This window comes from Mesorhizobium sp., assembly GCF_017306585.1.
Classification (GTDB): Bacteria; Pseudomonadota; Alphaproteobacteria; order Rhizobiales; family Rhizobiaceae; genus Mesorhizobium.
The window spans coordinates 1-56476 of sequence record NZ_JAFKIC010000108.1; the positions used below are offsets into that span (position 1 = coordinate 1).

Sequence of the window (56476 nt, forward strand, 5' to 3'; positions counted from 1 at the left end):
CTTCGCCATGGGCGATCTCGTAGAGGGCACGATTGTCGTCTCCAACCGCCTGCCGAAGCCGGGCAGCAAATATGATGAACTCGCAACCCGACTTGGCGCGGATCATCCGGACGAGGTCGGCAATTCCGGCTGGATTGTCGGCTACGACGCCGCCGTGGTCCTGATCGAGGCAGTCAAGAACGCCGGCGCCACGGACTCCAAGTCGATCCGTTCCGCGCTGGACAAGATCAAGGATTTCGAAGCTCCGAACGGCAAGATCACTTACGCCGGCTTCAACCGGCGTCCGCTCGTGCCGATTTCGTTTCTCGAACTCAAGGGCGGCAAGGGTGTCTACCTGAAGCCAGCTACGATCGATCCGGCTGACATTCCGGCTCCGCTCTGAGGACATGGTCATGCTAAGCGTCGAGAATCTCGTTGTCCGCTACGGACCGATCGAGGCTGTAAAGGGCATCAGTTTCGAGGTGCGGGAAGGCGAGATCGTCTCGCTGCTCGGACCAAATGGTGCGGGAAAAACCTCGACGCTCGCTGCGCTCATGGGCCTGACCACTCCACAATCGGGAGAGGTCAGGCTGAGCGGTGAGACAATCTACGGCCAAGGGACCGCGCGGATTGTTCAGCGTGGCATGACACTCTCCCCGGAAGGGAGACGGGTTTTTCCGCGGCTCAGCGTCGAGAAGAACCTTCTCTTGGGCGGGATGATCCGGAAGGATTGGCGCAACCCCGCTGTGCTGGAGCGCATGTACAAGCGCTTTCCGATACTCGCGGAGAGGCGCAACCAGCTGGCGGGGACATTGTCGGGTGGCGAGCAGCAGATGCTCGCCATCGCCCGTGCACTCATGGCTTCGCCCAAAATGCTGTTGCTTGACGAGCCGTCGCTGGGAATCGCCCCGAAGATCGTTGCTGAGAATTTCGAACTTATCGAGCAGTTGAGGGATGAAGGAATGACGATCTTGCTCGTGGAGCAGAACGTGTTCCAATCGCTCTCGATATCCGATCGCGCTTACGTGCTCGAAAATGGACGTATCGCGGCCAGCGGCAATTCGATGGACATGTTGAACAGTGAACTGGTCCGGCACTCCTATCTCGGAGTCTCCGATCCGATGGAAGCCGCCTAGGAGGCAGGGTAAACATGGAACTCACGATCCAGTACATCGTCAATGCCTTGAGCCTGGGGGGCGTCTACGCCCTGGTCGCACTGGGGTTGGCTATTGTCTTTAGCATCTTCGGGTTCATCAATTTTGCTCACGGCGAGCTTCTAACGCTGTTTGGCTACGTGCTGTTCTATGCACTTTCGGCAGGCCTTCCATTCGGCTTTGCGGTTATCCTGGGTCTGGCGTGTGCAATGGCCTGCGCGGTGCTGATGGAGCGCGTGGCCTTTCGTCCCCTTCGTGGCGCCAATCCGGTGACGCTCCTGGTCACCAGTCTGGCGATCTCGGGCGCGTTGCAGGTCATGTTTCAGATCGGTTTCGGCACGCGACCTAAACCCCTGGTAATGCCCGGCTTCCTGTCAGGCGCTTTCAACGTTGGCTCGATCTATATCGGTTCGGCGCAGGCTATCTCCATCATTGTCGTTGCCTTGCTGGCAATTGGTCTGAACATGTTTCTCAATCGCACTCGGTTCGGCCTCGCTCTCTTGGCGTCGGCTCAGGACTTTGATGTTGCCAAACTCATGGGGATTCGCGTCAACGCCATCTATGCGACTGCCTTTGCAATCTCGGGTCTGCTGGCCGGCGTCGCGGCTCTGCTGTGGATCTCCATGCGCGGCTCGGTCGAGCCTACCATGGGGTTCAACCCATTGGTCAAAGCCTTCGTGGCCACGATCGTTGGCGGAATGGGAAGCCTGACCGGCGCCGTGGTTGGTGGCTTCTTCCTTGGCGCCTTCGAAGTGGTGCTGCAGATATTGCTGCCTCCCGACTATCAGATATTCCGCGACGCAATCGTCCTTGCCACGCTGATTGCGTTCCTGCTGTTTCGCCCACGAGGCCTCATTCCGGCCGCGGCGATGCCGACGAAGTGACGAGCCGCTCTCCCTCCATTGCGATCCGTCACGGTGATGATGGGCATGCCTGCGCGCAAGCAACGGCGAGGATAGCGCATCCGTAAGCCGGCTGACGGGAGCAACGCGCTGGCAAAAGGCGGGTGCATTCCAGAACGTCCGGTTGCAGCCACGAACCGCTCCACAATTTGAGACCCAGGTGAAAACGAGGGAACGCCATGATCGAGAACGACTTCTATTCGCAGGCAAATCACGGTCCGTATGAACTGCACGATATCGGCGACCTTGCCTTGGAAGAGGGCGGTACCATCAGGGGCTGCAAACTCGCCGTGGCCACGCACGGAAGACTGAACGAGGCCGGGGATAACGCGATCCTCGTGCCGACCTGGTTTTCCGGCACCAACAAGATCATGGAGCAGGTCTATGTAGGTCCCGGCCGGGCACTGGATCCGCAAAAGCACTTCATCGTCATCGTCAACCAGATCGGCGGCGGCCTTTCGACTTCACCGCACAACGTACCCCAACCTTCCAACATGGCGAGGTTTCCCCTTGTCCGCATCGGCGACGATGTACGCGCGCAGCACAAACTTCTGACCGAGGTGTACGGGGTCGAGAGCCTGGCGCTGGTGTTCGGCGCCTCAATGGGTGCGCAGCAGGCGTATGAATGGGCAGTTCGTTACCCGGATATGGTCAAGCGAGCAGCTCCGGTCGCGGGAACCGCCAGAAACACGGACCATGATTTCATCTTCACGCAGACGCTCATCGACGCGATCACGTCGGATCCAGGCTGGAACGGTGGCTGGTACAGGAACGGCGGCGATGTTCATGCCGGCCTGCGCCGCCATGCCGCCCTGTGGGCAGTCATGGGCTGGAGCACAGAGTTCTACAAGCGGGAAATCTGGCGCGGTATTGGCTTCTCATCGCGCGAGGATTTTGTTGTCAACTTCATGGAAGGATACTTTCTGCCGATGGACCCCAATGCACTGCTTTCCATGGCGTGGAAGTGGCAGCGCGGCGACGTCGGTCGAGTGGCCGGCGGCGACTTGGCAGTCGCGCTGGGACGCATCAAGGCCAAGACCTACGTAATGCCGATCTCCACCGACATGTTCTTTCCGCCAAGCGATTGCCACGCGGAACAGAAACTCATCCCGGGGAGTGAGTTTCGCCCGATCGAGTCGCAGTGCGGGCACTTCGGCCTGATAGGGGTAGAGCAGTCTTTCACGGAGCAGATCGACCGCAATCTCAGGGAACTGCTGGCTTCCGAGGTCTAATCTAGCGATTGGCAGATTGTCTGATCTGGTTTTCCTGGCGTCAACAGCCTCGGAGCGATCGGCCGCGGCCGGCGCCTGAATCTCCCGGGGCTAGACGGGCGCGCGATCATGCCGGGTGATCAGGCCAAGGTCCTCTACGGGCTCCGAAGGAACAGCGTTTTCACCAAGAACTGAACGGCCAATGCAGCCGGCCTCGGCCGTCATTGCTGCTGGTGGGAAGGGCGGCGTGATCGCCATTGACCCCGTCTGTAATGTATACTACAGAAATTATGATTGTCAGTTAATCTGACCATCAGACGGAATCGCCCTACACGGAAAGAGCGCCGTCCCTTGGGAGTGAGGAGTCCCTTGCGCATCGCGCTTTGGACAAAAAAGGGGAGAAACGTGAATGAAACGCCTGCTTGTTGGTGCAATTCTCAGCCTTGGCGCGATTGCAATACTGACCGCCGCCGAGGCCTCGGCCGGCACACTCGACAACGTCAAGAAAAAGGGATTCGTGCAATGCGGCGTTAGCCAGGGCACAACCGGATTCTCGTTGCCGGACGCCCAGAACAACTGGACCGGTCTCGATGTTGATTTCTGTCGCGCGGTTGCCTCGGCGATTTTTGGAGATCCAACCAAGGTAAAGTTCTCGCCCCTCTCAGCCCAGGACCGCTTCACGGCCTTGCAGTCGGGCGAGATCGACATTCTTTCCCGCACCACGACGTGGACCATGAGCCGCGATACCTCCATGGGCTTTCTCTTCGCCGGCACCACGTTCTACGACGGTCAGGGCTTCATGGTGCGCAAGGCGCTCGGAGTGGATTCGGCGCTGAAACTGGATGGCGCGGCGATCTGCGTAGCGCCCGGCACAACTACAGAACTCAATCTGAACGACTATTTCAAAGCGCACGGCATGACCTTCAAGGGCGTGGTCATCGAGGATCAAAGCCAGCTGCGGCAGGCCTATGACGAGGGCCGCTGCGATGTGCTGACCACGGATAGCTCGATCCTGTATTCCGAACGTAGCGCCTTGAAAGCGCCCGGCGATCATATCGTACTGCCGGAGGTGATCTCGAAAGAGCCGCTGGGACCCTTGGTCAGGCAAGGTGACGACGCCTGGTTCAATGTCGTCAAATGGACCTACTTCGCGCTTCTCGACGCCGAGGAACTCGGCATCAAGCAGTCGAATGTCGAAGACATGAAGAAATCGGATAACCCCGAAATCCGTCGTGTCCTTGGCGTTGCCGATGCGGGCGGTGCGGCGCCGGGCTTCGGTCCAGGCATCGGGCTTGAGGAAGACTGGGTTGCCAAGATCGTAAAAGGCGTTGGCAACTACGGAGAGATATTCGCCCGCAATGTTGGGTCCGGCACACCGCTCAACATCGCGCGAGGAGTGAATGCGTTGTGGAAGGATGGCGGACTGCAGTACGCGCCACCTATCCGTTAGGCATCGGCAAAACTCCGCGGGACCAGGTCCTCTCGGCCTGGTCCCCGCCAACCGCGCTCTCAAAGGCGATTTGAGGCCACGCAAGCACCGGGGGAGAGGGGCCGATCATGACAAAGGATGTCACGGCCATCCAAGGCGACAAAGTGCCGATGTGGAACGATCCCAAGGCGAGGGCCCTGGCCATCCAGGTGGCGGTCGTTGCCATCCTGGCCGTGGCCGGATTGGTGATCCTGCGCAACACGATATCCAATCTGTCGCGCATGGGGCAGAATTTCGGTTTTGCATTCCTGACGAAGACATCCGGCTTCGACATCTTCCAGGCGCTGGTGCCTTACTCGAGCGAGTCGACCTATGCCCGGGCACTTGCGGTCGGACTGCTGAATACGGCCTTGATCTCATCGCTCTGTGTCGTCGCCTCAACCATGCTGGGCTTCGTCGTCGGCGTCATGCGGTTGTCGAAGAATCGGTTGGCGGCGCGGATCGGGGGGATATATGTCGAATTTTTTCGCAACGTCCCGCTGCTGTTGCAGATCTTCGTCTGGTATTCGCTGATCGTCCTGCAAACCCTGCCGCCCCCGCGCGACGCCTATGACTTCCTCGGCCTTTCCTATCTGTCCAATCGCGGCTTCATGGTCCCTCGACCGCTTTTCGGTGCTGGATCGTCTTCAGGCTTGATCGGGCTCCTCGTAGCGCTTGCCGCCGCCGTCATGCTGCGGCGTTGGGCAAGACGGAGACTGGAAGAGACAGGACGTTCGTTTCCGACCGTCGCTGTGTCGCTCGCATTGCTCGCATTGTTGCCGATGGTGGGTCTGCTGCTCGCGGGTTTGCCAGTAAGGCTCGACTTTCCCGTCAAGACGACGTTCAATTTTTCTGGCGGCCTGGTCATCGCCCCCGAATTCATTGCCCTTTTCCTGGCGCTCTCGATCTACCACGCGACCTATATAGCCGAGGCCGTCAGAGCAGGCGTTTCGGCGGTCAGCCGCGGGCAGACGGAGGCCGCGCAGGCGCTTGGCCTCTCTCCCGCCCAGGCGCTGTCGAACGTGGTGGTTCCACAAGCCTTGCGCGTGATCATTCCGCCGCTGGCCACGATCTACATGGGCGTGATCAAGAATTCGTCGCTTGCGGTCGCGATCGGTTATCCGGACCTGGTCGCGGTCGGTGGCACCGTCATGAACCAGACTGGCAGGGCCATCGAGATCGTGCTGATCTGGATGCTAGTCTACCTCTCGCTGAGCCTGACTACATCCGTCTTCATGAACTGGTTCAACGCCCGCATGAAACTCGTGGAGCGATGATGTGACGGACATGTCTTTCCAGGTGCCCTATGTCCGCGATCAGGAGGCCCCCCGCCTGCCGCCGCCCGAAGGCATGGTGGGTATCGCGCACTGGCTCAGGGAAGGTTACTTCCGTTCCGTGGGCAGCGGGTTGGTCACGTTGGTGCTTGGCGCGCTCGCGGTTTGGATCGCGTGGCGCGTCATCGATTTTGCAGTACTGCGCGCCGTCTGGACGGGCGGCAGCCGCGACGCCTGCTTGCCTGCGGCGGGCACAGCGGCCGGCGCATGCTGGCCTTTTGTCGCCGACAGGTTTGGCCAGTGGCTGTATGGTTTCTACCCGATCGGCGAGCGGTGGCGCGTCAATCTGTGTTTCCTTGCCGGCCTGATGCTGATCGTGCCGATGCTGACGCCGTCTTTCCCGTGGAAGATGCAGAACGCGCTGCTGCTGTTGGTTGTCTTTCCGCTGTTCACACTGGTCATGCTGACAGGTGGCAACTTCCACCTTTCGATTGCGGATTACGCAACCACCATCGGTTTCCTGCTGTTCCTCACATGCCTTGTTCCGGTCTGGCTGCTCGGTCTGGCGCAAGGTCTCTTGAGGAATAAGATTGGCGCATGGCTCGCCGGAGTGGCGTTTGTTCTATGGCTTGCATGGATTTTCGCGGGGCCAGAGCCTGTCGCGATCGGCGGTATGGCGGTGCCGTTGCTGCCTGTCTCCATCCTGGCGCTCCTGGCGGTCTCGGCATTCCTGGCTGTACGACTCGCGATAAAGGGCGCGGGGCGCCCGGGCATCGTCGTAGCGGCGAATTGGGGCGCTGTCTGCCTGGCGGCACTGGCTATCCTTGTATTTCTGGATGCGGATTTCGGCCTGGTCACCGTCGAGACGGCCCAGTGGGGCGGCTTGACTTTGACGCTGGTCGTTTCCGTGACCGGCATCATCGCATCACTGCCCCTTGGCATTCTGTTGGCGCTGGGTCGCAGATCCACCATGCCGGTTATCCGGATTGTCTCGATCTGCTTCATCGAAGTCGTCCGCGGCCTGCCTTTGATCTCGGTTCTGTTCATGGCCAGCGTCATGCTTCCGCTGTTCCTGCCGCCAGGCGTGAATTTTGACAAGCTGCTCAGGGCGCTGATCGGTGTCGCGTTGTTCTCGTCGGCCTATATGGCCGAAGTGGTCCGTGGCGGTTTGCAGGCGATCCCCAAGGGCCAATATGAAGGCGCCATGTCGCTCGGCCTGTCGCACTGGCAGACGATGATCAAGATCATTTTGCCGCAGGCGTTGAAGATAGCCATTCCAAACATCGTCGGCAATTTCATTTCTCTGTTCAAGGATACGACTCTGGTTCTTGTCGTGGGGCTGTTCGACCTGCTCGGCATGGCTCAAACCGGCCTTCGCGACGCCTCGTGGGCAACACCGACGACGGCGCCTACCGGCTATCTCGTTCTAGCGCTGATCTACTGGGCTTTCTGTTTCAGCATGTCTCGCTATGCGACGTTCACCGAGCGAAGGCTCAATAGTGCGCGTGCGAGATGATCGCCCCATGCCAATGGATCAAAAATCATGAAAATCGGCATTCTGCAATGCGATCACGTTCCCGCCGGGCTGGTCGGCAGGCACGGGGACTACGACCAGTTTTTCATGGGGCTACTCGCGGACGAACGATTCGAATTCTCGACTTTTCCGGTGGTCGACGGGGTCTTTCCGTCAAGCATCGATGAGGCGGATGGCTGGGTGATCACCGGGGGAGCCAGTTCGGTATCGGACCCCGACGAGTGGATCGGGCGCCTCAAGGAATTTGTTCGCGACGCTTATTTTCAGCGCATCCCGATGCTCGGCGTCTGTTTTGGACATCAACTCATCGCAAGCGCCCTGGGCGGCGACGTCGGCAAGTCGAAATCGGGGTGGACGGCCGGTCCGGTCGAATACTGTCGGACTGACTTGAATACGCGCCAGATCGCTCTCACCTGGCATCAGGAGGAAGTCACGTTGCTTCCGGATTCCGCCAGGGTCGTTGGCGCCTCCGAGTGCTGCCGCAACGCCATTCTGCGTTATGGCGACACCGTTCTCACCTATCAAGGCCACCCGGAAATCAAACCCGGGTTCCTGATTGATCTGTTGGCCACCCATGGCGCCATGCTTCCCGCAACCGTCCGCGAGAACGTACTGCGCTCGAAACTGCGTCCATCGAGCACCCGCGACTTCGTTGACGAAATCAAGAAGCTCTTTCTCGAACGTCAAAACCGTCAAAAGGCTGGCGCCCCGCAGAATGCGAAAGGACCGGCAACGGCTGGAGAGGAATCCGAATGCGGCGGCCTTTGATCAAGCGCGCTGTACCTGGAAAGGCATCGCATCGTTTCCAGGAAATAGGGAGTTTTGGTAAGATTGTCTGATAGATCGCCAGAAAGACCTTGACGCCTTTCACGGCAGCTTGCAAATTGCAGTTATGTAGCGATTGCTACAGACTCCTGCGCGGATCGCAAGGCTGTAATCCGCGTGTTCAATCGAAGATCCAAGACTGGATGGAGAGATGTGATGACGAAGAATATCAAGACAGTGCCGACAAGCGATTACGACGAGGTCGTTTCTCGGGTCATGAAATATGTCGACGGCCTGGAAGTCGGCAGCTCGAATGATGTCGCCAAAGGCTTCCACAAGGATGCGGTCATGTACGGCTTCACCAATGGTGAACTGCTCGGCGGGCCGATCAAGAACCTCTATGATTTTGTCGACAAGAACGGCAAGGCGCCGGATATCAAGGTTCGCCTGGATATTCTGTCGATTACGCCCTCAACCGCGGTTGTGCGCGTGGACATGGAGAAGGATGCCATAGGGGCCGACTACACGGACTTTCACACTCTCCTCAAGGAGAACGGTGAATGGAAGATCATCGCCAAGGTCTTCCATATGTACGAAGGCTGATCCCCGCCGAGTGTTTCAGAGATTGGAATGGCCGGGGCGCTATGTTCTGGTTGGCGGTGTCGGTTGCCAGGGTGAATCACGGTGCCCAATGGGCGAAAGACTAGAAAACGGGCAAGACCGGGCGGTGATCTGACCGGTCTGGTCATGCCGCTTCGGCAGTTTCAACATTGCGGCTGTGGAACGCTTCCACTACATCGGAGATTTGGCGGAAACGAAAACGTGTAATTGCATGGCAACCATTGTTCCCCACCGCAGCAAGGGACGGCCGCGTACCTTTGACAGGGACGCCGCTCTCAACCGAGCCTTGAACGTGTTCTGGCAGCGGGGTTATGAGCCGGCGACAATAGCTGATCTCTGCGCGGCCATGGAAATCAATCCTCCCAGCCTCTACGCGGCCTTCGGCAACAAGGCGCAGTTGTTCATGGAGGCCGTTCACCACTATGAGCGCGTTTACTGGGACGCAATCTGGGACCGGATGGAGCAGGGGTCCGACGTCAAGCTGGCGTTAAGTGGCTTTTTTCATGAGGCGGCGGGCATTCTGACCTCTCAGGACGTACCGTGTGGTTGTCTTGTCATTCTTGCCGCCACAAATGTGTCGGCCGAGGGCAGGGAGGTAAACGAGGCCTTGCGCGCGATGCGTCAGGAAGGTCGAAACTGCTTCCTGACCCGGCTGCAACGCGCCGTCTCTGACGGACAGTTCTCAACCGCGACGGATGTCGACTCACTGGCCTCCACCCTCAATGCGATGCTGGAGGGCATGTCATTGCTGGCGCGCGATGGAGGCTCGCGAGAAGAGCTGGATCGTATCGCGACCACTGCAATGATGATGCTGCCCGCTTCAGCTGGCCATTAGCCCGCTTCGGCGACGAGAACCCGGATTGGCGTCATCGACGGTGCGGCAGGTACCAACTTGTTACCTTAGCCCACGTTGCCCGTTTCATCTTCCGATCGACTGATGATTCCTCCCCCACGAGCGCGACCCGGCTGCGATGCTTCGCGCGAGCTCTCATACAATCTGTCATTTTAGGCTTGACTGTCAGTATCGTTCGCTACACAAATGAAATGTAGCGGTCGCTATGAATTTTGGAGGGTTCGTGCAGCCCGGCTGAAATCCGAACCGGAAATTGGCTCTCAATGCCGTTTCGCGGACGCGGACGGCTTTGCTCGCGAAAAGCCAGGCGTTGGCAGGAGATATGGATGGGCTTGGAAGGCAAGGTAGCGGTGGTCACAGGCGCGGCCAGCGGTTTTGGCGAGGCAATCGCCCGCAGGTTCGCGACTCTGGGAGCCAAGGTCGTCGTCGCCGATATCAACGGCGACAAGGCCCGCGCAGTTGCCGGCTCCATCGGCGAGGCCGCGATCGGGGTGAAGGTCGATGTTACCTCCAGCGCCGAGATCGAGACGCTGATCGGCCGGGCTATCGCGCATTTCGGCGTTCCCGACATCGTCGTCAACAATGCGGGATATACCCATCGCACCTGTTCGGTACTCGATGTCGACGAAGCCAGCTTCGACCGGGTGTTCGACGTCAATGTGAAGTCGATCTTTCATATGGTTCGCGCGGTCGTGCCCTTGATGCGTGACAATGGCGGCGGTGTGATGCTCAATGTCGGATCGACCGCGGGCATCCGTCCGCGACCGGGGACCACCTGGTACAATGCCTCGAAGGGAGCGACCAACCTTGCCTCCAAGGCGCTCGCGGTTGAATTGGCGCCTTGGAAAATTCGGGTGAATGCCATCTGCCCGGTGATTGGTGCCACCGCGATGCTCGAGCAGTTTCTGGGCGCGCCGGATACGCCCGAAAATCGAAAGAAATTTATCGACACCATCCCTCTGGGACGCCTCAGCGAGCCGAGCGATGTCGCCGAAGCTGCCGTCTATCTCGCGACGGCAAGCTTCATCACGGGCGTGCTTCTGCCAGTAGACGGCGGCCGCACGATCTGATGCCGCCACCCCTTTCCGGGGCGAATTCGCTCCAGCACCGCCACATTGAAGAGTAACGAGGAGAATCACTATGGACACATTGCGGACTTCGGCGGCAGCCGATTTCGATGCTCCTTATGGCTTGCTGATCGACGGCAAGATCATTGAATCGAACAGCACATTCGATGTCTTCAATCCGGCCAGCAACGAGGTTCTGGCCCAGGCTCCCGACGCCAGTCCCGAGCAACTGAATGACGCCGTCGCCGCCGCCAAACGCGCTTTCCCGGCTTGGGCCGCGCTCAGCTGGGAAGAGCGTGAAGCCTTCATCGTCAAACTCTACGAGGCGCTGGAAGCACAGAAGGAAGAGTTCATCACGCTGCTGTCGCTGGAACAGGGCAAGCCGCGTCACTCCCAGGCGGATTTCGAGGTCAATCTCGCCAATCCGTGGATCCCCAAAACAGCGAAATCCAGGCTTGGCGTGGAGGTCATCGAAGATACCGATGTGCACCGTGTCGAGGTTCGTCGTGCGCCGCTCGGCGTCGTCGGTGCCATCATTCCCTGGAACTATCCCTACCTTCACGTGCTTTGGAAGTCGGTTCCGGCCTTGATCACCGGAAACACGGTGGTGTTGAAGCCTTCGCCCTACACTCCTTTGTGCGCGCTCAAGATCGGAGAGATCGTCGCCAAGGTTCTCCCGGCCGGCGTCTTCAACATCGTCACCGGCGGCAACGACCTTGGCCGCCTGCTCACCGAGCATCCCGATGTCGGGATGATTACCTTCACCGGATCGACCGCGACCGGCAAGCGCATCATGGCTTCGGGTGCGGGCACCGTGAAGCGCATCACGCTGGAGCTTGGCGGCAACGATCCGGCCATTCTTCTGCCCGACGCCGATTGGAAATCGGTCGTGCCCAGCGTGTTCTGGTCGGCCTTCGGCAATTCGGGCCAGTGGTGCATCGCCGCCAAGCGCATCTATACGCACAAGTCCTTCCATGACGATTTCGTCAAGGCGTTCGCCGACTATGCAAGCCAGCAGAAGGTCGGCGACGGCATGGATCCGACCAGCGTGCTCGGCCCGGTGAACAACCGCATGCAGTTCAACAAGCTGGTCGAGATGTTCGAGGATGTGAAGGCCAACGGTTACAAGATCGCGCTGGGCGGTGACATCGATCCCAATTCCAAGGGCAATTTTGTTCCCGTCACCGTGGTGGACAATCCCCCCGAGGACAGCCGCATCGTCACCGAAGAGCCCTTCGGCCCTATCGTGCCGATCATCGCCTATGACAACGTCGAAGAGGTCATAGCCAAGGCCAACGGAACGCCTTTCGGCCTTGGCGCGACAATCTGGGGGCGGGATCGCGCGCAGGCGGAGGCTGTCGCCGACCGGATCGACGCCGGCAACGTCTGGGTCAATGAGGGGCAAAATCACCCGATCAACGCACCATTCGGCGGCCACAAGCAATCGGGTCTCAGTGTCGAGCATGGCGGCGAGGGCCTCGCTTCCCATACCAACAGCAAGACCGTGATGATCCACAAATAGGCCCGCGGCCGCCGGCTGCGTCTGTCAGCGACTTCGCAACCGGGCTGAATTCATACAAGGGAGAGAGATATGCACCTGGAAGGGCAATGCAACTGCGAAGGCGTTCATTACCAATATGACGGAGAGCCTGATGTCGTCGGCTTTTGCCATTGCAAGGCCTGCCAACGTCAGGCGGGCGGTAGCGGCTCGATTTTCATCTGCGTCGATGACGGCGACCTGAAGATCACCGGCGACACCATCAAGAAGTACATCACGCGCGCCGACAGCGGCCTGGACGTCAATCGCTTCTTCTGTGGGACGTGCGGCTCGCCGATCGTCAGCCGCTGCGTCGGGTTTCCGGGTAAGGCCTTTATCAAGGCAGGCACGCTGAACGACACCAGCATGCTCAATCCCACAGTCGAGGTGTGGTGCGAGGAAGCACAGCCGTGGATGCCGCAAATTCCGGGCGTCGACCGGTTCGAACGCGGCCCTGCCTGAGCCGACCTTTCGTGGGGCGGTGTTCAATCCGACGACACCGCTCTCTATCACAGCGGAAATCCTCGGGGAAGAACACAATGAGCCAGATCCAGACGCGTCAGGTCGGGAAGACTGGCGTCAATGTCACTTCCCTTGGCCTCGGCACCGTGCCGTTGGCCGGCTTCAAGGCCAAGGTGGATTATGACGAGTTCGAAGCCGTCATCGCGGCGGCATTCGAGGGCGGCGTCAGCTATTTCGACTGCGCGCCGATGTATGGTTTCGGCAAGGCCGAATACTATCTCGGCCATGCCTTGAGGGAGCTTGGCGTCAGGAAAGATGTCATCGTCAGCACCAAGGTCGGCCGCATCTTGAAGCCGGTCAGCCGGGTCAGGAAGCTAGACACTGTCTACGGCATCGAATGGATCGATCCGCTGCCGTTTCTCGACACCTATGATTACACCTATGATGGCTTTATGCGTTCGTTCGAGGACAGCCAGCAGCGCCTGGGGCTCGACCATATCGATATCCTGCTGGTGCACGACCTCGGCCGAGCCTGGCATGGAGACAACGCGGACATCTATTGGAGGCAGATCCGCGATAGCGGCTACAAGGCGCTGGAGGAATTGCGCCGCACCGGGGCCGTTTCAGCCGTGGGCCTGGGAGTGAATGAGACCGAGTCGGTTGTGTCGGTCGCCCGCGAATTCGATATCGACTGTGCACTCATTGCCGGCCGTTACACGCTCCTCAACCAGGCTCCATTGCTTGCCGATTTTGCCGAGCTGAGGGAGCGGCACGTCTCCGTCCTTGCCGCCGGCGTCTTCAATTCAGGAATCCTTGCCGCCGGGACCAAGGGCAAGGGCAACACCTACGACTATCAGCAGGCGCCCATCGAGGTGCTGGACAAGGTCAGGATGATCGAGGTGATCTGCGACAGGCATGGCGTCGATCTAGCTTCCGCCGCGATCGATTTCGTCAACATGCATCCAGCGATAACGACGGTTGTGCTTGGCGCGCAAGGCGTGGCTGAGATGCAGCAGAATTTGGTCGCGGCATCCCGGAAGCCCCCAAAGGCGTTCTGGGACGATCTCAAGGCCACGGGGATCCTTCCGCACAACGCCCCGGTCGAACCGGGCTGAGAGTGTCGGAAACCAGCGAAACCAGAGTCGCGAACGACCGCTCCCATGAGCCGGCACTAGCAATCACCGTTCGCCAATTTAAGATTGACAGATTGTCTGATAGGTGATGTGTCTATCCCATCGATTTTGAAGGCGGCGCACCGCGCCGGGACAGCAGCATGGATGAAGGACCGATGGATTTGCGAGGCAAGGTTTGCATTGTGACCGGCGGCGCGAGCGGTATCGGTCTTGCCACTTCGGCGCTGTTTGCCAGCCACGGCGCCAAAGTCGCGATTGCCGACGTCAACCTCGAAACCGCCGACAAGGCCGCGCGACAGATCGGTGGCGACGCATCCGCTTTCGCGTGCGACGTATCGCAGTCGAAGCAGGTGTCGGCGATGGTCGATGCCGTGCTCGGCAGGTGGGGCCGCATCGACGTCCTGATCAACAACGCCGGCTTCGGCTTTACCGGCACCGTGGTGTCGATCGCCGAGGAAGACTGGGACCGCCTGATGTCGGTCAATCTCAAGGGCATGTTCCTGTGCAGCAAATTCGTCGTGCCGGTCATGCAGCGGCAAGGTGGTGGCGCCATCGTCAACACGACCTCCTATACCGCGGTGTCCGCCATCGCCAATCGCGCTGCCTACGTTGCGTCAAAAGGGGGTGTCTCCGCCTTGACGCGGGCGATGGCACTCGACCACGCCAGGGACAACATCCGTGTCAACGCGGTAGCCCCCGGGACGATCGACTCGCCTTACTTCACCAGGATCTTCGAGCAAGCCGCCGATCCGGAAGGTTTGAGGAAACAATATGACGCGCGCGCCGCCATGCAGCGGATGGGACAGGCCGAGGAAGTCGCCGAGGCCATTCTGTTCCTCGCCAGCGATCGTTCGCGTTTCGCCACCGGAAGCATTTTGACCGTGGATGGCGGCTCGTCGATCGGCAATCATCTGGTCGCGTAACCGGCTGGAAGCGGCCTTGCAAAAGCATCTCCTCCCCAACTCAGGCGCAGGCCCCGGCCTGCGCTTTTTCTTGACCCGCACAGGCGGGCGATTTCCTACCCGCCGCGATCGTTGTCCGGCTGTTTGAGGGACGTGACATGACACCGTATTGGCGTGTTCTCGCGATCCGCTACGCTACCGCCCAGTTGCCGGCGGCGCATCTCGATCTCGATGCGGATGTCCACGATGCCATAGGCACGCTCGACTATTTCATCTGGGTCGTCAGCAATGGCGACAGGCACATTGTCGTGGATACCGGCTTTGAACCGGAAGAGGGGGCCAGGCGTGGCCGCCAACTGATCCGACATCCGGTGGAATCCCTGAGACTCCTAGGCATCGATCCCGACGCGGTGTCCGACGTCATCCTCACGCATCTGCATTATGATCACGCAGGCAATCTTGGCACCTTCACCAATGCCCGCTTCCATCTGCAGGATGCGGAGATGGAATACGCCACCGGGCGCTGCATGTGCCATCCACGGATGCGCCGGCCCTTCTGCGCCGACGATGTCACGCGGGCCGTGCGTCTGGTCTATGAAGGCCGGCTGGTGTTCCATGACGGCGACTTCGCGTTCGCGCCAGGCCTTGGCGTGCACAGGGTCGGCGGCCACTCACGCGGGCTGCAGGTCGTGCGCGCCGAAGCCAGGGGCCGCCCGGTGGTGATTGCTTCGGACGCGCTGCACCTCGGGCACTATCTGGCCGACGGTGGCGTTTTCCCGATGTTCGCTGACTACGGAAACGTTCTCGAAGGCTATCAAAGGCTGCGTCAACTCGCCGGCGATAGCGGCCTCATCTTGCCAGGCCACGATCCAGGCGTGCTGACGCGTTTTGCTCCGGTCAGGCCGGAATGGCCTGATGTGGTCGAAGTCATCTGAGCCTTTACCGCAGCCGTCGCTGCAGATGCTAGCCGCCACCGATCGTCAGGCCGTGCCATGCGGAAGCAGGATCTGCCGGATGACTTCGGCACGGTCGAGCCGGTCGAAGGCGAGGTTGATGTCGTCTAGCGGGCTGGTGCCGGACAGGAGTTTTTGAACAGGCAGCTTTCCGGCCTTGAACATGCCGATGTAGCGGGGAATATCGCGCGAAGGCACGCACGAGCCCATATAGCTCCCCTTGATCGTGCGTTCCTCTCCGACCAATGGCAGGGGCGATATTTCGAAGCGCGAATTGACGTTGGCAAGGCCGGCCGTCACCGTCGTGCCACCGCGCCCGGTCAGCCGATAGGCGAGGTCGAAGGCGCGGGCGGAGCCTGCCATTTCCACCGCATAGCGCGCGCCGCCCCGGGTGATGGCCTTGACCTTGTCGACGATGTCGGGATCGCTTGCGAGAAATGCATGAGTGGCACCAAGTTCGCGTGCCAGGTCGAGCTTCGCCGGGATCATGTCGACGGCGATGATCGGGTCCGCGCCGATCGCAACGGCACCCAGTATCGAGGCCAGCCCGACGCCGCCGAGACCGACCACGACAGTGCTGTCGCCCGGCCGGATCCGGCAGGTGTTCATCACCGCGCCGACGCCGGTCATGACCGCGCAGCCGAACAGGGCGGCGTGGACAAGGTCCAGATCCGCATCGATCCTCACAACGGATCTTCGCGAGACGACGGCATATTCGGCAAAAGCGGACACGCCGGAATGATGGTTGACCTCGACCCCCTCGCAGACAATATGCCGCCGTCCCGACAGCAGGGTGCCGGCGGCATTTGCCGCGTAACCGGGGCCGCACAGGCTCGCTCGGCCTTCGGCGCAGGCTGGGCATTCGCCACAGATCGGCAGGAAGGACATCACGACATGGTCGCCCGGCGCGACCGAGGTCACACCGGGGCCGACTTCCTCGACAATGCCAGATGCTTCATGGCCAAGGGCAACGGGCAGTGGGCGCGGCCGGTCCCCGTTGATGGCAGAAAGATCCGAGTGGCAGACACCGGCGGCCATGATTTTCACCAGCACCTCGTCAGGCCCAGGGGCGGTCAGTTCGACTTCCGCGAGCTCGATCGGGCGAGACTCGGTGTAAGGTTTCGGGAGGCCGGATTGGCGAAGGATCGCGGAACGGATTTTCAACGGAAATCACCTTTGTCAGGCCGCCCTCAGGCGGCAATCAGCTGCATCGAGGAGGGGAAGTAGCGGAAGCCGTCGCCTTCCTTCGCGACATGTCCCGCGCCGGGCCAGGCGAAGTGGTAAGACATGACCTGGACGCCGTCAGTCGCCAGCATGTCGAGCACGCGTGTGCGCGAGCGGGCCGACAGTTTGGGGTCCATGTCGTATTTGAATTCCATCCACGGCCGCTCGAACAGCAACACATGGTGGTGCGTCAGATCACCCAGGAAGCAGAAGCTCTCGCGACCCGACGTGACTAGAAAACAGTGATGGCCCAGTGTGTGGCCGGGCGCATGGATGGCTTGGACGCCTGGCAGGAATTCCTCGCCATCCTGGTAGAAAACGATGCGATCGCGAACGGGCAAAAGGTTGCGCCTGGCGCTTTCCACCTGGACCCGAAAACCGTCGCCAAGCGAGGAGCCATCAGTCCAATCCTCGAAATCGCGCTGGCTGATGTAGATCTGCGCGTTCGGGAAATTGGGGGTTCCATCAGGCGCACAGACGCCGCCGCAATGATCTATGTGAGCATGGGACAGGACCACCGCGTCGATCTTTGCCGGATCGATGCCGGCCTCGTGCATGCTCTTGAGCAGCCGGCCCGTCGTCTGGCCGAAAATCTTGGACGTGCCCATGCCGGTTTCGAACAGGATTGTCTTACCGTTCATCTCGATGATCGGCGCGTTCTGTTCGAGGATGACATTGTCCGTTCGCAGGAAATTGCGCTTAAGCATGTCCCGAACGGTCGAGGACGTCACGCCAAGGAAATTCTCGCTGGGGTCGCCGAGTTCCAGCGGCCCGTCGGAAACGACGGTGACTTTCGCGTCGCCGAACTGGAACGGATAGTAATAGGGCAGCTTCGCTGCGTGCGGATCGGCATGTTCGGATGGCAATTGTCTTCCTCCTTGGACGTGCTCGGCCGTTCACCCGCCGACGAGGGCGTCGAGTTCGTCGGCTGCTTTGACGATCTTGGCTCTCAGTCCGGCCCCGAGAGCATCAGGTGATGGAAAATCGGCGTCGGTGGCGAAAATGCCGGTAGGCAGAACCCACGAGCCGAAGAATGCAAAAAGCGGCCTGAATTGATGCTCGATGACCAACGCATGTTGTGGCGCCTTGCCCGTGGCGCAGGCAATGATGGGCTTTCCCGCCAGAAGCGTGGGCTCGAGTAGATCGATGAAGTGCTTCAAGAGGCCAGTATAACTCGCCTTGTAGACGGGAGAGCCGATGACGAGTGCATCGCATGCAGCGATCTTGTCCCACATCGATCGATGCTTGGGGGAGGCCGTCTCCTTGGAAAATGTGCCGCCAAGTGTCGGGCCGGCGTCCAGCACGTCGAAGCTCTCGCTGCGCCAGCCGCCGCGCGCAACGACTTCGGAAGCAATCGCTTCGACCAGGACACGCGTCCTGGACGGTCTATTGAAATTGCCGCTCAGTGCAACAAGCGATCGCATGCTCTCTCCCCTGATGGTAAGATTGTCTGATTATCGACCCGAAAGCAATAGGTTTTCGATGCGCATTCTGGGCGTGATGTGATCGAAACAGCGTGCCTGACGAGTTTGGGCCGGATCCAGGATCCCAGCTGATTGCGGGTCGTCAGTGGTCCGACAAGATGATTGCAGCCGGGGATCGCAGGAAAACGCCTACCATTGTATGTATTCGCAAATTTTCCGAGCAGAATGCGAAACGCCGGGAGCGGATTTGTTTGCCGCGAGCGAGGAACAAAATCCGAGTGCCTGATATGCTTTTTGTCTTCGGCATTGCGCATTGACGATCGGCGGAAGGAGGCGCAAGCATCACAGACGCCACTTGATGAAGCGGGGACGTGCTTGTAAGATTGTCTTAGTACGTCTCCAAGCCAAGTTGCGACAGATTCGCGGTTTGCGGACCCGTCAGTCTCCAATCAAACCCCTCTGGACGATGCCAATGGATCTCCACATTCCCAAGCAAAGCGCCACACTTCGTATGGCTGTTGAGGAGAAGCTTCGGCAGGCCATCGTCTCGGGCGTGTTCAAACCTGGGCAGCGTCTAGTCGAACGGGAGCTTTGCGAGATGATTGGCGTGGGCCGGACGTCGATTCGCGAGGCCCTGAGGCAGTTGGAAGCCGAAGGGCTGATCACGACCTATCCGCATCGCGGCCCGGTCGTGAGCGCGATCACCTACGAAGAGGCGTTCCAGCTCTACAAGGTTCGCGCCCTGCTAGAAGGGTTTTCGGGTCAGGAAATGGCGGAGAGAGGTTCTCCGGAAGAGATTGCCAAGCTGGAGGCGGCGGCCGCGGCGTTTGAGCAAGCAGCGCTCGGCAGCGATCAGGCCGTCCTCATCGAGGCCAAGAAACGATTTTACGACTGTCTCATGGAGGGCGGCGGCAATATGTTCGTGCGCCAGATGCTGACCTTGCTGCACAACCGCGTAACCATCCTGCGGGTCACCTCCATGATGCAGCCGGGTCGCCTGCAGCACAGCATCGAGGAAATCAAGGATATCGTCGCCGCCATCAAGGATCGCAACGGCCCTCGTGCCGCAGCCGCCTGCAAGTACCATATCGAAATGGCGTCCAAGACCGCGCTTGAATATCTGCGCAAACTGCCTCCACCGACCGAGACCTAGGTCTTCGGCGCAATTCATCTGGCGAAAATGCGAGGCTTGAATTGTAGGATTGTCTGAGACATAATCTCGTTCGCGACGCGGCGAGCCGCTGCTCGCTGGAGGAGTTTATCTTGTCCCAGCCGCCAGTTCGAACGATAGCCTTCATCGGCCTTGGCCATATGGGATTGCCGATGGCACGAAGGCTGCTTGCAGCCGGTTACTCCGTGCGGGGGTTCGACCTGTCGAGCGAGGCCCGGGCGGCCATCACGCAGGCGGGCGGACTTGCATGCGCCTCAGCCGCGGCAGCGGCGGCCGGCGCAAACGACGTCATCACCATGCTGCCGAGCGGCGCGACCGTTCGGGCAGCGCTGCTGGGTGACAATGGTGCGTTGGCGACGCTCGCCCAGAACAGTCTCGTCATCGACATGAGTTCTTCCGCGCCCACGGATACGGTTGCGCTGCATGACGAGTTGCGGGGGCGTGGCTACCGGCTGGTCGATGCTCCCGTTTCGGGCGGTGTCCGGCGTGCCATCGACGGAACGCTCACGATCATGGCGGGCGGAGCAGCGGCGGACGTTGTCAACGCCCGCCCGATGCTCGAAACGATGGGAACAAAAATATTCAGTACCGGCGGACCGGGCTCCGGCCATGCCATGAAGGCGTTGAACAATTTTGTGTCCGCTGCCGGTGCCGTTGCCGCGATGGAGGCTGTAATCGTCGGGTGCCGTTTTGGCCTCGATGCCGAAACCATGGTCGACATACTGAACGTTTCGACAGGCCGAAACAACACGACCGAAACCAAGATGAAGCAGTTCGTGCTTTCCGAGACTTGGGGCTCGGGATTCGCCCTGGCGTTGATGGCAAAAGATGTCGGTATCGCGGCAGGGCTCTCTCGGGCGCTTGATCTTGAAACGCCGATGCTGGCATCCGCGGCCCTGCTTTGGAGCAAGGCCGCGCAAGTACTGGGATCGGGCGCGGATCACACCGAGATCATGCGCTTCCTGCAAAGCCACACGCGCACCGTCGATGGCTGAGCGCCCTATTGCGTTGGCGGGTTGCTCCCAGGCATTCACGGGGAAGACACTATGATGATGACGACGGCTGATGAACTGCGCCGCAGGATAGTTTCCGCACTTGAGGACGGCGAGATCGTACGCCTATCCCCCAGCCTCGATACTGCTGTTGCGATCGCCATCGGCGAGCAGGAATTCAGGCTGGTCTTCCGTGACGGGCGCGGCTCTGTCGAGGACAGCGGGGCCGCCGGCCTTCGGCTTTCCGCATCGGTGGAGACTTGGGCGCTTGCGCTCTTATCGCCGCCACCACCGCGCTATCATGCCTTCACCGCCTTTCAGCTTGCAAATCCGGAATTCAGCTTTTCCGGCGATCCCAAGTCATGGGCGCAGGCTCGTCCAGCGCTGGAGCGCCTGTTCGAACTCGTGGCCACTTCCACGCCCGCCAAGTCGCCGGCTGTCCGGCGGGACCTTACCCAGATATCCGGCCGCTATGAGGCCATCACTGTCGATGGCACCGCTTATGACGTGTTTTGCGAAGAAGCCGGGCAGGGCACTCCAGTTCTGTTCCTGCATACGGCCGGCGCGGATGGCCGCCAGTATCTCGGCCAACTTGCTGATGTGGAGCTTGCCAAACGCTTCCGAATGATCGCCGTCGATATGCCGTTCCACGGCCGGTCCCTGCCTCCGCGGACATGGCGCGGCGATCCCTATAGGCTGACCACCGAACTCTATCGAAGCTGGTGTTCGGCTATCCTCGAGAAGTTCGTGGGCGAGCCCGCGATCGTGGTCGGCGGGTCAATGGGGGCGGCGATGGCGATGGTGCTTGCCGCCGATTGTCCCAACCAGGTGCGCGGCATCGTCGCGGTGGAGCCGCCCTACCGCTCCAAGGGAAGGCGAAACCCGTTTCAGAACCACGTCGAGGTCCATGGAAGCTTGCATAATTCGAGCTTCGTGCGCGGGCTGATGAGCCCGACCAGTCCCGAAGAGGATCGGCGCAGGGCAAGCTGGATCTACGCGCAGGCCGCGCCAGGCATCTACAATGGCGATCTGTCGTTCTACAGCGACGAGTTCGACGGCGAACTGGTGGCGCCACGCATCGATGGCGCCCGGACCCCGATCGCCCTCCTGTCGGGAACATACGACTATTCCGCGACGCCCGAGGATGGGGCTCGGCTGGCGAGGCTGATAAAGGGCTCCCTGTTCGTCACGATGGAGGGTCTCGGGCATTTTCCAATGTGCGAAAATCCGGACCTTTTCAGGCGCTATCTCGTCCAAGGGCTGGACTTCATCCTGGCCGCTGACAGGGCCGAGCCCGTCCGCTGACTGGCGGGCCTATATCCGCCCCGCCGCATGGCGACGACGAGACTACGTCTTGGGTTCCAGCATCGTCGCCGGGTGATGAAGCCGGAATGGTCAGCCTATCGGGCCGGCCCATTTCGTGCGGAACGATTCATGCCGCAGCAATCGCAGGTACCAGGCCGACAGGTTCGGCAAGTCAGGCCGGTCGAAGTCCATATTCAGCCATCTATGAGCGTGAACGCCCCAGGCAATATCGGCCAATGTGAGATGCTCGCCGCACAGGAATTCGCGTCTGGCCAACTCGGCGTCCGCCCATCCCCACACCTTGCCGGCATCCTTGATCGCCGCGGCAAGAGCAACCGGATCGCGCTTGTCCTGTGGCGTGCGGATGAGCGTGAGGAAAACCACCGCTTGCGGACGGGCCATCTGCGTTTGCTGGCAGTCGAGCCATTGGTCGATCCGCCCGCGTTGTACCGGATCGCTGGGATAGAGTTGGCTCCCGGGCGCATGCGCGTTGCAGATGTAGCGGATCACGGCATTGCTCTCCCAGATCGCGAAGTCACCATCCAGAAGCGTTGGCACGAGACCGGTCGGGTTCATCGCCCGATATTCGGGCGTGTTCAATCCTCCCCACACATTGCCGATGTCCTTGCGTTCATAGGCAAGTCCGAGTTCGTCGAGGGCCCAGACGGCCTTCATGACGTTGCTGGATTTCAAGTGGCCCAATAGCACCAGCGGCATGTCTTGCTCCTTCGATAAGCCGGTTCGAGCACGCTATCAGACAATCCGTCAAATTGCGGAAAAAACAATTGACAGATTAGCAGACAATCTGTTTTTTACACGAGGTGAATATGCTCTGGGAGGAGGACGTGCAGGACATCGCGAGTGGCGATCTGGTGGCCGATTTCAAGTTGGCAATGCGTCGGCTGACTTCGACCATATCGCTGATAACAACTGCACATGCCGGTCGGCGGATCGGGATGGCGGCGACTGCGGTGCAGTCGGTGACAGCTGACCCGGCAACGCTTCTGGTCTGCATCAACAGAAACGCCAGCATCAGTGTGCCGCTGCAGGAGTCCAGGCGTTTCGCCGTCAATCTCCTGCACCTCTCGCATGCTGATCTGGTGCCTATTTTCAGTGGCAAGTTGAAGGACGAAGCCCGGTTCGATCACGGAACGTGGGAGGACGACGAGGGTATCCCGGTTCTCGCCGACGCTCAGGCCGCGTTGGTCTGCGATGTATCCGGCATGGCGGCGATCGGCTCTCATGATGTCTTTTTTGGCCGCGTCACAAGCATAGAGGTTCGGCGTGAGGTTTCGCCGCTGCTTTACGAAGACGGCCGCTTCGTCCGTTCGACCAATTTGCCCAACAAAATCAAATCCGTGCCGTACGATGATTGGCAATCGATATTCTTCTGAAGGAGCACCTGATGACGACCAATACGAAGATCAAATCGCCTGATGGCCTGGAGCTATCGGAACGTTTCCATAGCGGCCTGAGGACTCGGCGCGAGGTCCTGGGCGGTGCCTATGTCGATGCCTCGATCGCCAAGGCGACTTCGTTCACCTGGCCGATACAGGAACTGGTGACGGAATATTGTTGGGACGCGGTCTGGAACCGCCCAGGCCTGAGCCGCCAGCAAAGGTCGCTGCTCAATTTGGGAATGATTTCGGCCCTCAACCGCCCGCACGAACTTAAGCTGCACGTTCGCGGCGCACTGACCAACGGGCTTACCAAGGATGAGATCTGCGAGGTCTTCCTGCAGGTATCCATCTATTGCGGTGTTCCCGCCGCGATCGACAGCTTCCGCGTGGCCCAAGAGGTGTTCGCCGAGATGGACGCCTGACAGCGAATTGCCTGAAATAATTTTGGAGTAAGAAATGGACATTCAAGATCATTTCCGCGAAGCGGGAAACCCGATGTTCAACGACAACGCGCTGAAGCTTGGCGTGTTCGGTACGAATTGCTCGGGCGCCTGCGCCATCACCATGGCCGAGACGACCTTCGAGCCAACCTTCGATCACAATGTGAAAATCGCGCGCCAGCTGGAAGCGGCGGGCTGGGAATGCATGGTGCCGATCGCGCGCTGGCGCGGCTTCGGCGGCCCGACGAATTTCAACGGCGTCAACATGGACACGTTCACCTGGGCCGCGGCCCTTGCCGCTGTGACCACGAAGCTTCAGTTCTTCTCGACCACCCATGTACCGACCTTGCACCCCATCGTCGCGGCAAAGATGGCGACGACGATCGACCATATTTCCAAGGGCCGTTTTGGTCTCAATCTGGTGACCGGCTGGTTCACGCCGGAGATGGAGATGTTCGGCCGGCCGATGATGGAGCACGACACCCGCTACGACTACGCGGACGAGTGGATGGATATCATCTCGGCGCTGTGGCAGCGCAACGGGGTCAATTTCGAAGGCAATTTCCTCAAGGTGAACGACGCTTTCAGCGAGCCCAAGCCTTACAACAAGGCCGGCCGCCCGGTGCTGATCTGCGCCGGCGCTTCCGGCAAGGGGCTGGATTTCACCGCCAAGCACACGGATTTCAGCTTTGGCTTCATGCAGGACATGGAGATCGGCGCCGCTTGGGTGAAGAAGGCCAAGGATCTCGCTTTCAAGGAATACAAGAAGAAGCTCGGCACCTTCACGGCCTGTCCCGTGGTCGTGCGAGAGACGGAGAAGGAAGCTTGGGACTACTACGACTACTACGTAAAACAGAAGGGTGACTGGGAAGCCTGCGAAAACATAGCCACTGTTCTCCAGGTGCAGTCCCAGAACCACTCCGCAGAAATGTACCAGAAGTTCAAGGAGCGGTTCATCGCCGGCTGGGGTGGGTATCCCTTGGTCGGCAATCCTGAACAAGTGGCTGACGGCCTGGTCAAGTTGAAGAAGACCGATGTCGACGGCGTTCTGCTGACGATGGTCGACTACAATGAGGAACTGCCGTTTTTCAACGAGCGGGTCATGCCGCTGCTCAAGCAGGCTGGTCTGCGCCGCTAGGCGGCGCCGACCGACAGAGTTCGAACGACCATAACGGGAACCAATCCTCGCGCCGTTCGAACGGTTCTAGGTCGACCAAGACCAGACCGCTTGACGACGGGGAGGCCACGGGAGTGCAGGCGCATCGCTTGCGTCGCCCCTGGCGCATGCCAAATCAATGGAGGAGACGATGAATATAGTAAGACGAATGACCCTCGCAGCAGGCTGCATCCTGGCGTTGGCGACAGGGCCGGCCTTTGCGCAAAGCGCGGTCGGGGAACTGCCGCCCGACCAGCAGGAGCTCTACAAGCTGGTCGACCCGGCAATTCCGCTTGGACAAAGCGCCTATCGCGATTTCAAGCCGAAGAAAGCACCGCCATGGAAGATCGGCTATGCCTCGACCTATGCGGGGAATACGTGGCGCGCCGCGATCCTGAAGGAATTCACCGAAGTGCTGCTGCCCAAGTACAAGGAAGCCGGGCTGGTTTCCGACCTGGTGGTAACCCAATCCGATCTCAAAGATGCCGTGCAGATCCAGCAGATGCGACAGATGGTGGATGATGGCGTCGACGCCATCATCATCTGCTGCTCCAACGTCACGGCGATCAACCAGACGATCGAATATGCCCACTCGAAGGGCGTCCCGGTCTTTTCTGTCTCCGGCTATGTAACGTCACCTTATGCGATCACCGCCAGCGAGAACAACACCCAGGGCGGCTATGTGTCCGGCAAGTGGCTGGCGCAGGAGATCGGCGGCAAGGGCAACGTGCTGCTGGTCAACGGCATTCCCGGCTTTGCGTCGTCCGACAGCTTCGACGTCGGTGCGAAGAAGGCCCTTGAGGAGTTTCCCGACATCAAGCTGGTCGGCACGGTTGCCGGCCAATGGACCGACCAGGTCGCCCAGGTCGAGGTGCAGAAGTTCCTGGCGACCAATCCGACCAAGATCGACGGTATGATCGTCCAGTCGGCTTCCGAAAACGGCGTTCTCAACGCGGTGCTGCAATCCGGCCGCGACATGATGCCGATCGTACTTGGCGGCGAGGCATCGGCGGCCTGTTACTGGCGCAACAATCCGAAGTTCGTCTCTAAGAGCTTCCACTTCTGGCCGCCGGCGAGCGATGCGCGCCTGGTCTGGGACGTGATGATGCGGACGCTCGAGGGGCAGGGGCCGAAGATCCAGTCGATCCTGCGTCCCGCGCTACCCTACACGATCGAGGACGTCAACGCGGCGTTGAAGCCGGACTGCGACACGAACTCGACCGACTGGGTTGAACCCGCCAATGACGGCTGGTGGCCGGCCAGCGTCGCACCCGGTTACTTCCTGAGGCCGGAGGATCCGCTGGCCTGGCGCCCCAAGAGCTGATGCCCAAGAGCTGATGCGACGACGGCTGGCTGCGATGCAGCCAGCCGTGTTTTCCCGGAGCGCAGGAGGAGAGCGCCATGACACCGCAGAATGAGATCACGATCCGCCTCAAGGGCGTGTCGAAGTCGTTCGGCGAGACCCGCGCCCTTCGCTCGGTCGACTTCGAGGCCAGGGCCGGTGAGGTCCATGCCATCGTCGGCGAGAATGGTTCCGGCAAGAGCACGATGGCCAAGATCATGTCGGGCGTGCTGCTCCCGGATCAAGGCGATGTCGAAATCCTCGGCCGCAGACCCCGCAATCCGATCGAAGCTTGTGACGCCGGCCTCGCGACGATCTTCCAGGAAGTTCTCGTCGCCGACGAGGCCAGCATTCTCGACAATCTCTATGTCGGTCGTGACCGGTTGTTGGGCCTAAAGCAGTCGCGAGCGGACCGGGTAGGCGAAGCTGCCGCCCTGATGCAACGCTTCGCGGGGGAGCCGGTCGATCTCGGTGCCCAGGTCGGCAGCCTGCCACTCAGCATGAAGCAGTGGATCGTCATTGCCCGTGCGATCCTGCGGCGGCCCAAAATTCTCATCCTGGATGAATCGTCGGCGGCGCTCGACCTTGCCGCGACGGTACGGCTGCACGAGGCCATCAACGATTTGCGCAATGCCGGGTCGACCATACTGATCGTGACGCACCGGATCGCCGAACTCGTCCGCATCGCCGATCGCGCCACCATCCTTCGTGATGGCGAGGTGGTCGGCATGATTGGAAAGCAGGATATCACCGAGGAAAATCTGCTCGCCATGATGACGCCAGCCGACCGGCATGTGGCTGTTTCCAAGGAGGTTGTGCGGCTGCCGCGGAAAGGCGCCGTGCCGCCGGTTATCCAAGCGGATACGCTGCGGCTTTCGGCCGGCTCTCCTGATTTCTCGTTCTCTATCGAGCCAGGTCAGATCGTTGGTATCACGGGTCTCGACGGTCAGGGACATGACGCGTTTGTTCGCGTCCTCGCCGGCATTGCCGCTCCCGCCTCCGGCATGCCGAAAGTCAGAACCCCGGCAGGCGTCGAAGTGCTTGACTGTCTGGCCGCGGCCGAGAAATTGGGCGTCGCCTATGTCTCGGGGGACCGCAAGCGCGAAGGCATCTTTCCGGACCAGAGCATTTTCGAAAACCTTGCCATTGGCGCCTACAGTCAGAACCTTTCCAGTCTTGGCATTATTCGCCGTTCGTCGCTCGGCCAGATGTTCCAGCAGGAAGTGAGCCGGTTTCGCATCAAGATCGGCCGGCCGTCCAACAAGATCACTTCATTGTCCGGCGGCAACCAGCAGAAGATTCTCATCGGCAGGGCTTTTGCGCGCCGGCCCAAGGTGATCGTGCTTAACGATCCCGCGCGCGGCGTCGACCTTGGAACCAAGCGCGACCTCTATGCCGAGTTGCGGCTCTTCGCCGACCAGGGCGGCGCGGTGATCTATCTCTCGAGCGAGATCGAGGAGTTTCTCGGTTTCGCCGACCGCGTGGATGTGTTCGTCGGCAACACAATCTTCCGATCGCTGAAGGGGAATATGCTCGATGAGGATGAGATCCTCGCCGCCATGTTCGGGCAAGACCGCAGCCAGCATGTTTCATTCGTTGCAAAGGATGTTGCATCATGAACCGGGCAGCGAACCGGCGCGTTCTGGCGCATTACGGCTATCTCGCGGTTCCACTCGGCCTGTTCATCGTGCTGACGATACTTGCCGCCATGCGCAGCCCCAATCTGTTTACCGGCACAGGCTTGGCGGGCGCCGTCATTGTCGCGGCACCTCTCATCCTGTGCACCCTGGCGCTTACGCCCATTGTCATGGTTGGCCGCGGCTCCGTCGATCTCTCCATCGGGCCGCTCATGGGCTTCGTCAACGTGACGCTCGTTGCCTGGCTCACCCAGGGCGGGTTCACGCATCCGCTGGCGATCTTCGCCTGGGCCATGGGGCTGGGGGCTGCCTTTCAACTATTGCAGGCACTGGTAATCCTCTATGTCCGGGTGGCGCCCATCATCGTCAGCCTGTCGAGCTACCTGGTGTTGACCGGCGTCAATCTGCTCATCATGCCGCGCGCCGGCGGTCTTGCGCCAGACTGGATGATGGCCTGGGGTGCCGGCCGCAGCCTGCTTTCGCCGGTGACGTTCGTCGTGATCGCGGCGCTGCTCCTGTGGGCGGTCTTCTGGCGCAGCACGCTGCATGGCCATGTGCGCCTCACCGGTGCTGACGAGCGTATGGCCTATACGTCAGGCGTCGCGACCGAGAAGGTTCGGATCGGCGCCCATCTGCTGGGCGGCGTATTCGCCGGGCTGGCCGCAGTCTGCTACACTGGCCTGATCGCTTCGGGCGATCCGACACAAGGCGCAAATTATACGCTGCAGGCGGTCACGGCTCTCGTCCTGGGCGGCGCCAGCCTTTCCGGAGGACGCGGCGGCGCTGTCGGGTCCGTGCTCGGCGCACTCAACATGTTCCTGGTCGCCAATCTTCTCGCGACCTTCCATTTCGAGATGATTTCGGGCGCCGCGACCAAGCTTGCTTTCGGACTGATCCTCGTCGTCTCGCTGCTGGCCAACGCGCTGACCGCCAACCGGATGTCCACCCGATAGGAGACCCATGATGGTTGCGATTCCAACCGGTTCCACAGCTTCGAAAGGTACGGGCGGCATGCTGGCGGACAATTTTCGCGAGAACCGATCGATCTTTGTCGGCATTAGTCTGCTGATCCTGCTGGTTGTCTTCGGTGCATTGACGGTCAGCGGTTTCCTGTCCGTCCAGAACGCGCGCTCCATACTTCTTCTGGCGGCTTTTCTTGGGCTGGCAGCATTGGGACAGACCCTGGTCGCGCTGCTCGGCGGGCTGGACCTGTCGATCCCGTTTGTGATCGGCTCGGCGAACATCCTGCTGCCTAAACTGATGAACAACGGACTGCCGCCGTCACTGGCCATTATTCTCATCGTGCTGCTTGGCATAGCGGCGGGCTGCGCCAACGGTCTTCTGAGTTTTCGGCTACAGGGTCAGGCCCTGATCATGTCGCTCGGCGTTGGCTTCGCGGTCCAGGGGGCAGCCGAAATCTACACCTCTCTCAACTCCGCCTTTGGCGGCACCAGCTTCGCCCCGGTGCCGAAATGGCTGACGAACCTGGCCGCCTTCAACGGCAAGACCTTCGGACTACCGATCCCGCCTGTGGTGGTCATCTGGCTGGTGCTAACCGTCACGTTAATCTGGGTGATGCGCAACACCTGGTTCGGGCGCGGCGTCTATGCGCTGGGCGGCAGCCGCATTGCCGCCGCCCGGTTGCGCATTTCTGAACTGCGCACCTGGGTCACGGTCCATGGCATATCAGGTGGCATGGCGGCCCTCACCGGCGTCCTGCTTTTGGGCTTCTCAGGCGGTGGCTTCGTCGGCGTCGGCGATCCCTACCTCTTCAGCACGGTGGCGGCGGTGGTCATCGGTGGCACGTCGCTGCTCGGTGGCTCCGGCGGATATGGCGCGACGGTGCTTGGCGCGCTGGTGCTGACGGTGCTGACCTCGCTGCTGGTGGGATTTGGCCTTGGCTATGCCGGGCAGCAGGCGGTGATCGGCCTCATCATCGTGCCGATGGTAGCGATCTACGCCCGCATTCCGCAAATCCGCAACCAGATCTGAATCGGTATCGAGAGATCGTCATGGCCGTAGCATCATCGCTGCTCGACAGGCTCGCCGACAAAACACTCATCCGGGAGGCGGGAGCGGTCGCCGGCGCATGGCTGGGCGCAGCTGACAGCAGCGCCACCTTCGATGTCCACAATCCGGCGACCGGTGAAAGGCTGGCCACCTTACCGGATTGTGGCGTTGGCGAGATACGCCGCGCAATCGAGACCGCCCACGCCGCACAGAAAACTTGGGCAGCGCTTGCCGCGAGGGATCGCGCTGGCAAGTTGCGACGGCTCCATGATTTGATCATGACCAACCAGTCCGATCTTGCCGCGATCCTGACGGCGGAGATGGGCAAGCCGCTGACTGAGGCCAAGGGCGAGATTGCCTACGGTGCCGGCTACATTGAGTGGTATGCCGAGGAAGCGAAGCGCGTCTATGGCGACGTCATTCCGGGTCACCAGCCGGACAAGCGCATTGTCGTACTCAGGCAGCCCGCCGCCGAGACGCCGCTCTCCGCCCTGGCATTGGCGGCCCTCGCGGAGCGGGCCGGCATACCGCTGGCATTGTTCAGCGTCGTGCCGACAACAGGCGCCGCCACCTTCGGCCGCGAGGTCTGCGCCAACGACCTCGTGCGCAAGCTCACCTTCACCGGCTCGACGCAGGTCGGCCGCAAGCTGATCGCCCAGGCCGCCGAGAAGGTGCTCAGATTGTCGATGGAATTGGGAGGCAATGCGCCCTTCATCGTCTTCGACGATGCGGATCTTGAAGCAGCGGTCGAAGGGGCCATGCAGTCGAAATACCGCAATGCCGGCCAGACATGTGTCTGCGCCAATCGCATCTATGTGCAGGCCGGCATCCACGATGCATTCGTGGCACGCCTGACCGAGAGGGTCGCCTCTCTTGAAGTCGGTGACGGTTTCGCTCCATCCGTGGCGATCGGTCCGCTCATCAACGAAAAGGCCGTCGGCAAATGGCAGGAACATCTCGACGATGCCGTCGGCAAAGGAGCCAGGGTCGTTGCCGGCGGACAGCGCCATTCGCTGGGTGGCACGTTTGTCGAGCCGACAGTTTTGACCGGGGTGACTTCGACCATGCTTGTGGCGCGCGAGGAGACGTTCGCTCCGCTTGCGCCCATTTTCCGGTTCGAGACGACCGAGGAGGTCGTCAGGCTTGCCAACGACACCGAGTTTGGATTGGCCGCCTACTTCTTCGCCAGAGATCTCAGCCAGATCTGGAAGATCGCGGAAGCGCTCGAATACGGCATGGTCGGCGTCAACACCGGGCTGATTTCGACCGAGGTCGCACCCTTCGGCGGGGTCAAACAATCGGGCTTCGGACGCGAAGGGTCCCGTCACGGGCTCGATGACTATCTGACGATGAAATACGTCTGCCTCGGCGCAATCGCCTGACGCGTGACAAACTGGACAGGCACGGCGGCAGCCGAGGCCAAGGAGGTGACGATATGCTGAAAGGCAAATGCCATTGCGGGCAAGTACAGTATGAGGTCTCGGCAATCGAAGGCGGCTTGTGGCACTGTCATTGCCGGACCTGTCGCAAGACCCATGCCGCCCAGCGCAATACCGCCGCGCGTGTGAATCGTGAGAATTTCCAGCTGACAGCGGGCGCCGACAGGCTGACTTCCTATCAATCCATGCCCGGAAAATTCAGGCACTTCTGCTCAGGCTGCGGCTCACATATCTACGCTGAATACCCGGACCGCCCCTTTGTGGTGCTGCGCGCCGCCACGCTGGACGATGATCCAGGCGTCCGCGTCACGATGAACGTATGGATGTCGCACGATCTGCCATGGCTCGCGGACGACCCGACCGTGCCGCGATACCAAGAGGGTCCGCCACCGGCTCCATAGGGCAGCGATCAGGGACGGCGCCACAGGCTGGTTCGCCAGCTGTCAGCGCGCCGAACTCCCAAACATAACAATGGAGAACGAGAATGCTGCCGGACCAGAAGGCGTTCATCGAGACTGCAAGACGGGATTTCGAATTTACCCGGGAGACCCGGTATCTGACAGGGATAGTAAAGTTGGCCTTCGGCGATGAGACTTGGGCGCTCAACTTCGCCGATGGTGCCCTTGCCGGGATTGCTGACGGTCGAGGTCTCTCCGATCAGGAATGCAAGATCGTCGTTGAGGGTACCCCCGATCAATGGGATGAACTCCTCAAGCCCAAGCCGCGCCCATTCTATCAATGCATTCAATCCGCGGCCGTAAAGCACGGGATGAAGCTCAGCGTCAGCAATGAGACGTTCGCGTACCTGCCGGGGCTCAACCGCATGACTACGCTTCTGCGCGATCTGAGAAACGGGAGGGCCGGACATGACCAGGCATGATCCGATCACGGGCCGCTACGTTTATCTGACGGTGGAGGGCATCGAATACCGCGTCTATTACGAGGAAGCCGGCCAGGGCATTCCCCTGATCGTCGGTCACACCGCCGGCTCCGATGGGCGCCAGTACCGCCACATGCTGTGCGATGGGGACGTCACGAGCAACTATCGCGTTATTGCGATGGACCTGCCTTATCACGGCAAGTCCCTGCCGCCACATGGTGCGCGCTGGTGGGAGCAGGAATACAACATGACCAAGGCCAGGATGATGGCCTTCCCCAACGCCTTGTCGGACGCACTCGGGCTCGAGCGGCCGGTGTATTTGGGCAGTTCGATGGGTGGTCACCTTGCCGTTGATCTGGCATCCAATTTCCCGGAGCGCTACCGCGCCACGATCGCGGTAGAAGGCGCGCTACGCTCGGCAACGGAATATGTCGATGTCGGCATGGCTGGCATCCGCAACGAATTCGACAATCCGAATGTCAATCGCACCTCCATTGGCGCAGCCATGATGCTCAATATTTCGCCCTATTCCCCAGAGGCGAATGTTCGCGAAATCCAGTGGGAATATAGCTGCGGCGGTCCGGGCATTTTCGCCGGGGACCTCTACTACTATTATTATGATCACAACATGTCCGACGATGAAGCCAGAGCCATCGATACGTCGAAATGCATGCTCTACATGCTTACCGGTGAGTATGATCCCAACACTTCTCCGAAGGAGACGCAAGCGCTGGCCGACCTCGTCAAGGGATCGAAATTCTGGGCGATGAAGGACCTGGGGCATTTCCCGGTCACCGAGGACTATACCAAGTTCCGCCAATACCTGCTGCCGATCCTTTCCGAAGTGAGAGCCGGGTCCTAGGCAAGACCTGCACGGGACCCGAGCGGGTGAAATGTGCCTTGGGCGCCTGGCCAAGGTCAGCGAGCGGCGAAGCGTCCAGTGGGGGATGGAATGAAGACCCAAATTGTGGTGGTTGGCGGTGGGGCCGGCGGCCTCGCACTGGTGCGACGGCTTAGGGCAAAGCTCGGGCGCGAGGCATTCGATGTCATACTCATCGAACAAAACCACACGCACATCTGGAAGCCTTTGCTCCATGAGGTCGCGGCAGGTTCGCTGGACGCTAACCTGGATGAAATCGGCTATCGCAGCCACGGCCCTCGATGGGGCTACCGGTTCTTCTACGGCTCGCTGGAATCCGTAGATAGGGCGGCGCGCCAGGTCGTCATCGCTCCGATCCTCGATGAGGATGGGTCAGAATTGATCGGCCGGCACTGCGTTCGCTACGACTATCTCGTTATCGCGATAGGATCCGTCTCGAACGACTTTGGCACTCCGGGCGTCAAGGAGAATTGTCTCTTCCTCGAGAACCGCATCCAGGCGGATCGCTTCCGGCTCAAGTTGCTCAACCACTGCCTTCGGGTTTCCAGAACGATGTCGGCTGCCCCATCGTCGGAAGCTTTCGTCGATATCGCCATCGTGGGAGCCGGCGCCACGGGCGTCGAGCTGGCCGCCGAGCTTTACAACTCCGCATCGGCGCTCAAGCATTATGGTCTCGAAGTCTTTGATGAGAGCCGTCTCAGGGTTTCGCTGATCGAAGCTGGTCCGCGAATTCTGCCAGCGCTGCCGGATGCCGTCGCGGCCGCAGCTCACAAGGAACTCGAGATCCTTGGGGTCAGGGTCCTTCCCAACACGGTTGTCAAAGAGGCGACCGCGACAGGGATGAGGACCGGAAGCGGGGAAGAGATCAGATCGGACATCAGCGTTTGGGCCGCAGGGGTGCGGGGACCGGATATCTTGCGTCACATGGATGGACTGGAGGTGGTCCCCAGTGGTCAGCTCGCTGTCCTTCCAACACTCCAGACGACATACGACGAGCGGGTTTTCGCACTCGGAGACTGCTGCTTCTTAAGGCAGGTGGGTCAAGAGCGGCCAGTGCCGCCAAGAGCTCAGGCGGCACATCAGATGGCATCGACCGTGTATCGCAATATCCTCAGCCTGCTCGCGAAGGAACCCCTTGAACAGTTTGTCTACCGTGACAGGGGGTCTCTGGTCTCGCTGAGCCGGTTCTCGACGGTTGGCAATCTGATGGGGAGTTTGGTCGGTGGTCGTATGGCGGTTGAAGGGAGGCTGGCCAGAATGGTCTACATGTCGCTCTATCGCATGCATTTGCTGGCTATTCATGGGTGGATAAAGGGCTTGGCGCTGATACTGGTCGGACACGTCAACCAAGTCGTCCGACCGAGGTTGAAGCTGCACTGAGCGACTGCCGTTTACCGGGGCGGTTATAGAGTGGAGTTCAATTTCCGATCCGAAGGGAACATCAATGCAAGCGGCCTACATCGCTGGTCATGGTGGGAATGAGGTGGTGAAGGTCGGCGATTTTCCCGATCCGGTCCGGGGTGCGGACGAGGTTTTGATCCGCTTGCATGCAGCCACTGTAAACCGAGTTGATTTGTACATGCGCGACAGTGGCGCTGGAATTACGCATCGGTTGCCGCAGGTAATGGGGCTCGACGGTGCAGGGACGGCAATCGCCATTGAGAATAACGAGAAGCGGATCTGTGTTGGCCAACGTGTGATCGTTCATCCGCTAATTTTCTGCGGGCGCTGCGAGTTTTGCGTCGCTGGAGATCAGGTCTTGTGCACCAGCGCATCCTATCTTGGGGAACACCGCGACGGCGTCTTCGCTGAGTTTGTGAGCGTTCCCGCCCGCAATGTCTTCCCTATGCCAGAGGGGTGGAATTTTGTTCAATCAGCGGCACTGGGCGTTAACTTCCTGACTGCATGGCGCATGGTCTTTTCGAAGGCGGAAATGAAACCCTGGGAAACCGCCTTGATCTTCGGAATTGGCGGAGGAGTGTCATTAGCGGCGCTGCAGTTGATAAAGGCAATGGGCGGGCAAGTAATTGTGACATCGCGAGACGAGGCGAAACTCGCAAGGGCAGCAGACCTCGGCGCAGACTACGGAATCAACGGCGAACGGGAGGATGTGAGCCGAAAAGTGCTCGAAATTACGGACAAGCGCGGGGTCGACGTAGTGATTGAGAATGTCGGCGAGGCAGTTTGGTCGCACGCTCTGCGATCACTGGTCCGGGGAGGGAGACTGGTAACCTGTGGCGCGACGTCAGGTGACCAGCCCGGCGCTGACCTTCGCAGGATATTTATCAGGCAGTTGCGGATTCTCGGCTCAACACTGGGAACCCTTGGCGAGTTCCATGATTTGTTGCAATTTGTCGACCATCACCAGATCAAACCGGTCATCGATAGTACCTACGACCTTTCGGACGTTCATTCCGCCCTGGATCGCCTCGAATCTGGACGTCAATTTGGAAAGGTTGCCATCGACATATGCGGACTGCCATAGCCATCCGGAGGTCTTAGGGCATGGACTTGAGTCTGCTTTCGATTGGGACCCGAGCCGCGCGAATGGCATTGTGGCTAGCGGCATATGAAAAGCCGCACCTACAGGTCGATATATGGCAGCACCAACCAGCAACTGCAGGGAGCTTAAATAGAACCCTTGCCAACGCGAGCCGTCCATACATGGCTCATTTCGGTCATTCACTAGTTCCTGGCGACTCGCAGTTCGCCAGACGATAAGAGTGCATTTAGCTCGGCGCTTCGACTGCGTACCTCTGGTTGCGCTCACGACGCAGCGATAAATGTGTTACGTATTGTGATACCTATTGTGATACAAAATCGGTCATGAACACCGGGAAAAAGAAAATAGAAACAGTGGCATAGGGCCGAAGACGATCCCAGCCAACGGTACCATTGGCCCTTCCTGTAAATCGTTGTGATTAATATGCAGCCGCTGGGAACAATCAGCGCGTGGAGAGGGCACGGATAGCGAGGCGTTCTTCCTTGCCCTGTGGTCCACGATTGCCTGCTCCAAGTGGTCATATGGCGGAAGCCAGACCAAGCGGCGGACCGTGATCGCGAGACCTGCGCTGAATATTGACCAGAAGGACTATAGAACGTAGCCTTTCACCAGAGGCCACGTCCTCCACTCTGTGCGAGTGAAAATGTCCGGGACGGCCCGGCGGTTAGACCGCCGGAGTTCCACCGTGAATCGTCACCTCCCGCAGCTTGCGCTGCTTCTCGTTGCCACGCTGTTCGCCTTGGGCTTATCGGTCCACTATGACATCGACGGTGCACCCGCTTTGATCGGGTTCGGCTTTCTGTTGGGTGCCGTTGGGCTTGCTATCCAGGCCCGGTCACGGAAGCCGCCGCGCGGCCGTGACTAGTTAGCAACGTTGTTGGCAGTCACCACGGCACAGGATAACGACCTGTCGAGCTGCCTTGTCGGCGCTGTCGCCTTCGCAGGGATATTCCATGGCTTGGAGATATTCGACAGAAGATCCCGCGACAGGCGGTTACAATCCTCAGCCGGGTTCCATCCTGTAGACGCTGAGGCTGCGATGACGGCTGTTTTCAATCTTCCCAGATCATGAGCGCGCTCTGCGGCATCGATGTCGTAGCCGAGATGGAGACAGCGTTCGATCTCTATTCCCGGGGGCTGGTGGCGGTCCCGCCCGTCGGCGAGTTGCTGTTCGAACAGCCGCCGGGCGAGATGCATATCAAATATGGCGCTATCGGGGGCGATAGTGTCTTCGTCATCAAGATAGCGACCGGCTTCTATGAGAACACGACAATCGGCCTGCCTTCGTCAGGAGGGGTCGTGTTGGTTTTCAGCGCCCGCACCGGCGCGCTTGTGGCCATATTGCAAGACGAAGGTCATCTCACCGACATCCGCACCGCCGCCGCCGGTGCGGTCGCCGCCAAGTGGCTGATGCCGGACGATCTCCAATGCATCGGCATTTGCGGTTCGGGCAGCCAGGCTCGGCTGCAGGCGCAATACCTGCGTGAGGTGACGTCGTGCAGAACATTGGTCGTGTGGGCGCGCAACGCCGAAAAGGCGGCGCGTTGTGCCGCCGACATCGCCGCCCTCGGCTACGATGCGCGAGCCGTTGCGTCGCCTCGGGAACTCGCGGCTCTTGCCGGTCTCATCGTCACGACGACAGCCTCCAGGGATCCATTCCTGATGGCGCCCTACATCCGTCCCGGAACCCATATCGTCGCGATGGGGACCGACACACCCGAGAAGTCCGAAATCGATGCTGCCGTGCTCGGCCGAGCGACATGTGTCGTCGCCGACAGCCGCTCGCAATGTTTCGAGCGCGGCGAAATCCATCACGCGATCGCCCAGGGCCTGATTTCGCCGGAGCGTATTGTGGAACTGGGGGAGATCATCGCGGCGCAAGGACTGGAAAGGCGGGCCAACGACGCGATCACCGTCGTCGACCTCACAGGCGTTGCCGTTCAGGATATCGTGCTGGCCAAGGCGGTGTGCGCGAAACTGGGTCTTGTCGTCTAATGCATGTCGCGCAAAAGTGACCTCGGTTTTGCGACGGCATGCATCAAACAATGACCTAGCGCGTCGTGTGAATCCGTTTTCACGCGACGCGCTTTAGAGGTGAGCGCGGCTGGCTTTACAGCGCCGCCTCGGCCTGTTTGCCGAACTCGTCCTGAAGGAAGCGGTCGAGCCGCTGCAGCGCTTCCTTGAAATGATCGGGCTCGCCGCCGATGCCGAGGCGAAGATGCCCCTCCATTCCGAACCAGCTGCCGGCGACCGCGAACACGCTTTGCGTCTCGCGCAGCCTGCGGCAGAAATCGTCCGATGAAATCGGAAGGTCGTAGCGCAGGAAGGCCATGGCGCCGGCCTGCGGCGGGACCCAGCTGAAGATCCCGCTACGCTGCGCTATCCATTGCGAAAGCTGGTCGAGATTGCGCGCGAGTAGGTGGCGGTTGCGGGCCACGATGCGCGCGCGCTTTTCCGGCTGCAGGGCAAACAGGGCAATCCGCTGCCCGAGCGCGTTGCTGCCGATCGTCGTGTAGTCCTGCCGCTGCATCGCCTTCTGGATGATCTCCTGCGACGAGACGATCCAGCCGATGCGCAAGCCGGCGAGCGCCATCGCCTTCGCCGTGCCGCCTGTCACCACCGTCATTGGCGCGGTCGCGAAAAGCGTCCCGGTTTCCGCGCCGGCGAGTTCCGCGCCGCGATAGATTTCATCGGCATGCAGGGCGATGCCATGATTTGCGGCAAGCGTTGCCAGGCCCGTTCGTTCTTCGGCCGAAAGCACACCGCCCGTCGGGTTGTTGGGATTGCAGACCGAAATCAGCCTGGTGCGTGTCGTGATCCTGTTCGCCACCTCGTCGAGATCGAGGGCCCAGCGATTGCCCGACAACCGCAGGGGTACCTCATGGACCTTTGCCCCGAGCGCCTTCGCCAGCCCGGGCAATTGCATGAAATTGGGCGTGACGATGATGGCTTCGTCGCCGCTGTCCAGCAGGCTCATCACCGCCAGCATGTTGGCTTCGGACGAACCGGTGGTGACGAGAACGTTGTCGGCGACCGCACCGGGATAGAGCGAGGCGATCGCCTCGCGCAGGGCCGGCTCGCCTTCGGTATGGCCATAGCCGAGCGGCAGGTCGAGCAGCGCTTCGGTCTCATGCGCGTCGAGCAGTTCGCGCATCGTGAACGGATGCAGGCCGCTCTCGGTCAGATTGTAGTCGACCGTATTTTCCCAGATCGACTGGCTGCGTTCGAGTTCGAAGAGGTCAATGCGCATGTCGGTTCCTATCGAGAGTGCGTCATCGGCACGGATCGGCGCGATGTGTCGGGGTGACGCTAGCGCCGGCCGACGCAAGGTTCGCCCGAACCCTCCGATGACGTGGCAGAAGATGTTCGGGTCCGCCACGCCAATGACAGCATATTCTTCCGCGCCGGCGCCATACAGGGGCGCGCGGCTTCGCATCCCGGCGTGCCGCTGTCCATAGCGAGGGTTTTGCATGCCGCAGGTCAGGAACAACTACATCGATGGAGCGTGGCGCTCGGCCGAACACAGCAGCGAGAGCCGCAATCCGTCGGACACGAATGAACTGATCGGCAGCTTTGCCATCGCCAGTACCACCGACGTTCGCGATGCGGTGACCGCGGCGCGCAAGGCACTGGCCGATTGGAAAGAGACCTCCCCGCAACAGCGTTTCGACATTCTCGACCGGGCCGGCGACGCCATTGCCCGGCGCAAGCAGGAACTGGCGACGCTGCTGTCGCGCGAGGAGGGCAAGACCTTGCCCGAGGCCGCCGCCGAAGTGGCCAAGGCGGCCCATACTTTCAAGTATTTCGCCGGTGAGGCGGTGCGTCTGTCCGGCGCAAGCCTGCGCTCCGTGCGAAACGGCGTCGATGTCGATGTCCGGCGCGAAGCGGTCGGCATCGTGGGGCTGATCACCCCGTGGAATTTTCCCTTCTCGATCCCCGCGTGGAAAACCGCCCCGGCTTTGGCCTATGGCAATTGCGTGATCCTCAAACCATCCGAACTGACCAACGCGATCGCCTGGGAACTGGCCAGCATCCTGCACGAAGCCGGCGTGCCGCGCGGCGTCTTCCAGATGGTCATGGGTGGCGGCGAGGTCGGTTCGGCGCTGGTCACCGATCCAGCCGTCGATGCCATCAGCTTTACCGGCTCGGGCGCGGTTGGCCGCATGATCGCGGGGCAAGCGGTGGCGCGCGGCGCCAGGCTGCAACTCGAACTGGGCGGCAAGAACCCGCTTGTGGTCGCCGATGACGCCGACCTCGACAAAGCCGTGGATGCCGCCGTGCGCAGCGCCTTCTATTCGACCGGGCAGCGCTGCACGGCGTCGAGCCGCGTCATCGTCGACGCCGCCGTCCACGACGCCTTTGTCGAGCGGCTGGTGGAGCGCGCGAGCAGGTTGCGCGTCGGCAACGCGTTGGACGCCGCCTCCGATATCGGCCCGCTGGTCAGCGCGGATCAACTCAGTCGCGTTTCCCGCTACGCTGAAGCCGCCCCTTCCGACGGAGCCCGCCATGCCTTTGGCGGCCGCGTGCTCGAGGCGCCGGCGAACGGCTACTATTTCGAGCCGGCGATCTTTCTGGACGGCGACATGCGACAGGCCATCAATCGCGAAGAGGTGTTCGGGCCCGTTCTTTCAGTGTTCGAAGCCATCGATTTCGATGATGCGGTGCGGATCGCCAACGACACCGAATTCGGCCTCAGCGCCGGCATTTTCACCGCATCGCACGCCAAGGCCCGCGCCTTCATCCGAGCCAGCAACAGCGGCATGGTGATGGTCAACCTGCCGACCGTAGGCTCCGACTACCACGTGCCGTTCGGTGGACGCGGCGCCTCTGCCTATGGCCCCAAGGAGATGGGGCTCGGTGCGATCGAATTCTTCACCCAGACCAAGACCGCCTATGTCGCGGACTAGGTCCGGGTTGCTTTGCCTCGCGACACGTTCTGTCGTGAGTCCGGACAAGGCGACAGAAACCAGTTTCGGCGGCGACGGAAACGGAAACTTGTGCTCCCGCCGGTGGCCTATCGTCGGTTTCGATACCAGCCCAAAGGCCGGCACATAGAAGGAGCCATGATGTCCAATTCGCCGCGCGTGATCGATCCGGAAACCATCGAGCCGGATACAAGATCGACATATCCGCAGCATCTGCAGGAGCCGGTCAAAGGACGTCGCAAGCGGCGGCTTGGTTCGCTTGCGGGCCTCGCCAGCCTGTCGGCTGTCCATGTCGAGTTGCCCAGCGGCTGTGCATCATCGCTCAGGGTCTGGCACAGCCACGAGGACGAACTCATCCTTGTGTTGAAAGGCGAGGCGACACTGATCACGGACCAGGGGGAGCAACTCGTTCGTGCCGGACAGGCCATCGGCTTTCCCGCGGGCGAAGCCAATGGCCATCAGATCGTCAACCGTGGCGAAACCCCGGTCGTCTTCGTCGAAGTGGCGAGTTTTGCCGAAGCCAACGTATCGACCTATCCGGACGACGACCTGCTGCAGATACCGGACGGCCGCGGCCGCCGGTTCGTGCGCAAGGACGGCACTCCTTACTGAGGCCGGTATCATGCAATCCAAGGTTTCTCCGCGCCTTGCCGAGCCGCTGGCTCCCGAGATCCTCGATCTCGTCTTCCGGCCGCGCATCGAACGGGAGCTTGCTCTCGGCATCGACGATCTGTGCGCGGTCAACGAGGCGCATCTCGTGATGCTCGCCAGGATGGGTCTGATCGAACCGGCGGTGGCGCGCGGTCTGGCCGGGACGCTGTCCGCAATCCGCAGTGATGGCGACGGGGCGATCCCGCGCGATCCGGCGCGGGAGGACGGTTACTTCAACTTTGAAGCGGTTCTGATGAAGCGCGCTGGCTCGGATGCTGGTGGGCGCCTGCATCTCGCGCGCAGCCGCAACGACATCAACGCAACGCTCGATCGGCTGGCGATGCGGCGGATAGTCCTGGATCTCCTGGGCAAAGTCATCGCGCTGCGTCGCGCTCTGCTGCATCGGGGACAGAGCTTTGCCGACGTTCTCATGCCCGGCTACACACATATGCAGCCGGCGCAGCCGATCACGTTCGGGTTCTATCTGACGGGCATAGCGCAGGCCCTGGCTCGCGACGCATCGCGCCTGTTCAATGCCTATCTGGCCGCCGATACGTGTCCTCTCGGAGCGTGCGCCTTCGCGGGCACCTCCTTCCCGATCGACAGGCAGCTGGTCGCCGACCTGCTTGGTTTCAGCGCCGTCCATGTCCATGCCCAGGACGCGGTGGCTTCACGCGACTATGCCTGGGAGGCAGCCGCCGCCGTCCTCGGCATGGCGGCCAATTGGGGGCGGTTCGCGCAGGACATGTACATCTGGGGCACGCAGGAATTCGGCCTCGTCCGCATACCCGACAGCATCGCCGGCACGTCGAGCATCATGCCGCAGAAGAAGAACCCGGTCGCGCTTGAATATCTGAAGGCGAGTTCCGGCGAGGTGATCGGCGGGCTCAACGCCACATTCGCAATTTTGAAGGGTGGGCATTTCAGCCATGCCGGCGACACCGGCCGCTCCTCCCTGGCGCCGCTCTGGCCGTCGCTGCGCCTCGCCGGCAATGCGCTGGCGATCAGCCGTCTGGTCGCCGAAAAGATCGAGCCCGACGTCGAGACGATGCGGCGGCGCGCCGCTGCCGGCTTCTCGACCGCCACCGATCTTGCCGACTGCCTGGTGCGTGAGGGGCACCTGTCGTTCCGCCAGGCGCATCATGTCGTGGCGGACCTGGTGAGGGATGCGCTGGAGCGTAACCTGCAACCCCACGAGATGGGTCACGAGGACGTGCTTGCCGCGCTCACAAGAGTGCTCGGCCAGACCGTCGAGATGTCGCATGAGGCCGTCATCTGGGCGCTCGATCCACGCCGCTCGGTCGAGGTCCGGCGATCGACCGGCGCGGCCTCACCAGCCGAGACGCGGCGCATGATCGCGGCGGCCTCCGCTGAGGTCGATCGTGATCAAGCCAGGCTCGACGCGCTTCACCAGCATCTCGCATCGGCGCGCAAACAGTTGAACGAACAACTCGACACGCTTCGGCAAGCCAGTGGCCCTTCGCCAGACTGAGGCGGCAAGCGGTCGACCTTTGGAAGAATCGGTTCGTTCCGACACGTCATTTGGAAAAGTCTTCGACAGAACGGCCGCTAGCTTGGTTCCAGGCAATTTCGAGTTATGATCCGATGACAGGCAACAGCGCAGGACAGTTCATACGCTTGGGCGAGACCGGCAGGACGCCGGTCGCGATCCGCATCGACGGTGAAAGTGTCGCTTGCCTCCGAGGCGACACGCTGCTGACCGCCTTGCTGCTGCACGGCCGGCTTCTGCGTCATTCCGAATTCGGCGACGGGCCACGTGCCGGCTTCTGCAACATGGGCGCCTGCCAGGATTGCTGGCTGTCGCTCGGCTCGGGCGAAAGGGTTCGTGCCTGCACCACGCAGGTCCGGGACGGCATGGATGTACTGACGCGCGAGGCGACATTATGATGGCCGGCAGCGATCGGATCGTCGTGGTGGGCACCGGCCCGGCAGGTTCACGGGCAGCGCAAACCCTCTACGGGGCCGGATGCCGCAATCTTACGGTCATCAGCGAGGCGCCGGCGAGCGGTGGCCAGATCTACCGGCGACAGCCCGTTGGCTTCGAGCGTCCGCCGTCCAGTCTCTATGGTGAGGATGCGCCGAAGGCCGTGCGCCTGCACGGCATGTTCGATGCCCTTGCCGGCAAGATCGATTATCGGCCCAACACGCTGGTCTGGAACATTTTCGACGGTGCCGTGCATACGCATGATGGCGCCAGCACGGACAGGCTGGAATTCGACCGGCTGGTGCTGAGCACCGGCGCGATGGACCGGGTCATCCCGATCCCGGGATGGACCTTGCCTGGCGTATTCACCCTCGGCGGCTCACAGATCGCGCTCAAGAACCAGGCCTGCTCTATCGGCCGCGCCGTGGTCTTCGCCGGCACCGGGCCGTTGCTCTATCTCGTCGCCTATCAATACGCCAAGGCCGGCGCCAATGTCGTGGCGGTGCTCGATTCCGCTTCCTATTTCGACAAGGTTCGTGGCGCGGCGTGGATGGCGCGGTCGCCAAAGATGCTGCTGCGCGGCCTTGCCTATCGCCGCTATCTGGCGCGCAAGCGCGTCATGTTGCGCGAAGGGGTACGCCTGCGCGCGGTCGAGGGCGCCGACAATGTCGAGGGCATTCGTTTCACGACCGGCGGCCGGGACGAGTTTGTCCAATGCGACGCCGTCGGTCTCGGCTTCGGCCTGACCCCCGAAATGCAGCTCGCGGAAATCGCGGGGTGCCGCACCCGCTTCGATGCGGACAACCGGCAATGGGTGATTGCGCATGACGGCCAGGGTCGCGCAGGCAATGGCATCTATGTCGCGGGCGACGGCAGCGCGATCGGTGGCGCCGATGTCGCCGAACTCGCCGGCGAGCGCGCGGCGCTGGCGTTGCTGGCCGATATCGGCTTGCCAGCTTCGAAAACGCGGCTGCGCCAGATCGAGCGCGCTTCCGGCCGCCTGGCCGGCTTTCGAAAGGGTGTTGAAACGAGCTTCCCGTTCCCGGCCGCCTGGATCGACGAGGCACCGGACGAAACGATCCTGTGCCGCTGCGAAAACGTGAGCTTTGGTGAGGTCCGGGCCGCGATTGCCCGGTTCGAACCGCGCGAGGTCAATCGGCTTAAGGCCCTTGCACGGCCAGGCATGGGACGCTGTCAGGGCCGCGTCTGCGGGCCGGTGCTGGCCGAACTGCTTTCGGCGGTGACCGGACGGCCGCTCGAGCAGGTCGGCAAGCTGCGCGGGCAGGGGCCCGTCAAACCGATCTCCTATGGGAGCACGTGCGGCCAGGCCGATCCGCAGGTCCACGCCTGGATGCTTGCCGGTGAAAAAAGTGACGCAGATGACCAAAGCCTTTGAAACGGAAGTCGTCGTCATTGGCGGTGGCATAGCCGGCGTCTGTTCGGCCTACTATCTCGCAAGGCGCGGCGCGCGGGTCGTCCTGTTCGAACGCGGCGCGGTCGGCGCTCAGGCCAGCGGCGTGAATTTCGGCGGCCTGCGCACCAATGGCCGCGCCGAGCCTGAACTGCCGCTCAGCCTGCGTGCGCGCGCTCAATGGCAGAAGATCGAAACACTCGTCGGCGACAACTGCGAGACGGAGATCACCGGACATGTCGAAATCTGCGACCGGCCAGAGCACATGGCGGCCGTGGAACAATGGGCTGGCATGGCCGAGACCCATGGCGTCGGGGCGCAATTGCTGAGTGCCGCGGACGTTGCGCGGCGCTTCCCCTGGATCGGCACCAAGGTGTTGGGCGGATGTTTCGTCGCCGGCGACGGCGCGGCGAACCCGCGGCTCGTCACGCCGGTCTTCGCCATCGCCGCGTGCAAGCTGGGCGTCGACATCCGCGAACATGATGCTGTCCGGACCATTCGCCATGATGGGGGATGCTTCCAGATCGAAAGCGAATCCGGGACCGGGGTGCGCGCGCCGATCCTGGTCAATGCCGCCGGCGCCTGGGGGGCGCGTCTTGCCGCGCAGTTTTCGGAGGTCTTTCCACTCGACGTGATGGCGCCGCAAATGGTGGTCAGTGAGCCATTCGCGCGCGTGGTGACGTCGACCGTCGATTACCCTGTCAACGGACGCTTCTTCTACGCAAGGCAGATCGGCAGGGGCAATTTGCTGTTTGGCCGGGGCCCCGGCCGCGCCGATCTCGATCTGGGTCGCGCCAGATACGTTCCGCAGAACCTGTTCGATGCTTCGCGCATCGCCGTCGACGTGCTGCCCTTTCTGCGCGGGCGCAATTTCATCCGCACCTGGGCCGGTGTCGAGGGCAAGTCACCGGATTCGCTTCCATTCCTGGGCAAGAGCCGCGCCATCGATGGATTGATTCATGCCTTCGGCTTTTCCGGGCATGGCTTCCAGCTCGGTCCCGGTATCGGCGAGGTGGTCGCCGAACTGGCGCTCAACGGCCGCACCTCCACCCAGATCGAGGGTTTCGACCCCTATCGGTTTGCCAAGCATTCCGGTGCCATGGGCAACGCACCGCTGATCCAGACCGGCTGAAAGCCTGCCGCGACGAAGACGCGATCAGGCAACCCGCCGCAACTCTTCCGCAGGCGCCTGCAAGGACGCCGTTGCCGGGGACGAAGGCTCGTTCTTGATCTCGCGCAACACCACGAAACTGTCGAAGCGCGAGAAGGATACCTCGCCATCGAGCAGCTCGCGCGAGATGACTTCATAGGCGGCGACATCCCTGCAATCAAAGCGCAGCATGTAGTCGTACGGGCCGCACAGTCCGAAGCAGTTGGTGATTTCCGGATGGTGCTTGATCCGGCGCTCGAAGGTCTGGAAGTCGGCCGAGCCATGGTTTTTCAGCGACACCGCGGCAAAGACCGTGACGTTGGGAAAGAGGCGGGACCAGTAGATCTGGGCGCGGTAGCCGGTGATCAGCCCCATTTTTTCCAGCCGGCGCAAGCGTTTATGGCAGGGGCTGGCGGAAATGCCGACCAGCGAGGACAGTTTGAAATTCGTGATCCGGCCATTTTTCTGCAATTCCGTGAGGATGCGCAGATCGATGCGGTCGATCTTGCCGGGAAGGCCTGCGAATTCCGGTTTCATAGGCACCATGTTCATTGTCTTTTTCTCCTGACGAGGCTCAATTGCTGCAGGCTTTCACGCCTGCCAGCCAGTCGGTCTGCTGGGCCGTGCCAGAATGAGAGGACGCCCAAGGCTTGCAATCGAAAAAAGGTAACGCCTGAATGAGCGCCAGACATGCAGACACCGTCAGGCTGCCTTGGCTCAACACGCTGGTGGCGTTCGAAGCGGCATCGCGCCTCGGCAGTCTGACGCTTGCGGCCTCGGAGTTGAACCTGACGCCCGGCGCGGTGAGCCGGCAGATCAAGCTGCTCGAACAGTCGCTCGACGTGACGCTGTTCCAGCGCAGTCACAACGCCATCGAACTGACCGACGCGGGCCGGGCCTTTCTCGGCCACGTCAAGAACGCGCTGGCCGAAATCCGCAAGGGCGCGCGCGAGGTTTCGGGACAGGCCGCCAAGCTCACTATCCGGGCGCCGCTGACGCTGACGCAGCGCTGGCTGATCCCCAGGCTAGAGCACTATCATCATGACCACCCCGGAGTTGACCTGCGCTTTCGCACCATAGGAACGGCCGGCAGCGACAGGATCGATGTCGAGATCAAGTATGCGCGCGGCTCGCCGCCGGCGACAGAGGTCGAGGGCGAGATGTTTCTGGCCGACAACACGGCACCCATCTGCCGGCCTGAACTCCTGAGCCGCCTTGGCATCCTGACCGATCCCATCCAGGTCCTGTCCCTGCCGATCCTGCAAGACACGGCGGATGCCTGGTCGTGGCGTCAGTGGTGCAAGGGCGCGGCGATCCCCTTCGAACCGCTTGGCCGAAGCATGGTCTTCGACACGGACGAAGCCGCGATCGACGCCTGTCTTTCCGGACTGGGTGTCGCCCAGGCCAACACGGCCTTCGTCGATCCCTTGCTACGGTCGGGCAGCATCACGCGGCTTTGCCCGCAGATCGAGGTTTTGCTCGGAGCCTATTATGCCGTGGTCCATACGTCCGGACGGGTGGCCGATGCGTTCGTGGCATGGCTCAAGAGCCAGGGGCGCGGCGCGGAGTTGGTAAAATAAACTGCCGGCCAGACCGGGAAAGCAGACATTTTTTGCCGCCCGCCAATGTTCGTTTGACCGAACGTGGCTGGCTTTCGGCCTACTCTCGCAAGGGTTCCACGCAAGATGCCCGTCCGGGCGGCAATGCGAGGCGCGACAAAAACGAGAGGGTGAACGAAGATGAACATGAAGAGACGAATGCTGCTTGTCTCCGCCGCGATGCTTGTCGCCGGGGCCAGCACGGTCCTTGCGGCCGACCAGCGTGTGGTGAAGCTCGCGACCGACGGCACCTACGCGCCATTCAACTACACCGATCCGTCGGGCAAGCTCGTCGGGTTCGAGCCCGATCTGGTCGATGACATCTGCAAGCGCATGAACGTCAAATGCGAATGGGTCATCCAGAATTTCGACGGCATGATCCCCGCTCTCAACGAAAAGCGGTTCGACGCCATCCTCGCTTCGCTTTCGATCACCGACGAACGCGCCAAGGCGGTTGATTTCTCCATCCCCTATTATGCCGGCCCGACGCGTCTGATCGCGTCCGGCGACGGCAAGCTCGGCCAGTTCAAGAGCGGTGAAGGTTCGACCATCCTGCTCGGCTCGATGAGCGACAAGGACAAGGCCGTCATCGGCGACGTGGCGGCCGCGCTCAAGGATGCGACCGTCGGCGTCGAGCGGGCATCCACCCATGCGAAGTTCTTCGAGGAGACCTTTCCAGGCGTCAAGGTGAAGATCTACGACAAGGGCGAGAACATGATGCTCGACCTCGTCGCCGGCCGCATCGACGCCGCCGTCGACGGAGCCGGCTCCACTCTCAATTTCATCAGCGAGCAGGAAAAGGCCGGCAAGAAGTTCGTCGCCTTCGGCCCAGCCCTCAAAGGAGGCGCTCTCGGCAAGGGTGTGGCCCTGGCCTTCCGCAAGGGCGAAGAGACGGAATTGCGCGAAGAGTTCAACAAGGCGATCCGTGAGGCGACGGCCGATGGCAGCATCTCGAAGATGAGTGTCAAATGGATCGGCGTTGACGGCTCGATTCCGGAAAACGCCGCAAAATGAATCCTCTGCACCTTCTCGCCTTCGGCCCGACCGGCTGGGGCGATGAACTGGCCTATGGTGCCGCGATGACCCTGGTCATCGCGGCATTGGGCTTCGCCGGCGGGCTCGTCCTGGGCCTGCCGATCGCGGCGGCGCGGCTATCGTCGAACGTTGTGCTGCGGGCGATTTCGGGGGTCTATGTCACCGTCGTGCGCGGCGTGCCCGAACTCCTGGTGATCTACCTCCTGTTTTTCGGCGGTGGCCAGTTCTACCGCTATGTCGCCGATGCACTGGGCTATTCCGGCGCGGTCGCCGCCGACGCCTTCAGCGCTGGTGTTCTGGCCGTCATCCTGATCTGCGCGGCCTACAGCGCCGAGGTGTTTCGCGGCGCGTTCCAGGCCATTCCGAAAGGACAGATCGAGGCCGCCAACGCTTTCGGCATGACGCGCTCCACATTGTTTTGCCGCATCAAGCTGCCGCAGATGCTGCGCTATGCCCTGCCATCCATCGCCAATGTCTGGCAGCTGGTTTTGAAGGACACCGCGCTGGTCTCGGTGACGGGGCTGGTCGAGCTGATGCGCACCATCGATGTCGCCGCCGGCTCCACCCGCAGCCCGTTTCTGTTCTACATGACCGCCATCCTTATCTTTCTCGCCTTCACCGCCGTCTCGAACAAGGCTTTCGAAGGTGCTGAACGCCATTTCAGCCGCTCTGTCATCGGGGGCTACGGCAAATGAGATGGGACGTCTTCTTCGGATCGTTTCCGACCTTGCTTTCGGCGCTTCCGGTGACGCTGGAACTGGCTGTGATCTCGATCACGCTTGGGTTCCTGCTGGCGGTGCTGCTGGCGGCGGCACGGCTTTCGGGGCTGCGCGCTCTTGCGGCGCTCGCCTATGCCTATGTCTACGTCATTCGCGGTACGCCGCTCCTGGCGCAGGTCTTCTTCGTCTATTACGGGCTTGGCCAACTCGACGCGATGCGCAACTCCATCCTGTGGCCTGTCTTTCGGGAGGCCTATGCATGCGCGCTCATCGCCTTGTCGCTGAACACGGCGGCGTATGGCAGTGAGATCATCCGCGGTGGATTGCTCTCGGTCCCGCGTGGGCAGATCGAGGCCGCCAAGGCGTTCGGCCTCAGCCCCACGCAGAGGTTTCGCCACGTGGTGTTCCCGCAGGCCTTGCGGGCGATGCTGCCAGCTTACGGCAATGAGCTGATCCTCATGCTCAAAGGCACGTCGCTCGCCAGCACCATCACCATCATCGAGCTGACCGGCCAGGCGCGCATCCTGGCCTCGGAGACCTACGCTCCCATCGAGGTCTTCCTGGCGGCGGGCGCCATCTATCTCGGCCTCAACGTCGTGCTCAGTTTCGGGGTGCGGCTGCTCGAAGGCCGGGTGCAGCGCAGCGGGGGCTTCGCCATGGAAGGCTGAGGCGAACTGCCTTGCCATTCCAGCCGCGCTGAAGCCCAGCCGGCGAAGCCGCCCGGTCCAACAGACAAACAAGGCCTGTTCCAGCAATGGCGTGCCGCGCCGCCCAGCCAGCCATACAGGAGGAAACCGATGAATAAGACAGAACTGCCTGCAAGCCAGCCCGGGCTCGCGGTGCCGACGATCGAGTCACGGGATTTGCGCAAGAGCTTCGGCGCCGTGGAGGTACTCAAGGGTGTTTCCTTCAAGGCTTACGAGCATCAGGTGATTTCGATCATCGGCGCCAGCGGGTCGGGCAAAAGCACGTTCCTGCGCTGCCTGAACTTCCTTGAGGCACCGAGTTCCGGTGAGATAGACTTCAAGGGCCGAAGTCTGGAGATTGGTGGCGGTAGAGCGCCGACGCGGATCGAGATCGAGGGGCTGCGCCGCCGCACCGGAATGGTGTTCCAGCAGTTCAATCTGTGGTCGCACTGGACCGTGCTGGAGAACATTATCAAGGTTCCCATCCACGTGCACGGCGTGCCACGCCAGCAGGCCGTTCAACGGGCGATGGATCTGCTGGCCAAGGTTGGCCTGCGGGAGAAGGTCAACGCCTATCCGGCATCGCTGTCAGGAGGCCAGCAGCAGCGCGTCGCCATCGCGCGAGCGCTTGCCGTCGAGCCGGAACTCCTGCTGTTCGATGAACCAACCTCGGCGCTGGATCCCGAACTGGTCGGCGAGGTGCTGGCCGTGATCCGCGCGCTCGCCAAGGAGGGCCGCACCATGCTGGTTGTCACGCATGAAATGAGCTTTGCCCGCGAGGTATCCGACAAGGTCGTGTTCTTCCATGACGGGCGCATAGAGGAAGAAGGTCCCCCGGCTGAAGTCCTGCGCCAACCGCGCAGTCCCCGGCTCGGCGCGTTCCTGAAGTCCGTTCGCTAGCTAGCTGTGTCGGTGGGAGGCGACCCTGGCCTGGAGCAGTCGGAGTGCCGCCGACGAGGCTGAAACCGGGCAAGAATGCGGTCTATGCCCGCAAGGACAAACCTCTGGCGTCTTCCCATTGTCCCGGGACGAGCGGGCCGCGCGATGTCATGACCGCTTCGCGCGACGCCATGATCATCGCCAGCATGGTATCGGTCGGGCTTGGCGCGGCGTTCGTCTCGCGATCCGTGCGCTGCATCCGGTTGCCGAACGTCGTCTATCGCCCCTGTCGGATGTGGCTCCAAAGGCCGAACTCGCCGTGGCGTTCCGGCGGAGATGCCTCGAGCGTGGTCAACAATTTCATCGCGCTGGCTCGCAGACTTTCCAGGTCGACCGTGTAGTGCTGACCGGCACTTCATGCGTTGCCGGCGTCGAAGCGGCCAACCGGGCCGCGCGCCTCGAAGGGACATTACTCCTTGACGACTTTTCCGTTCACCGAAGCCACTCCCGTCCAGTTTCAAGACCCGCTGCCGAAGACCTCGGACGTCGTGATCATCGGCGGTGGCGTCATCGGCGTGACCACGGCGCTGTTCCTGGCGCGGCGCAACATCTCGGCGACCTTGCTGGAGAAGGGGCGCATCGCGGCCGAGCAGTCCTCGCGCAACTGGGGCTGGATCCGGCAACAGGGCCGCGATGCCGACGAACTGCCGATCGTCATCGAGGCGCGCCGGCTGTGGCGGCAATTGGCCGAAGAGTGCGGCGAGGACATCGGGTTGAGGCAGACCGGCGTTACCTATCTTGCACGCACCGACAAGGAGATGGCCGACTTCGCGGCATTCCTGAAGATCGCCGAGGCCCATGGCGTCGATACGCGTCTGCTCGACAGCGGTGAGGCAGCCAGACTGATCCCGGCCATGTCGCACGCCTTCAAGGGCGCCATGACCACGCCGTCGGACATGCGGGCCGAACCCTGGGTCGCCGTACCCGCGCTCGCCCGCCTGGCCGCCAGGCAAGGCGTCACCATCATCGAGAATTGCGCGGCCCGCATGCTCGACATCGCGGCGGGGCGTATCAGTGGTGTCTGGACAGAGAAAGGCCGTATAGCCACGTCGAACGTCCTCGTCGCCAGTGGGGCATGGACCTCGCTCTTCCTGCGCGTGCACGGCGTTTCGATCCCGCAGCTCAGTGTGCGGACAACCGTCGCGGCGACCGCGCCGATGCCGGAAATCCACGCGGGCGCCGCCGCGGACGAACATATCGCGTTCCGGCGCCGGCAGGATGGCGGATACACGCTGGCCGCAGGCGGCAGTCACCTGCTTTATGTCGGGCCGGACGCGTTCCGCCATGCTCTGAAATATCTGCCTGCCTTGAAACTAAATCCCTTTGGCACGCGCTATTCGCCGGCGGCGCCTCGCGCCTATCCAGACAGTTGGACGACCCCGCGCAGATGGGATGCGGACAAGGAAAGCCCGTTCGAGCGGATGCGTGTTCTCAATCCAGCCCCGGAGGCCAGTGCCCTTCGCGCCATCGACAGGGAATTCAGGCGGCTCTTTCCGCAGTTCAAGACTGTGCCGCTGAAGGCAAGCTGGGCGGGCATGATCGATGCGATGCCAGACGTGGTGCCGATCGTCGATCGCGTCGCGGCGGTCCCGGGACTGGTCGTCGCCACCGGAATGAGCGGCCATGGCTTCGGCATCGGGCCCGGCATGGGCCGCGTGCTGTCCGATCTGATCCAGGGCAACGAGACGGGGCACAATCTCCACAGGTTCCGCCATGCCCGCTTCAGCGACGGCAGTCCGATCCGCCCCGGGCCTTCCCTTTAAAGGGGCAATCTTGCCCGGTTGGCGGGAACGAGACGAACCTTGTCGGGTTTCCGGCTCCTTTACGGCCGGAGCCGCCGCCTCTCCGATCAAATCCAGGCTTTGGCGGATGAAGTCCTCACATCGATCTTGACATCTCCGGAACTCGCGCTCTAGCCTGTGGCGTAATCGGTTACGTAACCGATTACGGATCAAACAAGTGGAGGAGAGCATGAGCAAGGGTTCAAACGCGTCCGGTCTCGATCTAGGCCGCTTCTCGCGTCGTCAGTTTCTCAAGACCAGCGCCTTGGCCGCGGGCGCGCTGGCGCTGCCGCTCGGTCCGGCATTTGCCGCCGACAAGCCGAAGGTCGGACTGGTCATGAAGTCGCTCGCAAACGAGTTCTTCAAGCAGATGCAGGCCGGCGCCGAGGACTATGCGGCCAAGAACAAGGACAAGTTCGATTTCGCCGCCGTCGGCATGAAGGACGAGCGCGACTTCGCCGCCCAGGTCGACGCGATCGAGAACTTCATCACCCAGAACTACAACATCATCGTCGTGGCGCCCGCCGATTCGAAAGCCATGGTCACCCCCATCGCCAAGGCGCTGAAGGCCGGCATCAAGATCATCAACATCGACGTCTCGCTCGACGACGAAGCCAAGAAGAAGGCCGGCATCGATCTCGCCTTCTTCGGCCCGGACAACCGCGCCGGCGCCAAGCTTTCCGGCGATGCTCTCGGCAAGGCGCTGGGCAAGGGTGGCAAGGTCGTCATCCTCGAAGGCAATCCGGAGGCCGACAACGCCAAGGAACGCAAGCTCGGCTTCGATGACGCGGTCAAGGAAAACGGCCTCGACCTCCTCGATTCCAAGACGGCGCATTGGGAGACCGAGGAAGCCAACACGCTGATGACCAACTTCCTCACCCAGCACCCCGACATCCAGGGTGTCATGGCGGCCAACGATTCGATGGCGCTTGGTGTCGTCAAGGCGATCGACGCGGCCGGCAAGTCCGGCCAGATCAAGGTCGTCGGTTTCGACAACATCCCGGCGGTCGGGCCGCTGCTCAAGGCGGGCAAGATGCTGGCCACAGTCGAGCAGTATGGCGCGCAGATGGCCGCCATGGGCATCGATTACGGCCTGCGTGAGCTCGCCGGCGAGAAATTCTCCGGCTGGGTCAAGACCGACATCAAGCTGATCACCGCCTGAGGCGAGGGGGAACGCCGGCTCTCCCTCCGGCGTCCGCTTGTCTTATCATCGCCGCCGGCATCTCCGGCGGCGATGGCGGCACGCTCGGCCGTCCGGTGAAGAGCGCAATTCAGGATTCCGCTGCATGGACGATGCCATCCTCTCCCTGGAAAGGGTCGGAAAGATATTTCCCGGCGCCGTGGCGTTGAGCGACGTGTCGCTATCGGTCGCGCGCGGCGAGACCCACATCATCCTGGGTGAGAACGGCGCCGGCAAGTCGACGCTGATCAAGCTTCTCGCCGGTATCTATCAGCCCGACAGCGGGTCGATCGCCTTCAACGGCGCGCCCTACCAGCCCAGGACCCCGCACGACGCGCAGCAAAGCGGCATCCGCATCGTGCATCAGGAACTGAACCTTCTGCCCTATCTCAGCATCGCCGAGAACCTGATGCTGGAAAGCCTGCCGCGGCGTGCCTTCGGTATTGTCGACGGCAAGGCGCTGAACAGCCGCGCCGTGGCGCTGTTGAAAGAGGTAGGGCTCGACATCGACCCCAGAACCCGTGTCGAAGCGCTCGGCGTGGCACAGATGCAGCTGGTCGAGATCGCCAAGGCACTGAGCTACGACAGCAAGCTGTTGGTGCTCGACGAACCGACGGCGACGCTGACCCCCCCGGAGATCGAACGGCTGTTCGCCATCATCAAGCGGCTGAAGGCCAAAGGCGTCACCATCATCTACATCTCGCACCGGTTGCATGAGGTGTTCGAGATCGGCGACAGGGTGACGGTGCTTCGTAACGGCAGGCTGGTCTCGACCCGCGACCTCCAGGGCCTCACCGTGCCCGACCTGGTGCGCATGATGATCGGCCGCGACATCGCCGACGAATACGGTTTCGATGCCTCGATCGTGCTAGGCCCGGTGGCGCTCAGCGTCGCCAATCTGAAGCGGGACGCCGCGACGCCCGCCATTTCCTTCGATGTGCGGCATGGTGAGATCCTGGGTGTCGCCGGTTTGGTCGGCAGCGGCCGCACGGAAGCCATGCGCGCGCTGTTCGGCGCCGATCCCAAGCTCGACGGCGTTGTCGAGATAGACGGCAAGCCGGTGGCGATCACCGCGCCCAAGGATGCGGTGCGCCATGGGCTGAGCCTTCTCACCGAAGACCGCAAGGGGCAGGGCCTGCTGCTCGACATGCCAGTCGACAAGAACATCACCATCACCGATCTCGGCAAGGTTTCGCGCAACGGGCTGATCCGCCGCCGGGCGGAGGCCGCTGCCGCCAACGATCTGGTCGGGCAGCTGCGCGTCAAGGCAAGCTCCATCGAACAGGCGGTGCGCAACCTCTCCGGCGGCAACCAGCAGAAGGTGGTACTGGCCAAATGGCTTTTCCGGGGCACCTCGACCCTGATCCTCGACGAGCCGACGCGCGGCGTCGATATCGGCGCGCGGCGCGAAATCTACCAGCTGCTATGGATGCTGGCGGCGGCGCAAAAAGGCATCATCATGGTCTCGTCGGACCTGCCCGAGTTGATGGGCATGTGCCATCGCATCATCGTCTTTTCCAAAAACAGGATCGTCGGCGAAGTGCCGCGCGCCGCGTTCGACCAGGAACACATCCTGTCGCTCGCCTATCAGGAGTATGTGCGACCATGAGCGAGACGTCCCAACCCGTCGCGGCGGCGCCCGTGTCACTGGCCCGGGCCAAATTCCTGCGCTTTCTTGTGCGCGATGCCGGCGTGCTTCTGGCGCTGGTGCTGATCACTTTGTTCTTCTCGGCCACCGCGCCCTATTTCGCCACCTCGGGCAATGCGCTGAAGATCTTCGTGCAGATCGCCATCAACACGGTGCTCGCCGCCGGCATGACCTTCGTCATCCTCACCGGCGGCATCGACCTTTCGGTCGGCTCGGTGCTGGCGCTGTGCACCGTCGTCGGGGCAACGGTCATGATCGACGAAAACCTGTCGCCGGCCGTCGCCATCACGCTGGCGCTGCTGACCTGCATGGCGACCGGCGCGGTCTGCGGCTTCCTCAACGGCTGGATCTCGACGCGCTGGAAGATTCCCTCCTTCATCGTCACGCTCGGCATGCTGAACATGGCCGCGGGCGCGGCCCGCGTCGTCAGCGATAATTCGACCATCACCGGCCTGCCGCAGAGCTTCGTCGATTTCGGCAATCTCATCATCGGCGGCTTCCTGCCCTCGATCTTCCTGGTCGCGGTGCTGGTGATCGCCGCCGGCTGGTTCGTGCTGCGCTTCACCGTCTTCGGCCGCATGATCTTCGCCGTCGGCACCAATGACGAGGCGGTGCGGCTGTCCGGCCACAATCCGGATTTCTACAAGGTCGCCGCTTTCACCATCAGCGGGCTGACGGCCGGCATCGCGGCCATGGTCTATCTCCTGCGTCTCAACATCGGCAGTCCGATCGCGGGCGTCGGTTACGAACTCAACGCGATCGCCGCCGTCATCATCGGTGGCACCAGCCTCAGCGGCGGCAAGGGCTCGATCATCGGCACGCTGGTCGGCGCCTGCATCCTGCAGGTGCTCTCGACCGGCCTGCAACTGCTCGGCGTCGGCGATAATTTCAAACCGATCGTGATCGGCCTTGTCATTGTGCTCGCCGTCATCCTAGACGCATACCGGGAGAGGTTGTTGCGCAGAATCCGCTAAGGGACGTTTGCAGGGAAAGTGGACAAAGGACCATGACGACGATTGCCGATGTCGCGCGCTATGCCGGTGTATCCGTCGCCACCGTCTCGCATGTGATGAACCGCACGCGCCATGTCGAGCCGGAAACGGCCGAGCGCGTGCGCGGCGCGATCGCCGCATTGCGCTACAGCCCGAACTCCCTGGCGCGCAGCCTGCGGCGCGGAGAGACCAAGACCA

At 61.6% G+C, this 56476-nt stretch carries 56 protein-coding genes (1 of these 56 cut by a window edge); 50 read left to right on the plus strand and 6 right to left on the minus strand.

Annotated features, from left to right (window positions below; all coding sequences use genetic code 11):
• From J0I79_RS04820 to J0I79_RS04895, 16 genes are all read left to right on the plus strand, one after another.
• Positions 1-382: ABC transporter substrate-binding protein (locus J0I79_RS04820; protein WP_292855467.1), on the plus strand; the 382-nt coding region annotated here is incomplete at its 5' end.
• A 10-nt stretch (positions 383-392) separates the two neighbouring features.
• Positions 393-1115, plus strand: a complete 723-nt coding sequence (locus J0I79_RS04825; RefSeq protein WP_292855468.1) for an ABC transporter ATP-binding protein — start codon at positions 393-395, stop codon at positions 1113-1115.
• A 14-nt stretch (positions 1116-1129) separates the two neighbouring features.
• Positions 1130-2017: a branched-chain amino acid ABC transporter permease gene (locus J0I79_RS04830; protein WP_292855469.1), complete on the plus strand. Its 888-nt coding sequence runs from the start codon at positions 1130-1132 to the stop codon at positions 2015-2017.
• A 197-nt stretch (positions 2018-2214) separates the two neighbouring features.
• Positions 2215-3267 (plus strand): alpha/beta fold hydrolase, encoded by a 1053-nt coding sequence (locus tag J0I79_RS04835; RefSeq protein ID WP_292855470.1) that lies wholly within the window; start codon positions 2215-2217, stop codon positions 3265-3267.
• A 388-nt stretch (positions 3268-3655) separates the two neighbouring features.
• A complete protein-coding gene (locus J0I79_RS04840) occupies positions 3656-4696 on the plus strand; it encodes an amino acid ABC transporter substrate-binding protein (protein ID WP_292855471.1) in 1041 nt (346 codons plus the stop codon).
• Positions 4697-4803: 107 nt separating this feature from the next.
• Complete coding sequence (locus tag J0I79_RS04845; RefSeq protein ID WP_292855472.1) at positions 4804-5991, plus strand: amino acid ABC transporter permease; 1188 nt, start codon at positions 4804-4806, stop codon at positions 5989-5991.
• 10 nt (positions 5992-6001) lie between these two features.
• Positions 6002-7504, plus strand: coding sequence for an amino acid ABC transporter permease (locus J0I79_RS04850; RefSeq protein ID WP_292855564.1), 1503 nt, complete (start codon positions 6002-6004; stop codon positions 7502-7504).
• A 27-nt stretch (positions 7505-7531) separates the two neighbouring features.
• Complete coding sequence (locus J0I79_RS04855; protein ID WP_292855473.1) at positions 7532-8290, plus strand: type 1 glutamine amidotransferase; 759 nt, start codon at positions 7532-7534, stop codon at positions 8288-8290.
• 213 nt (positions 8291-8503) lie between these two features.
• The gene (locus J0I79_RS04860) at positions 8504-8890 is read left to right on the plus strand and encodes a nuclear transport factor 2 family protein (RefSeq protein ID WP_292855474.1); all 387 of its coding nucleotides are present in this window, start codon (positions 8504-8506) and stop codon (positions 8888-8890) included.
• Between the two features lie 229 nt (positions 8891-9119).
• On the plus strand, positions 9120-9743 hold the full coding sequence (locus J0I79_RS04865) for a TetR/AcrR family transcriptional regulator (RefSeq protein ID WP_292855475.1): 624 nt from the start codon (positions 9120-9122) through the stop codon (positions 9741-9743).
• A gap of 344 nt (positions 9744-10087) precedes the next feature.
• Positions 10088-10831: a glucose 1-dehydrogenase gene (locus J0I79_RS04870; protein ID WP_292855476.1), complete on the plus strand. Its 744-nt coding sequence runs from the start codon at positions 10088-10090 to the stop codon at positions 10829-10831.
• Positions 10832-10901: 70 nt separating this feature from the next.
• On the plus strand, positions 10902-12350 hold the full coding sequence (locus J0I79_RS04875) for an aldehyde dehydrogenase family protein (RefSeq protein ID WP_292855477.1): 1449 nt from the start codon (positions 10902-10904) through the stop codon (positions 12348-12350).
• 69 nt (positions 12351-12419) lie between these two features.
• Entirely contained in the window at positions 12420-12827 is a 408-nt protein-coding gene (locus J0I79_RS04880; protein ID WP_292855478.1) for a GFA family protein, read from the plus strand.
• 77 nt (positions 12828-12904) lie between these two features.
• On the plus strand, positions 12905-13942 hold the full coding sequence (locus J0I79_RS04885) for an aldo/keto reductase (RefSeq protein ID WP_292855479.1): 1038 nt from the start codon (positions 12905-12907) through the stop codon (positions 13940-13942).
• Between the two features lie 158 nt (positions 13943-14100).
• Positions 14101-14883 (plus strand): SDR family oxidoreductase, encoded by a 783-nt coding sequence (locus J0I79_RS04890; protein ID WP_292855480.1) that lies wholly within the window; start codon positions 14101-14103, stop codon positions 14881-14883.
• 137 nt (positions 14884-15020) lie between these two features.
• Positions 15021-15797: an N-acyl homoserine lactonase family protein gene (locus tag J0I79_RS04895; RefSeq protein ID WP_292855481.1), complete on the plus strand. Its 777-nt coding sequence runs from the start codon at positions 15021-15023 to the stop codon at positions 15795-15797.
• Between the two features lie 45 nt (positions 15798-15842).
• Here J0I79_RS04895 and J0I79_RS04900 read toward each other — a convergent pair whose 3' ends face one another.
• Genes J0I79_RS04900 through J0I79_RS04910 form a run of 3 tightly spaced genes read right to left on the minus strand, consistent with a single transcriptional unit; the run spans position 15843 to position 18463 of the window.
• Positions 15843-16979 carry a zinc-dependent alcohol dehydrogenase family protein gene (locus J0I79_RS04900; protein ID WP_292855482.1) on the minus strand — a complete coding sequence of 379 codons (1137 nt, stop codon included), beginning with the start codon at positions 16977-16979 and terminating at the stop codon, positions 15843-15845.
• Between the two features lie 26 nt (positions 16980-17005).
• On the minus strand, positions 17006-17905 hold the full coding sequence (locus J0I79_RS04905) for an MBL fold metallo-hydrolase (protein ID WP_292855483.1): 900 nt from the start codon (positions 17903-17905) through the stop codon (positions 17006-17008).
• A gap of 30 nt (positions 17906-17935) precedes the next feature.
• A complete protein-coding gene (locus tag J0I79_RS04910) occupies positions 17936-18463 on the minus strand; it encodes an NAD(P)H-dependent oxidoreductase (RefSeq protein WP_292855484.1) in 528 nt (175 codons plus the stop codon).
• Between the two features lie 466 nt (positions 18464-18929).
• Here J0I79_RS04910 and J0I79_RS04915 point away from each other — a divergent pair, with 466 nt between their 5' ends.
• The 3 genes from J0I79_RS04915 to J0I79_RS04925 all read left to right on the plus strand — a co-directional run bounded on the left by J0I79_RS04915 (position 18930) and on the right by J0I79_RS04925 (position 21931).
• The gene (locus tag J0I79_RS04915; RefSeq protein WP_292855485.1) at positions 18930-19616 is read left to right on the plus strand and encodes a GntR family transcriptional regulator; all 687 of its coding nucleotides are present in this window, start codon (positions 18930-18932) and stop codon (positions 19614-19616) included.
• 110 nt (positions 19617-19726) lie between these two features.
• Complete coding sequence (locus tag J0I79_RS04920) at positions 19727-20629, plus strand: NAD(P)-dependent oxidoreductase (protein WP_292855486.1); 903 nt, start codon at positions 19727-19729, stop codon at positions 20627-20629.
• Between the two features lie 51 nt (positions 20630-20680).
• Positions 20681-21931, plus strand: a complete 1251-nt coding sequence (locus J0I79_RS04925; protein WP_292855487.1) for an alpha/beta hydrolase — start codon at positions 20681-20683, stop codon at positions 21929-21931.
• A 90-nt stretch (positions 21932-22021) separates the two neighbouring features.
• Here the strand turns inward: J0I79_RS04925 and J0I79_RS04930 are convergent, their stop codons facing one another.
• Positions 22022-22648 carry a glutathione S-transferase family protein gene (locus tag J0I79_RS04930; RefSeq protein WP_292855488.1) on the minus strand — a complete coding sequence of 209 codons (627 nt, stop codon included), beginning with the start codon at positions 22646-22648 and terminating at the stop codon, positions 22022-22024.
• Between the two features lie 128 nt (positions 22649-22776).
• Here J0I79_RS04930 and J0I79_RS04935 point away from each other — a divergent pair, with 128 nt between their 5' ends.
• From J0I79_RS04935 to J0I79_RS05000, 14 genes are all read left to right on the plus strand, one after another.
• Positions 22777-23325, plus strand: a complete 549-nt coding sequence (locus J0I79_RS04935; protein WP_292855489.1) for a flavin reductase family protein — start codon at positions 22777-22779, stop codon at positions 23323-23325.
• Between the two features lie 11 nt (positions 23326-23336).
• A complete protein-coding gene (locus J0I79_RS04940; protein WP_292855565.1) occupies positions 23337-23753 on the plus strand; it encodes a carboxymuconolactone decarboxylase family protein in 417 nt (138 codons plus the stop codon).
• 34 nt (positions 23754-23787) lie between these two features.
• On the plus strand, positions 23788-24909 hold the full coding sequence (locus J0I79_RS04945; protein ID WP_292855490.1) for an LLM class flavin-dependent oxidoreductase: 1122 nt from the start codon (positions 23788-23790) through the stop codon (positions 24907-24909).
• A gap of 187 nt (positions 24910-25096) precedes the next feature.
• Positions 25097-26251 (plus strand): ABC transporter substrate-binding protein, encoded by a 1155-nt coding sequence (locus J0I79_RS04950; protein WP_292855491.1) that lies wholly within the window; start codon positions 25097-25099, stop codon positions 26249-26251.
• A 77-nt stretch (positions 26252-26328) separates the two neighbouring features.
• Positions 26329-27888, plus strand: coding sequence for a sugar ABC transporter ATP-binding protein (locus tag J0I79_RS04955; RefSeq protein ID WP_292855492.1), 1560 nt, complete (start codon positions 26329-26331; stop codon positions 27886-27888).
• Positions 27885-28859: an ABC transporter permease gene (locus J0I79_RS04960; RefSeq protein ID WP_292855493.1), complete on the plus strand. Its 975-nt coding sequence runs from the start codon at positions 27885-27887 to the stop codon at positions 28857-28859. The genes J0I79_RS04955 and J0I79_RS04960 overlap by 4 nt, the downstream gene beginning before the upstream one ends.
• Before the next feature lie 58 nt (positions 28860-28917).
• A complete protein-coding gene (locus J0I79_RS04965) occupies positions 28918-29898 on the plus strand; it encodes an ABC transporter permease (protein ID WP_366013812.1) in 981 nt (326 codons plus the stop codon).
• Positions 29899-29918: 20 nt separating this feature from the next.
• Positions 29919-31298 (plus strand): NAD-dependent succinate-semialdehyde dehydrogenase, encoded by a 1380-nt coding sequence (locus J0I79_RS04970; RefSeq protein WP_292855495.1) that lies wholly within the window; start codon positions 29919-29921, stop codon positions 31296-31298.
• Positions 31299-31351: 53 nt separating this feature from the next.
• Positions 31352-31756, plus strand: coding sequence for a GFA family protein (locus J0I79_RS04975; protein ID WP_292855496.1), 405 nt, complete (start codon positions 31352-31354; stop codon positions 31754-31756).
• Positions 31757-31839: 83 nt separating this feature from the next.
• The gene (locus J0I79_RS04980; protein ID WP_292855497.1) at positions 31840-32235 is read left to right on the plus strand and encodes a hypothetical protein; all 396 of its coding nucleotides are present in this window, start codon (positions 31840-31842) and stop codon (positions 32233-32235) included.
• A complete protein-coding gene (locus J0I79_RS04985) occupies positions 32222-33097 on the plus strand; it encodes an alpha/beta hydrolase (protein ID WP_292855498.1) in 876 nt (291 codons plus the stop codon). Before J0I79_RS04980 ends, J0I79_RS04985 begins: the two co-directional genes overlap by 14 nt.
• A 90-nt stretch (positions 33098-33187) precedes the next feature.
• Positions 33188-34495 carry an NAD(P)/FAD-dependent oxidoreductase gene (locus tag J0I79_RS04990; RefSeq protein ID WP_292855499.1) on the plus strand — a complete coding sequence of 436 codons (1308 nt, stop codon included), beginning with the start codon at positions 33188-33190 and terminating at the stop codon, positions 34493-34495.
• Between the two features lie 64 nt (positions 34496-34559).
• Positions 34560-35600, plus strand: coding sequence for a zinc-binding dehydrogenase (locus J0I79_RS04995; RefSeq protein WP_292855500.1), 1041 nt, complete (start codon positions 34560-34562; stop codon positions 35598-35600).
• A 1086-nt stretch (positions 35601-36686) separates the two neighbouring features.
• The gene (locus J0I79_RS05000) at positions 36687-37613 is read left to right on the plus strand and encodes an ornithine cyclodeaminase family protein (RefSeq protein WP_292855501.1); all 927 of its coding nucleotides are present in this window, start codon (positions 36687-36689) and stop codon (positions 37611-37613) included.
• A 115-nt stretch (positions 37614-37728) separates the two neighbouring features.
• Here the strand turns inward: J0I79_RS05000 and J0I79_RS05005 are convergent, their stop codons facing one another.
• Positions 37729-38868, minus strand: coding sequence for an aminotransferase class I/II-fold pyridoxal phosphate-dependent enzyme (locus tag J0I79_RS05005; protein ID WP_292855502.1), 1140 nt, complete (start codon positions 38866-38868; stop codon positions 37729-37731).
• Between the two features lie 220 nt (positions 38869-39088).
• Between J0I79_RS05005 and J0I79_RS05010 the strand changes: the two genes are divergently transcribed.
• The 6 genes from J0I79_RS05010 to J0I79_RS05035 all read left to right on the plus strand — a co-directional run bounded on the left by J0I79_RS05010 (position 39089) and on the right by J0I79_RS05035 (position 45682).
• Positions 39089-40525: an aldehyde dehydrogenase family protein gene (locus J0I79_RS05010; RefSeq protein ID WP_292855503.1), complete on the plus strand. Its 1437-nt coding sequence runs from the start codon at positions 39089-39091 to the stop codon at positions 40523-40525.
• 159 nt (positions 40526-40684) lie between these two features.
• The gene (locus tag J0I79_RS05015) at positions 40685-41155 is read left to right on the plus strand and encodes a cupin domain-containing protein (protein WP_292855504.1); all 471 of its coding nucleotides are present in this window, start codon (positions 40685-40687) and stop codon (positions 41153-41155) included.
• 10 nt (positions 41156-41165) lie between these two features.
• On the plus strand, positions 41166-42686 hold the full coding sequence (argH, locus tag J0I79_RS05020) for an argininosuccinate lyase (protein ID WP_292855505.1): 1521 nt from the start codon (positions 41166-41168) through the stop codon (positions 42684-42686).
• 113 nt (positions 42687-42799) lie between these two features.
• Positions 42800-43102, plus strand: coding sequence for a (2Fe-2S)-binding protein (locus J0I79_RS05025; RefSeq protein ID WP_292855506.1), 303 nt, complete (start codon positions 42800-42802; stop codon positions 43100-43102).
• A complete protein-coding gene (locus J0I79_RS05030; RefSeq protein ID WP_292855507.1) occupies positions 43102-44535 on the plus strand; it encodes an FAD/NAD(P)-binding oxidoreductase in 1434 nt (477 codons plus the stop codon). The genes J0I79_RS05025 and J0I79_RS05030 overlap by 1 nt, the downstream gene beginning before the upstream one ends.
• Positions 44519-45682, plus strand: coding sequence for an FAD-binding oxidoreductase (locus J0I79_RS05035; protein ID WP_292855508.1), 1164 nt, complete (start codon positions 44519-44521; stop codon positions 45680-45682). Before J0I79_RS05030 ends, J0I79_RS05035 begins: the two co-directional genes overlap by 17 nt.
• A 24-nt stretch (positions 45683-45706) precedes the next feature.
• Here the strand turns inward: J0I79_RS05035 and J0I79_RS05040 are convergent, their stop codons facing one another.
• Positions 45707-46252 (minus strand): Lrp/AsnC family transcriptional regulator, encoded by a 546-nt coding sequence (locus J0I79_RS05040; RefSeq protein ID WP_292855509.1) that lies wholly within the window; start codon positions 46250-46252, stop codon positions 45707-45709.
• 125 nt (positions 46253-46377) lie between these two features.
• On the opposite strand from J0I79_RS05040, the gene J0I79_RS05045 reads away from it, so the two are divergent.
• From J0I79_RS05045 to J0I79_RS05095, 11 genes are all read left to right on the plus strand, one after another.
• On the plus strand, positions 46378-47280 hold the full coding sequence (locus J0I79_RS05045; RefSeq protein ID WP_292855510.1) for a LysR family transcriptional regulator: 903 nt from the start codon (positions 46378-46380) through the stop codon (positions 47278-47280).
• A gap of 177 nt (positions 47281-47457) precedes the next feature.
• The gene (locus J0I79_RS05050; RefSeq protein ID WP_292855511.1) at positions 47458-48312 is read left to right on the plus strand and encodes a transporter substrate-binding domain-containing protein; all 855 of its coding nucleotides are present in this window, start codon (positions 47458-47460) and stop codon (positions 48310-48312) included.
• Positions 48309-49028: an ABC transporter permease subunit gene (locus J0I79_RS05055; RefSeq protein WP_292855512.1), complete on the plus strand. Its 720-nt coding sequence runs from the start codon at positions 48309-48311 to the stop codon at positions 49026-49028. Before J0I79_RS05050 ends, J0I79_RS05055 begins: the two co-directional genes overlap by 4 nt.
• Complete coding sequence (locus tag J0I79_RS05060) at positions 49025-49720, plus strand: ABC transporter permease subunit (protein WP_292855513.1); 696 nt, start codon at positions 49025-49027, stop codon at positions 49718-49720. Before J0I79_RS05055 ends, J0I79_RS05060 begins: the two co-directional genes overlap by 4 nt.
• Positions 49721-49849: 129 nt before the next feature.
• Positions 49850-50638, plus strand: a complete 789-nt coding sequence (locus tag J0I79_RS05065; RefSeq protein ID WP_292855514.1) for an amino acid ABC transporter ATP-binding protein — start codon at positions 49850-49852, stop codon at positions 50636-50638.
• Between the two features lie 44 nt (positions 50639-50682).
• Entirely contained in the window at positions 50683-51018 is a 336-nt protein-coding gene (locus J0I79_RS05070; protein WP_292855515.1) for a hypothetical protein, read from the plus strand.
• 75 nt (positions 51019-51093) lie between these two features.
• Entirely contained in the window at positions 51094-52440 is a 1347-nt protein-coding gene (locus tag J0I79_RS05075; RefSeq protein ID WP_292855516.1) for an FAD-binding oxidoreductase, read from the plus strand.
• Between the two features lie 208 nt (positions 52441-52648).
• Positions 52649-53620 carry a sugar ABC transporter substrate-binding protein gene (locus tag J0I79_RS05080; RefSeq protein ID WP_292855517.1) on the plus strand — a complete coding sequence of 324 codons (972 nt, stop codon included), beginning with the start codon at positions 52649-52651 and terminating at the stop codon, positions 53618-53620.
• Positions 53621-53744: 124 nt separating this feature from the next.
• A complete protein-coding gene (locus J0I79_RS05085; protein WP_292855518.1) occupies positions 53745-55247 on the plus strand; it encodes a sugar ABC transporter ATP-binding protein in 1503 nt (500 codons plus the stop codon).
• The gene (locus tag J0I79_RS05090; RefSeq protein WP_292855519.1) at positions 55244-56260 is read left to right on the plus strand and encodes an ABC transporter permease; all 1017 of its coding nucleotides are present in this window, start codon (positions 55244-55246) and stop codon (positions 56258-56260) included. The genes J0I79_RS05085 and J0I79_RS05090 overlap by 4 nt, the downstream gene beginning before the upstream one ends.
• A 32-nt stretch (positions 56261-56292) precedes the next feature.
• Positions 56293-56476, plus strand: partial view of a substrate-binding domain-containing protein gene (locus J0I79_RS05095; protein ID WP_292855520.1) — the 5' portion only. The gene runs 818 nt beyond the window's last position; 184 of the gene's 1002 nt are visible here — the first part of the coding sequence; its start codon is at positions 56293-56295; its stop codon lies beyond the right edge, outside the window.

Excerpts from the sequence above, each read along its gene's own strand:
- J0I79_RS04825 (WP_292855468.1), top strand. The coding sequence starts at position 393 with ATGCTAAGCGTCGAGAATCTCGTTGTCCGCTACGGACCGATCGAGGCT.
- J0I79_RS04830 (WP_292855469.1), top strand. The coding sequence starts at position 1,130 with ATGGAACTCACGATCCAGTACATCGTCAATGCCTTGAGCCTGGGGGGC.
- J0I79_RS04835 (WP_292855470.1), top strand. The coding sequence starts at position 2,215 with ATGATCGAGAACGACTTCTATTCGCAGGCAAATCACGGTCCGTATGAA.
- J0I79_RS04840 (WP_292855471.1), top strand. The coding sequence starts at position 3,656 with ATGAAACGCCTGCTTGTTGGTGCAATTCTCAGCCTTGGCGCGATTGCA.
- J0I79_RS04845 (WP_292855472.1), top strand. The coding sequence starts at position 4,804 with ATGACAAAGGATGTCACGGCCATCCAAGGCGACAAAGTGCCGATGTGG.
- J0I79_RS04850 (WP_292855564.1), top strand. The coding sequence starts at position 6,002 with ATGTCTTTCCAGGTGCCCTATGTCCGCGATCAGGAGGCCCCCCGCCTG.
- J0I79_RS04855 (WP_292855473.1), top strand. The coding sequence starts at position 7,532 with ATGAAAATCGGCATTCTGCAATGCGATCACGTTCCCGCCGGGCTGGTC.
- J0I79_RS04860 (WP_292855474.1), top strand. The coding sequence starts at position 8,504 with ATGACGAAGAATATCAAGACAGTGCCGACAAGCGATTACGACGAGGTC.
- J0I79_RS04865 (WP_292855475.1), top strand. The coding sequence starts at position 9,120 with ATGGCAACCATTGTTCCCCACCGCAGCAAGGGACGGCCGCGTACCTTT.
- J0I79_RS04870 (WP_292855476.1), top strand. The coding sequence starts at position 10,088 with ATGGGCTTGGAAGGCAAGGTAGCGGTGGTCACAGGCGCGGCCAGCGGT.
- J0I79_RS04875 (WP_292855477.1), top strand. The coding sequence starts at position 10,902 with ATGGACACATTGCGGACTTCGGCGGCAGCCGATTTCGATGCTCCTTAT.
- J0I79_RS04880 (WP_292855478.1), top strand. The coding sequence starts at position 12,420 with ATGCACCTGGAAGGGCAATGCAACTGCGAAGGCGTTCATTACCAATAT.
- J0I79_RS04885 (WP_292855479.1), top strand. The coding sequence starts at position 12,905 with ATGAGCCAGATCCAGACGCGTCAGGTCGGGAAGACTGGCGTCAATGTC.
- J0I79_RS04890 (WP_292855480.1), top strand. The coding sequence starts at position 14,101 with ATGGATGAAGGACCGATGGATTTGCGAGGCAAGGTTTGCATTGTGACC.
- J0I79_RS04895 (WP_292855481.1), top strand. The coding sequence starts at position 15,021 with ATGACACCGTATTGGCGTGTTCTCGCGATCCGCTACGCTACCGCCCAG.
- J0I79_RS04910 (WP_292855484.1), bottom strand. The coding sequence starts at position 18,463 with ATGCGATCGCTTGTTGCACTGAGCGGCAATTTCAATAGACCGTCCAGG.
- J0I79_RS04915 (WP_292855485.1), top strand. The coding sequence starts at position 18,930 with ATGCCAATGGATCTCCACATTCCCAAGCAAAGCGCCACACTTCGTATG.
- J0I79_RS04925 (WP_292855487.1), top strand. The coding sequence starts at position 20,681 with ATGATGATGACGACGGCTGATGAACTGCGCCGCAGGATAGTTTCCGCA.
- J0I79_RS04930 (WP_292855488.1), bottom strand. The coding sequence starts at position 22,648 with ATGCCGCTGGTGCTATTGGGCCACTTGAAATCCAGCAACGTCATGAAG.
- J0I79_RS04940 (WP_292855565.1), top strand. The coding sequence starts at position 23,337 with ATGACGACCAATACGAAGATCAAATCGCCTGATGGCCTGGAGCTATCG.
- J0I79_RS04945 (WP_292855490.1), top strand. The coding sequence starts at position 23,788 with ATGGACATTCAAGATCATTTCCGCGAAGCGGGAAACCCGATGTTCAAC.
- J0I79_RS04950 (WP_292855491.1), top strand. The coding sequence starts at position 25,097 with ATGACCCTCGCAGCAGGCTGCATCCTGGCGTTGGCGACAGGGCCGGCC.
- J0I79_RS04955 (WP_292855492.1), top strand. The coding sequence starts at position 26,329 with ATGACACCGCAGAATGAGATCACGATCCGCCTCAAGGGCGTGTCGAAG.
- J0I79_RS04960 (WP_292855493.1), top strand. The coding sequence starts at position 27,885 with ATGAACCGGGCAGCGAACCGGCGCGTTCTGGCGCATTACGGCTATCTC.
- J0I79_RS04965 (WP_366013812.1), top strand. The coding sequence starts at position 28,918 with ATGCTGGCGGACAATTTTCGCGAGAACCGATCGATCTTTGTCGGCATT.
- J0I79_RS04970 (WP_292855495.1), top strand. The coding sequence starts at position 29,919 with ATGGCCGTAGCATCATCGCTGCTCGACAGGCTCGCCGACAAAACACTC.
- J0I79_RS04975 (WP_292855496.1), top strand. The coding sequence starts at position 31,352 with ATGCTGAAAGGCAAATGCCATTGCGGGCAAGTACAGTATGAGGTCTCG.
- J0I79_RS04980 (WP_292855497.1), top strand. The coding sequence starts at position 31,840 with ATGCTGCCGGACCAGAAGGCGTTCATCGAGACTGCAAGACGGGATTTC.
- J0I79_RS04985 (WP_292855498.1), top strand. The coding sequence starts at position 32,222 with ATGACCAGGCATGATCCGATCACGGGCCGCTACGTTTATCTGACGGTG.
- J0I79_RS04990 (WP_292855499.1), top strand. The coding sequence starts at position 33,188 with ATGAAGACCCAAATTGTGGTGGTTGGCGGTGGGGCCGGCGGCCTCGCA.
- J0I79_RS04995 (WP_292855500.1), top strand. The coding sequence starts at position 34,560 with ATGCAAGCGGCCTACATCGCTGGTCATGGTGGGAATGAGGTGGTGAAG.
- J0I79_RS05000 (WP_292855501.1), top strand. The coding sequence starts at position 36,687 with ATGAGCGCGCTCTGCGGCATCGATGTCGTAGCCGAGATGGAGACAGCG.
- J0I79_RS05005 (WP_292855502.1), bottom strand. The coding sequence starts at position 38,868 with ATGCGCATTGACCTCTTCGAACTCGAACGCAGCCAGTCGATCTGGGAA.
- J0I79_RS05010 (WP_292855503.1), top strand. The coding sequence starts at position 39,089 with ATGCCGCAGGTCAGGAACAACTACATCGATGGAGCGTGGCGCTCGGCC.
- J0I79_RS05015 (WP_292855504.1), top strand. The coding sequence starts at position 40,685 with ATGTCCAATTCGCCGCGCGTGATCGATCCGGAAACCATCGAGCCGGAT.
- argH (WP_292855505.1), top strand. The coding sequence starts at position 41,166 with ATGCAATCCAAGGTTTCTCCGCGCCTTGCCGAGCCGCTGGCTCCCGAG.
- J0I79_RS05025 (WP_292855506.1), top strand. The coding sequence starts at position 42,800 with ATGACAGGCAACAGCGCAGGACAGTTCATACGCTTGGGCGAGACCGGC.
- J0I79_RS05030 (WP_292855507.1), top strand. The coding sequence starts at position 43,102 with ATGGCCGGCAGCGATCGGATCGTCGTGGTGGGCACCGGCCCGGCAGGT.
- J0I79_RS05035 (WP_292855508.1), top strand. The coding sequence starts at position 44,519 with ATGACCAAAGCCTTTGAAACGGAAGTCGTCGTCATTGGCGGTGGCATA.
- J0I79_RS05040 (WP_292855509.1), bottom strand. The coding sequence starts at position 46,252 with ATGAACATGGTGCCTATGAAACCGGAATTCGCAGGCCTTCCCGGCAAG.
- J0I79_RS05045 (WP_292855510.1), top strand. The coding sequence starts at position 46,378 with ATGAGCGCCAGACATGCAGACACCGTCAGGCTGCCTTGGCTCAACACG.
- J0I79_RS05050 (WP_292855511.1), top strand. The coding sequence starts at position 47,458 with ATGCTGCTTGTCTCCGCCGCGATGCTTGTCGCCGGGGCCAGCACGGTC.
- J0I79_RS05055 (WP_292855512.1), top strand. The coding sequence starts at position 48,309 with ATGAATCCTCTGCACCTTCTCGCCTTCGGCCCGACCGGCTGGGGCGAT.
- J0I79_RS05060 (WP_292855513.1), top strand. The coding sequence starts at position 49,025 with ATGAGATGGGACGTCTTCTTCGGATCGTTTCCGACCTTGCTTTCGGCG.
- J0I79_RS05065 (WP_292855514.1), top strand. The coding sequence starts at position 49,850 with ATGAATAAGACAGAACTGCCTGCAAGCCAGCCCGGGCTCGCGGTGCCG.
- J0I79_RS05080 (WP_292855517.1), top strand. The coding sequence starts at position 52,649 with ATGAGCAAGGGTTCAAACGCGTCCGGTCTCGATCTAGGCCGCTTCTCG.
- J0I79_RS05085 (WP_292855518.1), top strand. The coding sequence starts at position 53,745 with ATGGACGATGCCATCCTCTCCCTGGAAAGGGTCGGAAAGATATTTCCC.
- J0I79_RS05090 (WP_292855519.1), top strand. The coding sequence starts at position 55,244 with ATGAGCGAGACGTCCCAACCCGTCGCGGCGGCGCCCGTGTCACTGGCC.